This window comes from Sphingomonas sp. LC-1, assembly GCF_025371035.1.
Lineage (GTDB): Bacteria > Pseudomonadota > Alphaproteobacteria > Sphingomonadales > Sphingomonadaceae > Sphingomonas > Sphingomonas sanguinis_E.
The window spans coordinates 57,672-115,342 of the sequence record NZ_JANZXB010000006.1; the positions used below are offsets into that span (position 1 = coordinate 57,672).

A 57,671-nucleotide genomic window follows, 5' to 3' on the forward strand; every position below is an offset into this window, starting at 1 on the left:
CGGGCAACGCGGTCAGCAACACCTACACCCTGTCCGCCTCTTATGGTGCGCATGTCGTCGCACCGGGGACCGGCATCCTGCTCAACAATTCCCTCGGCAACCTCGCCTGGGGCCGCCGGGGCACCGCCAGCGAACGGCGCGCGACGCGGCCCGTCGCCAACAAGCGCGTCGGATCGACGATCACCCCGATCATCGTCTTCGACGCCGACCGGCCATGGCTGGTCACCGGAACCCCCGGCGGGGGCTATATCATCGCGACGATGGTGCAGCTCCTGTCGAACGTCATCGACCATGGCCTCAACGTCAGCGAGGCGGCGGAGCGCCCCCGCATCAACCAGGGCGGCGGCGATGCCGCGCTGGAGCTGGAGGAAGGCTTCTCGCCCGACATCGTCCCCCTGCTCGAAGCGAAGGGACACAAAGTCCGCCGCTCGAACACCATGGGTTCGATCCAGTCGATCATGGTCGATGGCGAACGCTTCCTCGGCGCCGCCGATACCCGCCGACCCGACGCCGCCGCCATAGCCGTTCGCTAGGAGCACGACATGCACCATATGACCTTGGCCTTCGCCATTCTCGCTGCCACTCCGGCCACCGCCCAGATCGCCGAGCCGCAGCGCCAGGCGATCCTGGCGGACGTGGATGCGCGCGCCCCCGATCTGGCGCGTACCGCACTCGCCATCTGGAACGCCGCCGAGGTCGGCTATCAGGAGACGAAGAGCAGCGCGCTGTTGCAAGCCGAGTTGAAACGCGCGGGCTTCACCGTCACGCCCGGCGTCGCCGACATGCCCACCGCCTTCATTGCGAGCTTTCGGCGCGGCACGGGACCGGTGATCGGTATCCTCGCCGAATATGACGCCCTTCCCGGTCTCGCCCAGCGCGCGGAGCCGAAGCGCGAGCCGATCGCCGGCCAGGCGGCGGGCCATGGTTGCGGCCACAATATCTTCGGTGCGGCGTCGATCACGGCAGCCGTGGCGGTCAAGGACTGGATGGTCGCCAACCGGATCGATGGCGAGGTCCGCGTCTATGGCTCCCCCGCCGAAGAGGGCGGATCGGGCAAGGTATACCTCGTCCGCGCCGGGCTCTTCGATGACGTGGATGCCGTCCTCCACTGGCATCCGGGCGACATCAACCAGGTCAGCACCGGGACGAGCCAGGCCAATATCTCGGGCAAGTTCCGCTTTCACGGCCTGTCGGCCCATGCCTCCGCCGCGCCTGACAAGGGGCGTTCCGCGCTGGACGGGGTCGAGGTGATGAACGTCGCGGTGAATTATCTGCGCGAGCATGTGCCGATGACGACACGGATCCACTACGTGGTCACCAAGGGTGGCGAGGCACCCAATGTCGTCCCCGATTTCGCCGAAAGCTATTACTATGTCCGTCACACCGACCCGCAGGTCGTTCGCGACGTGATGGAGCGCGTCCGCAAGGCCGCCGAGGGGGCCGCGATCGCGACCGGTACGACATCCGAGTTCGAGGCGACCGGCGGCGTCTATTCGATGCTGGCCAGCGAGACGTTGGCGAAGGTGATGGACGCGAACCTGCACGCGGTCGGTGGTGTGCGCTGGACGCCGGAGGAAAATGCCTGGGCTAGCGGGCTTCAATCGACCCTGCCGGTCCGAAAGCCGCTCGAAAGCGCGGCCAGCGTCGCCGCGATCACCGATGCGGACATGGGCGCATCGACCGACGTCGCCGATGTGTCATGGGTGGTGCCGACGATCGGGCTCAACGCGGCGACCTGGGTGCCGGGCACGCCCGCCCATAGCTGGCAGGCGGTGGCGGCATCGGGCTTCTCGATCGGTGCCAAGGGCGGCACCGTCGCGGCGAAGACCATCGCGCTGACCGCCGCCGATCTGATGGTCGCACCGCAATTGCTGGCCGATGCCAAGGCCGAACTGATCCGCCGCCGGGGCCCCGACTTCCGGTACAAGGCCATGCTCGGCGACCGAAAGCCGCCGCTTGATTACCGCCGCGCGAGCATCGACCAGCGCTAGAGCGATCAACCACCACCGCCGCTGCCCGTCCGAAAACACCGGACACCCGTTGCCGGTGCGAAATGAATGATACATGGTATCCCAAGAATCCCCTTACGAGATCGGTCCATGCCCATGAACGCCCTCCCCTCATCCGCCAATCGTCGCGCGCGGCGGGTCGTCGCCGGTCTGGCGGGTGGCCTGTTGATCGCCTTGTCGACGAGCGCCAGCGTCGCGAGGAATGACGGTTATGCGGGTTATCTCGCCCCCGGCGAATTCGACGTGACGCAGGTGATCGAGCCCGCCCCGCGCAAGGGCGATCCACGCTACGATACCGACCGCAGGATTTTCCGGGCGACGCGCACGCTGGCGGATACCCCGCGCTGGCAATTGGCGACCAACGATGTCGATACCTCGCGGCCCGCGCTGATGCGCGACTTCAGCTGCGCCATCGGCGTCGCGCTGACGCCGGAGAATGCGCCGCTGACGCTCCGGCTGGTGTCGCGCGCCGGAGCCGATACCGCCGGGCAGACCAATATCGCCAAGAATGTCTATCGCCGGGCTCGCCCCTTCCATCAGGACAAGGGAAGGGTGTGCCAGCCGGTTGCGCAGCTTGCCGACAGCTTCGACTATCCGTCCGGCCATACCACCTGGGGCTGGACCTGGGCGCTGATCCTCACCGAACTGGCACCCGACCGCGCCGGGCCGATCCTGCGCCGCGGCCGGGCCTATGGCGACAGCCGCTTCGTCTGCGGCGCGCATAACGAAAGCGCGGTGGAGGGCGGGATGCTCTCCGCCAGCGCGACCATGGCGCTGGTCCGTACCAAGCCCGCCTACCAGCAGGATCTGGCCGCCGCCCGCGAGGAGATCGCCCGGCTGCGTGCCGATCCCGCAAGCCCCAAGCCGCAAGGCTGCGCCGCCGAGGAGTCGCTGATCGCACAGCGCGTCATGCCGAGGCTCGACCGTTGAGGCGCGTCCTTCCCCTTCTCGCGCTGGTCGCCGCCACCGCGAGCGCGCAGGACTATCAGCCGCGCGAGACCTTCGCGCCGTTCGACATGGGTCAGGCCGTCAACCGCTATCGCAGCGCGAACGGCCTGCCCGGCCCCGATTTCTGGCAGAATCGCGCGGACTATCAATTGCGCGTGACCCTCGACCCCACGACCCGGACGATCGCGGGGACGGCGACGATCACCTACACCAACAACAGCCCCGACACGCTCGACGTGCTGTGGCTGCAGATCGACCAAAATCTCTACAAGCCGGGATCGCGCGGCGGCATGGCGCGTGGCGGTGCCCCGGCGGGCCATACCGATGGCATGGTGATGGAAGCGGTCGGCATCGCCGTCGCCGGCGGCCCGGCGGCAGCGGTGACGCCGCTGGTCAGCGATACCCGCGCGCAACTCCGCCTGCCGACCCCGCTCGCCCCGCATGCCAAGGCGGCGGTGACGATCCGCTATCACTATACCATCCCCGAGGCCTGGGGCGGCCGCACCTCCTGGGGCAAATCGCCGGGCGGCGACATTTACGACATCGCGCAATGGTATCCGCGCATGGCGGTGTATGACGATATTCGCGGTTGGGACACGGCACCCTATCTCGCGCAGGAATTCTACCTCGAATATGGCGATTTCGACTATTGGGTGACGTTGCCCGCGTCGATGCTGATGGCGGGATCGGGCGAGCTCATGAACCCGCGCGAGGTGCTGACCCCGACGCAGGTCGCGCGGTTGGACAAGGCACGGGGCAGCGATGCGACCGTCCCGATCCGCAGCGTCGCGGAAATCGCCGATCCCGCCTCCCGCCCGACGCGCGGCGGTACGCTGACCTGGCATTACCGGATGCAGAATACGCGCGACGTCGCCTTCGCCGCCTCGTCCGCCTTTGCCTGGGACGCCGCGCGCATCCGCCTGCCGAACGGCGGCGCGTCGCTCGCCATGTCCTATTACCCGGCCGAAAGCGCGGGGACCGCGCGCTGGGGCCGCTCGACCGAATATGTGAAGGACACGGTCGAGCGCTTTTCGGCGCGCTGGTATCCCTATCCCTGGCCCGCCGCGATCAACGTCGCGGGGCCGACCAGCGGCATGGAATATCCCGGCATCGTGTTCGACGCGCCCGAGGACGCGGGCAAGGAGCTGTTCTGGGTCACCGCGCATGAGATCGGACACAATTGGTTCCCGATGATCGTCGGCTTCGACGAACGACGCCATGCGTGGATGGACGAGGGCTTCAACACCTTCATCGACGTCTATCAGTCGGATGACTTCAACCACGGCGAATATGGCCCCAAGCGCGACAGCGAATATGCCGAGGGCGGCGGCAATCCGGTCGACGAGATCCTGCCCGTCCTGGCCGACAAGGATGCGCCGCCGATCCTGTCCCGCGCGGATACCGTGATCGAAAAGTGGCGGCATCCGGTCACCTATTTCAAATCGGCGCTGGGCCTGGTCCTGCTGCGCGAACAGATATTGGGGCCGGAGCGCTTCGACCCCGCCTTCCGCCGCTTCATCGCCACCTGGGCCTATCGCCATCCGCAACCCGCCGACTTCTTCCGCGCGATGGAAAGCGAGGCGGGCGAGGATCTCTCCTATTGGTGGCCTGGCTGGTACGCCAACAACTGGCAACTCGATCTGGCGGTGACGGGGATAGAGGCAGCCAAGGACGGCACGCCGCTGGTCCGGGTGGCGTCGCGCGACAAGCTGGTGATGCCTGCGACGCTGCGGGTCGGCTATGCCGATGGCAAGACGCGCGACATACGCCTGCCCGCCGAGACCTGGATACGCCAGACATCCACGGCGGTGCCGGTGCCGGCGGGCAAGGTGGTGAAGGTCGAGCTCGACCCCGATCACAAGCTGCCCGACCGCGATCGGTCGAACAACATCGCCACGCGCTGACGATAGCGAGGCGGTTGCAGCCTTGACGAGCAGGGCACTCCGATCCGAGCCCCAGATCTGCTCCGTTATCGGAGCGATGTGCGGCAGGTCTTGTGTCCTATCGCACTTGGGTTCACCATAGCCCCGCACAAGGCATGGCCGACAGGGCTGGCCGGCAATCGAAACGGGAGGATGTCGATGAGGTTAGTCTGCGCCGCTTTGCTATCGGCTATGGTAGCGGTCCCACCAGCCTTCGCCCAGAAGGCGCCAGCCCCCGCTGCGGCGGCCCCCGTCATCGAAGACTTCAAACCCTCCTCACTCAACCAGCCGGGCCAATCCTATCTGCAGGTCAATTCGCAAGGCTATGCCCGTTTCCGCATCGTCGCCCCCGATGCCAAGGCGGTGAAGGTCAGCCTGGGGCTTGGCGGACGAGGCGGCACGGTGCTTACCAAAGGGCCGGACGGTGCATGGGTCGGGACGTCGGAAGGGCCGCTGGACGAAGGTTTCCATTATTATCACCTGACGGTCGATGGCGGGACGTTCAACGATCCGGGTACTTTGAACTTCTATGGCTCGACCCGATGGGAAAGCGGGATCGAGATTCCGGCGCATGATGCGGATTTCTATGCGCTGAAGGATGTGCCCCATGGCCGGGTCGAGCAGATATTGTTCCCCTCCCCCAGTAGCGCGACGCAGCGGCGGGCTTTCGTCTACACGCCGCCGGGCTATGACAAGAATGCGCGGGAGCGCTATCCGGTGCTCTATCTCCAGCATGGCTGGGGCGAGGACGAGACCGCCTGGTCGAACCAGGGCCATGCCAATCTGATCATGGACAATCTGATCGCCGCCGGAAAGACGCGGCCGTTCCTCATCGTCATGACCTATGGCATGACCAACGACATGCGCCCGGGTGCTCCCGGCGGGCTGGCCGCGTTCGACATCCGCCCTTTCCAGACGGTGTTGCTGAACGAGCTGATCCCCTATGTCGACGGGCATTTCCGGACCTTGTCCGACCAGCGCTACCGCGCCATGGCGGGCCTGTCGATGGGCGGGTTCGAGACAAAGCTGATCGCGCCCAAGCATCTCGACACCTTCGCCTATATCGGGTTGCTCAGCGGTGGCACCGTCTCGCTGGACGACGTGAAGGCGACGCCGGGTTATCGCGACAAGGTCAAGCTGACCTTTGTCAGCTTCGGCAGCCGCGAGTTGGAGGGCGGACGCAGCGGCCCGCCCGGTGGGCCGCGCAGCGATCCGCGCGCCAATGCGGCGGCGCTCAAGCAGGCCGGACTCAACAGCGTGTTCTTCGTATCCCCCGATACGGGGCATGAATTCCAGACCTGGCGGCGCAGCCTTCAGGCGATGGCGCCGCTGCTGTTCCGCGACTGAGGGTCATGACACGGGCGCGGCACGCCAGCCGCGCTCGCTGCCTTCAGAATAGGCCCTGCGTCCGCAATGCGATCGCATGCACGCTATCGGTGGCGCAGAGGTAAAGCGTTCGCCCGTCGCGCCCGCCAAAGGCGATGTTCGCGCAGGGCTTCGGGGTCGGGATAGTGCCCAGCCGTTCGCCATGGGCGGACCAGATGCCCGCCCCCTCCGCCACCCCGGCATAGACGCGTCCGGTCCGATCCACCGCCAGTCCATCGGGAATACCTTGGTCCAGTCGCGCGAAGACGCGCCGCCGCGCCAGTCTGCGCCCATCGACCACGTCGAAGGCCAGGATTTCGCGTGGCCCATCGGGATTCATCGCGCCGCCGGTCTCGCTGATATACAAGGTGCGGCCATCGGGTGAGAAGACGATCCCATTGGGCTGGTCCATCTCGCCCTCGACCATGGTCAGCGCGCCCGAAGGGTCGATGCGATAGACGAAGCGCCCCGGCTGTTCCGGTTCGGCGCGAATTCCCTCATCCGGCACAGTGATGCCGTAGATCGGGTCGGTGAACCAGACCGCTCCGTCGGGCGCGACCGCGAGATCATTGGGCGAATTCAGTCGCCTGCCCTGGTATCGATCGGCAAGAACAGTCATCCGGCCATCCGCCTCCTGCCGTACCACGCGGCGAGTGCGATGCTCGCAGGTCAGGAGACGACCGCGCGAGTCGAAACAATTGCCGTTGGCGTTGTTGGAAGGCGTACGGAACACACCCGTGCCTTTGGCATCGATACGCAGCATGACGTTGCGCTTCACGTCGCTACAGATCAGCGCACCCCGGCGACGGTCCCAGGCGGGCCCCTCCATCCAGCGCCCACCGCTATGAAGCGTGCGCAAGCGGGCGGCGGGATCGACGATCGCCGCCATGCCGGGCTCGGCGGATACGGGGCTGGCCAGGCCTAGGATGGCCGCCCCCGTCCCGGCCATCATCGTACGGCGGTTGAGGGTCGGGCCGTCATGGCCTGGATCGAGGATAGTCGGCATCGCGAACCCTGTGGAACGGGGGAGGAAACGACCGGGCTCCGCCAGCCGCCAAAGCGGATGATCGACAAAATTCCCCGGGAAGACAAGCGGAAGCCCATGCCCGGTCGATGACGGGCGCGCCTGCGCAATGTCGGACTTTAACGACCCGTCCAAATCGCAGGAATTTCCATCCTTTGCCCGGTGCTAGCGCTTGCTGCGGCCCGCATCCGCTCTACACTTGTTCGACTATAAGCCATCGATACGGGAGTGGAGGAATGACGGACATCGGGGCGGCGATCAGCCGCAGGCAGGCGCTGGCGGGTGCCGCCTGGACAGGCACCGCCATGCTGGCGAGCGGCGCGGCGCAGGGCGCGCGACCTGCGGCAGGCCCACTGGCGCCGCACCCGCCCATGGGGTGGAACAGTTGGAACAGTTTCGCCACCACCATCACCGAGGCGCAGGCGCGCGAGACCGCGGCGATCATGCGCGAGAAGCTGCTCCCCTTCGGCTATGACGTCTTCACCGTCGACATTCAGTGGTATGAGCCCGAGGCGTCGAGCTATACCTATAACGCCGAACCGGTGCCCGCGATGGACGGCTATGGCCGGTTGATCCCCGCACCCAACCGCTTTCCGTCCAGCGTGGACGGATCGGGCTTCACCAGGCTTGCTGCCGATGTCCATGCCATGGGGATGAAGTTCGGCATCCACCTGATGCGTGGCATTCCGCGTCTGGCGGTAAAGAAGAACCTGCCGATCCTGGGTACCCGCTACCGCGCCGCCGATATTGCCGATACCGACAGCATCTGCACCTGGAACCCCGACATGTACGGGGTCGATATGACCAAGGCGGGCGCACAGGCCTATTATGACAGCGTCTTTGCGCTGTACGCCTCATGGGGCGTCGATTTCGTCAAGATGGACGATATGAGCCGCCCCTATGACGCGCATGCGCCCGAGATCGAGGCGGCACACAAGGCGATCGGGGCCACCGGCCGCCCGATGATCCTCAGCCTGTCGCCAGGCGAGACCCCCGTCCTTCGCGGCCCCCATGTCCGCCGCTTCGCGCAGATGTGGCGCAGCTCGGACGATTTCTGGGACGAATGGGCGATGCTGGAGGCGCAGTTCACCCGATTGGAAAACTGGACGCCCTATCGCGGGCCCGGCTCTTGGCCCGATGCCGACATGCTCCCGCTCGGGCGGCTGGCGCTCGGCAAGCGCGATACGAAATTCACGCCCGACGAGCAGAAGACGCTGATGACCCTATGGTCGATCGCGCGCTCTCCGCTGATCATGGGCGGCGACCTGCGCTATCTGGACGCGTCGACGCTGGCGTTATTGACCAACCGCGCGGTGCTGGCGGTCAACCAGGCCTCGACCGACAATCAGCCGCATTTCGTGGAGGATGGCGCGCGCATCTGGTCCGCCAAGCCCGAGGGAGCCGCCGCCGACCGTTACCTCGCGCTGTTCAACACGACCGACAAGCCCAAGCGGGTCGGCCTCGCATTGCATCATCTGGGCCTGTCGCGGGAGGTAGGCGTGACCGATCTATGGAGCGGCGCCTCCCTCGGCAGGGCCAAGGGCCGCTTCGCCCAGACCCTGCCCCCGCATGGCGCGGGACTGTACCGGCTTCGGGCGTGACGTCCGGGGGGCGGCGATCGGTTCGCCGCCCCCGCCCCTTAACGCACCGCCGGAACCACTCCCTTGGGTGCGGCGGACATGCGGCGGATCAGATCGGTTTCCGCCTGGCGATAGGGTTGGCCATCGGCGCGGAACACCTCGTGGAACCAGATGGTCGGCTCCTCCAGCACATAGGGTTTCTTCCAACTATCCCAGGGCAGCCGCGTCTGCGTCTTCCCATCGACGAAGCCCCAGTTCATCATCGCGATATTGTAGCGCTTGGCGATGGGCAGCGACCCGTCGAAGGTCGATCCGTTGCCGCGCGCCATATATTCGGTGCACAGGATCGGCCGCTTATAAAGCTGCAACTGCTTTACCCGCCGCTCGAAGGTTTCGGGCCAGCTATAGTCGTGGAAGGTGATGACGTCGGACTGCGACAATTGCAGCCTGTCCATCGCCGAGTTGCGTCCGCCCGGCGTCCAATCGTCGCCCTGCCACACGCCGGAGGTCAGCGGCTGCGAGGGTTCGGCCGCGCGCGCCCAGTCGAACACCTGCGCCAGCATCGCACGAACCAGCGGCTCCTTGCCCTCCTGCCCCTTATACTGGTCGGCGCCATTGTCGGGCTCGTTCCACAGGTCCCAGCCCAGGATGCGCGGATCGTCCTTGAACGCACCGATCACGCCCTGGACATAGCCGCGATATTTGGGCCAGTTCGCGCGGTCGCGCAGCCCCGCCATGCCCGGCCCCTGCACCCAGCCCGAATTGTGGACGCCGGGGATCGGCGGATGCTGCGGCCCCAGCTTGGGATCGGGGTCCCAGCAGCTATCGAACAGCACGAAGAGCGGGCGGATGCCGTGGCGCTGGGCGATGGTCAGGAATTCGTCGATGCGGCGCTTGAAGCCTTCCGGATCCTGCGCCCAAAGCTGGTCGTGCAGGAACACGCGCATCGTGTTCATGCCGATCCCCTGGGCGAGGCCCAGTTCATAATCGATCCGCTTGGGATCCCAGGTCTCGGCCTGCCACATCTCGAGCTGGTTGATCGCGCTGGCGGGCGTGTAATTGGCGCCGACCAGCCAGGGCTGCCGATCATACCAGCTCTTCGCCTGCGCCTCGCTCCAGCGGGCCCGCGCCTCGGCAGGCGCGCAGGGCATGATCGCGACCAGCGCGATTCCCGTCAGCAGCCGCATTCTCATCCCGTTCCTCCCTAATGGTCTGATTTGTTTTGCCGAGGTTACCCAAGAAATCGCTGACTTTCCAACATATTATATGCCTTTCAGGGGTTGATGAACCGATCGCCGCTCTGTAGCAGCCTTTCGCAAAGCCCGTGAAAAAGTCGGACTTATCAATATTTTGTCAGGAGAGGATCATGCGGCAGCTTATGGCTATGACCGTATCGGCACGGGGTTCGGCATCGGTTTCGCTTCTCGCGCTCGTCATGGCGGCCCCCGCCATCGCGCAGGAGGCCCCCAAGCCCGTCGGCGCGGCCGACCAGAGCGTCAGCCCCACCACCCCCGCCCCCGCCGAACAGGCCGCGCCCGTCGAAGGGGGTGAGATCGTTGTCACCGGCCTGCGCCGCAGCCTGGCCTCCGCCCAGGCGATCAAGCGCAATGCCGAGGGGATCGTCGATGCGATCGTCGCCGAGGATATCGGCAAGCTGCCCGACGTGACCGCCTCCGCCGCACTGGCCCGCGTCACCGGCGTTCAGGTCAACCGCGCGGCGGGCGAAGCAGCGCAGGTCCAGATCCGCGGCCTGCCCGACATCTCCACCACCTATAATGGCCGCGAAATCTTCACCGCCGAGAACCGCTTCGTCGCGATCCAGGATTTCCCAGCGGGCGCGGTGCAGGCGCTGGAGGTCTATAAGTCCGGCACCGCCAACCTGATCGAGGGCGGGATCGGCGGACAGGTCAATGTCCGCTCGCGCCGTCCATTCGACTTCGACGGATTCGAGCTGTCGGGTTCGCTCAACGGGGTGCATTGGCAGCAGAGCCAGAGCGTCGATTACAACGGCAATATCCTGATCAGCGACCGCTGGAACACCGGCATCGGCGAGATCGGCGTGCTCGTGAACGCCGCGATGACCAACATCGACTATCTGGATTCGACGCGCGAGGTCGATCGGTTCGTCACCCCCGCACCGGGCGACGCGGCCGATGCGTTCGGCTTTACCCGGCCCAACGGCAATGGCCTGTTCTATGGCAGCGGCAATCGCTGGCGCCCATCGGTCAATGCCGCGATCCAGTGGAAGCCTGCCGAGCGGCTGGAAATCTATGTCGACGGGCTGTTCCAGGGCTATCGTGCCGAGGACCGCAATCACTGGCTGTTCGTGCCGACCTTCGGGGCGAACGCACAATATACCAATGTCGTGCTGCGCGGCGACGGCAGCAATGCGGCGAACAGCATGACGGTCAGCGGCGCCAACGCGCCAGACGGCTATGACGGCTTCACCCGCGCGCGCACCGACACCTATCAGATTGCGGGCGGTGCGATCTGGTCGGGCGATCGGTTGAAGCTGACGACCGACCTCGCCTACACGAACAGCCGCTATACCGAGCATCAGGCCAATATCGACTATGCCTTTGCCAGTTCGCCCACGCGCAACGTCGCCTTCGACATCAGCGGCAACCATGGCGGCGGCACGTTCGAGTTCGTGAACTTCAACGCCGCCGATCCGGCCAATTATCTGCTGCGCGGCCTGTTCGACCGCCAGTTCCGTGCCGAAGGTCAGGATGTGCAGGCGCGGGTCGATGCCGAGTATGAAACCGGCATCCCGTTCCTGCCCCGCATCCAGGCCGGGTTCCGCTTCAACGACCGCGATGCCGCGCGGTACAACGGACAGCGTTATCAAAGCCTGCTCGACCGTGGCATCGGCTATGGCCAGTTGCCGGTCACGATCGCACCGATCACGCGCGGCTTCCGCTTCGACCAGGCACAGCGCGATACGGTGTTCCCCGGTGCGACCTTCGACAGCGTGTTCGCCAATCTCGACGCGCTTCGCGGGATCGCGGGCTTCCCGGAAGGCGACGTGCCGTTCAACGAGCAGGAGACGTTCACCGCGAACGAGCGCGCCTATGCCGGTTACGCGCAGCTCCGTTATGCGGTGAATCCCGGCATCCCGATCGACGGCAATCTGGGTGTGCGTGTCATCCGCACGCGCACGCGGGTGAACGGCAACACCTATGACGCCGCGACCAACACCTTTACGCCGGTGGCGCAGACCAACGAATATACCGATTACCTGCCCAACGCCTCGCTCCGGGCAGAGCTAACCCGCACGCTGCAACTGCGCCTCGCCTATACCCAGACGCGGACGCGGCCCAACTTCATCGATCTGAATCCGTCGAGCGTCGTCAACACCGCGCCGCTGGCCTGTACGCCGGTCGCGGGTGATCCGACGACGGGGCCGGACGCGCCCAACTGCATCATCGACATCAGCAGCGGCAATCCGAACCTGCGCCCGCTGACCTCGAACAATTACGACCTGTCGCTGGAATGGTATTTCTCGCGCACCGGGTCGCTGACCGCCGGGCTGTTCCGCCGCGACGTCGACAACTTCATCTTCCGCAACACGGTGCTGACCGAGATTGCGGGCCAGCCCGACCGCCGCGTCAACGCTCCCAGCAATGGCGGCAAGGGGCGTATCCAGGGGCTGGAGGCGTCGTTCACCGGCTTCCTCGACATCGACGCGCTGCCCGAATGGGCGCGTGGCTTCGGGATGCAGGCCAATTACACCTATCTCGATGCCGCGACCGAGTTGCAGCCCGCCTTCCAGGACCGCCTGCCGGGGCAGCAGTCCTTCCCTGGTGTCTCCAAGCACGCCTTCAACCTGGTCGGCCTCTACGAGCGGCCGGTCTTCTCGGCGCGCCTGGCCTATAATTGGCGGTCACGCTTTGTGATCGAATATCAGGATCTGCAGAACGGCTTCCTGTCGCCGCTCTATCAGAAGGCTCTGGGGGTGATGGACTTTTCCGCCACCGTTACGCCGACGAAGAATGTGACGGTCGCGTTCGATGTGCTCAATCTGCTGGGCACGCCAGTGCGGACCGAGCGGAGCTACAACGCCGCCGGGGACAGCTATCCGTTCCAGGTGCGCTATATCGAGCGGACCTATTCGCTGGGCGTGCGGTTCCGTTTCTGATCGGGGAGGATGACGATGAAGCTTTTGCGAACCCTTGCCGCCGCCGGTGCGCTCGCCCTGACGCTGGCGGGCACGGTCACCGCCCGCAATCCGCAATTCCAGGGGGCGGACCCCCATGCGGTCATGATCGGCCGGGAACTATGGGTATTCCCCACCGGCGGGCCGGGGGGAAGCTGGGCCGCCGACCGGTTCGGCGCCTTTTCCAGCCGCGACCTCAAGACATGGCGTCCGCGTGGCGAATTGATCCGGCGCGACCAGATCGGCTGGATCAAGGATGACGGCGCGCCCGAGCATTTCCTCTGGGCCCCCGGCATCGCGACCCGGAACGGGAAATATTATCTCTATTATTCGGTCGGTCCGCAAAATCCGACCCCCAGCCGGATCGGCGTTGCGGTGGCCGACCGTCCGGCGGGCCCGTACCGTGATAGCGGACGCCCGTTGATCACCGGCGACAAGGGGTTCGAGGCGATCGACCCGATGGTCTTCCCCGATCGCAGGTCGGGCAAAATCTATCTCTATGCGGGTGGCAGCGCGGGCTCGACCCTGCGCGTATGGGAATTGAAGCCCGACATGGTCACCGTCGCCCGCGAGGTGAAGGTTCCCAACCCGCCGCAATTCACCGAAGGCCCCTTCATGCATGAGCGGAACGGTGTCTATTATCTGTCCTATAGCCATGGGCGCTTCAACGGCCCGGACTATTCGGTCCATTATGCCACGGCCCCCTCGCCTATCGGGCCGTGGCGCTATCGCGGTGCGATCCTGACCAGCGACGATCGGCATCAGGGGCCGGGGCATCACAGCTTCGTCAAGACGCCCGATGGCCGGTGGCTGATCGTCTATCACCGCTGGGACCGCGCACCGGGACCGGGGCCGTTTCAGGGCGAGCGCGTCGTCGCGATCGACCGTATCACCTATGCCCCAGACGGCACGATCCGCCCGGTGCGGATGACCGACGCGGATGCGCCCGTGCTGGCCTCGGCACGCCGACGCTGATCGCCAGGAGCGCGACCTTTCGCCACCCACGCGAAAGGTCGCGATTTAAACTTCCATTAACCATCTCAATAAATTCCGAAATCGGAATTTCGGCATCGCATCCTGCTTCACCATGGTTTCGGCCTTCGCATAAGGGGAGGTCGCGAGCGCATGCGCGAAGACTCATGGCTGGCCCTCCCCGCCCATCCCCCGACCGGGGGTGGACACATGACGGGAGGAACAGGCCGTGCAGATCGAGATCATCGCCAAGTCGAACCGCGCCACCACGACGACCAGCGCTGACGTCGTCGAACTCAATACCCCCAGCATCGTCCGGTTGAACCTCGATCGCTCGCAAGTGGCGGCGATGGAGCGGGACGGCGATGACCTGATCCTCCGGCTGACCGATGGCAGCACGCTGCGCATCGATCATTTCTATCAGCAGCAACAGGGGGTGATCAGCGATCTGGTCCTGCGCGACGATCAGGGTGCGCAGTGGCTGGCCCATCCGGCGGCCACGGGCGCGGGCCGTTTCACCACGCTCGGCGATCTCGACGAGCTGCTCGGCGCCAGCGCGGGCGCGGAGGGGGCGAGTTCCTCGTTCATCCTTCCTGCGGTGCTGGGCGTGGCGGGGGTCGGCGCCCTAGTCGCGGCGGTATCGGGCGGCGGCAATGGCGGCAACCGGACTCCCGAGCCCACGGTCGATACGCAGGCCCCGGGCCGCCCCGCCGCAAGTTTCTCCACCACCGGCAGCAGCGTCAGCGGCACCGGCGAACCCGGCGCGATCGTCCGCGTCGTCGATGCGGCAGGCAATGTGATCGGCACCGGTACGGTCGGCGCGGATGGCAGCTTCAGCGTGCCGGTCAACCCGCCCCAGACCAATGGCCAGCCCGTCACCATCACCCAGTCCGATCCGGCGGGCAACGTCTCCCCAGGGCTGAGCGTCAGCGCCCCCGACATGACGCCCCCCACCGCGCCGATCGCGACGCTGGACGGACAGGGCACGACGATCACCGGATCCGGAGAGGTGGGCGCGACCGTCACGGTGCGCGACGCCGCCGGACAGATACTGGGTACCGCCGTGGTTGGCGCGCAGGGCAGCTACTCCCTGACGCTGACGACGCCGCAGACCAATGGCGGCACCCTGACCGTGACTCAGAGCGACGCGGCCGGCAATGTCTCACCCGAAACCACGCTGATCCCCGCAGACACCACCGCGCCCGCCGCGCCCGTCGTCACGCTCGACCAGGGTGGCACCGCCGTCACCGGCACCGGCGAACCCGGCGCAACGGTGCAGATCACCGGGCCCGACGGGCAGATACTGGGCACCACCACGGTCGGCGCGGACGGCAGCTTTACTGCGCCGCTCTCCACCGCCCAGGCCAATGGCGAGACGCTGACCGTCACCCAGGCGGATGCAGCGGGCAACGTCTCCCCCGCTGCAACCATCACCGCCCCGGACACGACCGCGCCGCTGGCCCCGACCGCCACGATCGATGCGCAGGGCACCAGCATCTCGGGCACCGGCGAAGCAGGCGGGACCGTCACCGTGCGTGACGCGGCGGGCCAGACGCTCGGCCAGGCGACCGTCGATGCGCAGGGCAACTACACTGTCGCCCTGACCAGTCCTCAGGCCAATGGCGGCACGCTGTCCGTGACGCAGGCTGATGCGGCAGGCAATGTCTCGCCGCAAACGACTCTGACACCGGCGGACAGCACCGCACCGGCCGCGCCCGCCGTCACGCTCGATCAGGGCGGCACCATCGTCACCGGCACGGGCGAACCCGGCGCGACGGTGCAGATCACCGGGCCCGACGGGCAAATACTGGGCACCACCACGGTCGGCGCGGACGGCAGCTTTACCGCGCCGCTCTCTGCAGCGCAGGCCAATGGCGAGACTCTGAGCGTCACCCAAACAGATGCTGCGGGTAACGTCTCCCCTGCCGCAACCGTCACCGCCCCCGACACCACTGCGCCGCTGGCCCCGACCGCCACCATCGATACGCAGGGGACCAGCATCTCGGGCAGCGGCGAGGCAGGCGCGACCGTCACCGTGCGTGACGCGGCGGGCCAGACGCTGGGCCAGGCCACCGTCGATGCGCAGGGCAACTACACCGTCGCCCTGACCAGTCCTCAGGCCGATGGCGGCACCCTGTCCGTGACGCAGGCTGATGCGGCGGGCAATGTCTCGCCGCCGACCACACTGACAACGGCGGACACCACCGCACCGGCCGCGCCCGCCGTCACGCTCGATCAGGGCGGCACCATCGTCACCGGCACGGGCGAGCCCGGCGCCACGGTGCAGATCACCGGGCCCGACGGGCAAATACTGGGCACCACCACGGTCGGCGCGGACGGCAGCTTTACCGCGCCGCTCTCTGCAGCGCAGGCCAATGGCGAGACGCTGAGCGTCACCCAAACAGATGCAGCGGGCAACATCTCCCCCGCCGCAACCGTCACCGCCCCCGACACCACCGCGCCGCTGGCCCCGACCGCCACGATCGATGCGCAGGGGACCAGCATCTCGGGCAGCGGCGAGGCAGGCGCGACCGTCACCGTGCGTGACGCGGCGGGCCAGACCCTCGGCCAGGCCACAGTCGATGCGCAGGGCAACTACACCGTCGCCCTGACCACGCCGCAGGCCAATGGCGGCACGCTGTCCGTCGTTCAGAGCGACGCAACCGGCAATGCCTCGCCCGTCATCACTCTCGCAGCGCCGGACATCACGCCCCCCGCCGCCCCCATCGCCAGTGTCAGCGCGGACGGCACGACCCTGACCGGCACGGGCGAGGCGGGTGCGACGATCGGCGTCACCGATTCCGCCGGCCAGCCGATTGGAACCGCCACGGTGGGCGCAGACGGCAGCTTCAGCCTGACCTTGCCCGCCGAGGTGTCCTCCGGCCAGGCGCTGTCGGTGGTGCAGACCGACGCCGCAGGGAATGTATCGCCCGCCGCCACGGTCGCCACGCCCGATCTCGTCGCCCCCGCAGCCCCGACCGCCATCCTGAGCAGCGACGGCACCAGCGTCAGCGGCACCGGCGAACCCGGTGCGACGGTGCAGGTCCGCGATGCCGCCGGATCGGTGATCGCCACCGTCCTGGTATCGCCTGCCGGCACTTATGACGTCGCGCTTGCCACGCCGCAGGTCAATGGCGAGACGCTGACCGTCATTCAGAGCGATGCCGCCGGAAACGCCTCTCCGCCTGCGATCGTCACCGCCCCCGACATCACCCCGCCCGCGCCGCCCACCGCTATCCTGTCGGCGGACGGCACGGCGGTTTATGGCAATGGCGAGGCCGGGGCGACCGTCCGCGTGGTCGATGCGAACGGCATCCCGCTGGGCACCGCCGTGGTCGGCGTGGACACCAGCTTTACCCTGGCCCTGACCCCTCCCCAGACCAATGGCCAGACGCTGACCGCGGTGCAGAGCGACGCGGCAGGCAATATCTCACCGCCCAGCATCGTGGGCGCGCCCGACGTGACCGCGCCGGACGCCCCCGTGGCGACCGTCTCGCCCGACGGCACCATCGTCACTGGCACCGGCGAACCCTTCGCCACCGTGACGGTCCGGCAAGCCAATGGTACGATCATCGGCCAGGTCGTGGCCGGCGCGGACGGCGGCTTCGCCATCGCGCTGTCCCCGGTTCAGGCCAATGGCGAGACACTGTCGGTCGACCAAAGCGATCGGGGCGGCAACCTGTCCCCCTCGGCAACGCTGACCGCGCCCGATATCACGGCACCGACTGGTCTGACCGCCGCCGTCAGCGGTGACGGCAGCTTCGTCACCGGAACCGGCGAAGCGGGGGCCAGCGTCACGATCCGCGATGCGGGCGGCACCGTGATCGGCACCGCGACCGTCGCCGCGAACGGCGTCTATAGCGCGACGTTGAATACGCCGCAGACCAATGGCGAAACACTTCAGGTGACCCAGGCCGATGCGGCGGGCAATGTCTCCGCCCCCACGACCGTCATCGCACCCGACACCACCCCGCCGCTGGCGCCGACTGGAACGATCATCGACAATGGCGCGACCCTGACCGGCACGGGCGAAGCCGGCGCGACCGTCACCGTCCGCGCCGCCGATGGCAGCGTGATCGGCACCGGGCCGGTAGGCGCGGACGGCAATTTCAGCGTCACGCTGATCCCCGCCCAGACCAATGGCGAAACCCTGCAACTTGTCCAGAGCGATGCGGCTGGCAATGCCTCGCCGATCGTCACCCTCACCGCGCCGGACACCACCGCCCCGACCGGGCTGACCGCCGCGATCAGCGCCGATGGCGCTATCGTGACCGGGCAAGGTGAAGTGGGTGCGACCGTCACGGTACGCGATCCGGCCGGCGTGACGATCGGTACCGCGCAGGTCGACGCGGATGGCAGCTATGCCGTCGCCCTTAGCCCGGCGCAGCGCAATGGCGAGACGTTGCAGGTCGTACAGGCCGATGCGACCGGCAACGTCTCCACCCCCGTCACGCCTATCGCCCCGGACCTCACCGCCCCGGCCGCGCCGCTTGGGGCGCTGGCGGTGGACGGCACCGTCGTCACCGGCGTCGGAGAGGCGGGCGCGACCGTCACCGTGCGCGCCGCCGACGGTACCGTGCTGGGCAGCGCCGTCGCGGCAGCGGACGGCAGCTTTGTGGTGCCGCTCGTCACGCCGCAGCTGAATGGGCAGTTTCTATCGGTGGTGCAGGCGGATGCGGCGGGCAATGTCTCGCCACCGCTGGCGCTGACCGCGCTCGACACGACGCCGCCGACCGGGCTGACCGCGACGCTGGACGCCGCCGGCACGATCGTCAGCGGCCAAGCGGAGGCGGGCGCCACCGTCACCGTACGCGATCCCGCCGGACAGGTGATCGGCACCGGCACCGCCTCCGTCACCGGGGCCTATGCGCTGGTCCTGACCACGCCGCAGCTGAACGGCCAAGTGCTTCAGGTGACCCAGGCCGATGGCACCGGCAATCCGTCGGCCCCCGTCGCGGTGACCGCCCCCGACCTCACCGCGCCCGACGCGCCGCTCTTTGCCCTGAATGCGACCGGCACGACCGCCAGCGGCATCGGTGAGGTCGGCGCGACCGTCACCATTCGCGACGTGGGCGGCTCGGTGATCGGCACCACCGTGGTGGCGGCGGACGGCAGCTTCGCCGTCGCCCTGACGCCCGCGCAAGGCAATGGCGGCACGGTGAGTGCGACACTCAGCGATGCGGCGGGCAATGTCTCCCCCATCGCAACCGTGACGGCTCCCGACGTCACGCCCCCCGCCGCGCCGCTCGCCGCGCTCGATCCGACCGGCACCATCGTCACCGGCATTGGCGAGGCGGGCGCCACCGTCACCGTGCGCGACGCTGGCGGGAATGTGTTGGGCAGCGTGATCGCCGACCCGCAGGGCAATTACGCCATCACCCTCGCGACCCCGCAGATCGACCGCCAGGTGCTGACCGTCATCCAGGCGGATGCGACCGGCAATCTATCGACCACGACGACGCTGGTCGCACTGGACCAGACGCCCCCGGCAGCCCCCGTCGCGATCGTCTCCGCCGATGGCGTGACGGTGTCGGGTACGGGTGAGATCGGCGCCACGGTGACGATCACCGATCCGGTCGGGCTGGTGCTCGCCACGGTACCGGTCGGTGCGGATGGCGGCTTCACCGTCACGCTCGCCCCGCCATTGACCAACGGACAGGTGCTGACGCTGACCCAGGCGGATGCGGCTGGCAATGTCTCCGTCCCCGGCACGGCGATCGCGCCCGACCTGATCCCCAACGACACGCCGCCGGCACCGACCGCGATCGTCGCGCTGGACGGGGCAAGCGTCACCGGCACGGGGCAGCCCGACGCCACCATCACCGTTCGCGATGCCACCGGCACCGTGATCGGCACCACCGTGGTCGCGGCCAATGGCCTCTATACCGCCACCTTGACCACCCCGCAATTGAACGGTGAGGTGGTCCGCTTGACGCAGACGGATGCAGAGGGCGATGTCTCGCCCCCCGCATCCGCCATCGCGCCCGACCTGACCCCGCCTGCCTTGCCGGTCGCGGTGATCGATCCCACGGGCACGATCGTCAGCGGCACGGGCGAAGTCGGCGCGACGGTGCAGGTCACCGACGCGGGCGGCGCGGTCCTGGGCTCTGCGACGGTAGGGGCGAACGGCAACTATGCCCTGTCGCTGACCACGCCGCAGATCAATGGCGAAGCGCTGACCGTGATCCAGAGCGACGGCGGCGGCAATCCCTCCGCCCCCGCCGCCGTGATCGCGCCGGACCTGACACCACCCGCTGCTCCGCTGGGCGTGGTGGCGGCGGACGGTGCCAGCGTCACCGGCACCGGCGAGGCGGGCGCCACCGTCACCATCAGGGGAGCCGGCGGCGCGGTGATTGGCACCGCGCTGGTTGCCGCGGACGGCAGCTATACCGCGACCCTGACCCCGCCCCAGGCCAATGGTCAGGTCGTGACGCTGACCCAGGCCGATCCGGCGGGCAATGTCTCGGTCCCGACGCTGGCGACTGCGCCGGACGTCACTGCCCCCACCGGCCTGACCGCCGCCATCGACAGCGCCGGGACGCTCGTCATCGGCGAGGGGGAAGCGGGCGCCACCGTCACCATCCGCGATGCGGGCGGGACGGTGCTGGGCACCGCGCTCGTCGCCGCCAATGGCAGCTATGCCGCGATCCTCACACCCCCGCAGATCGATGGTCAGTTGCTTCAGGCGACACAGGCCGATGCGGCGGGCAATGCTTCGGCGCCCGCCACGGTCACGGCACCCGATCTGACGCCACCGGCCGCACCGATCGGCCTCGTCTCGGCGGACGGCACGACCCTGATCGGCACCGGCGAGGCGGGTGCGACGGTGACCATCCGGAGCGTCGGCGGAGCGGTGATCGGCACCGCCGTGGTGGCGGCCGATGGCAGCTTCACCGCGCCGCTCGCCCCCGCCCAGGCCAATGGCCAATTGCTGTCGCTGACCCAGTCCGACCCGGCGGGCAATGTCTCGGCCACCGCGCAGGCGATCGCGCCCGACATCACCGCTCCCATCGGGCTGACCGCCGCGATCAACGGTGCGGGCACGGTCGTCACCGGTCAGGGCGAGGCTGGCGCGACCGTCACCATCCGCGATGCGGGTGGCGCGGTGCTGGCCACCACGACCGTCGCCGCCAATGGCAGCTACGCCGCGATCCTGACCACGCCGCAGATCAATGGCCAGGCACTGTCGGTGATCCAAGCGGATGCGGCGGGTAATGCCTCCACCCCCGCCGCCGTCACCGCGCCTGACCGTATCGCCCCGCTCGCCCCGATCGGCGCCGTCGCGGCCGATGGCGCCACCCTGACCGGCACGGGCGAGCCGGGCGCAACCGTCACCATCCGGGGCGCGGGCGGCGTCGCGCTGGGCAGCGCGCTCGTCGGTGCGGATGGCAGCTTCACCGCCACCCTGACCCCCGCGCAGGCCAATGGGCAGCTACTTACGCTGACCCAGGCCGATCTGGCCGGCAATGTCTCGGGCGTCGCGCAGGCGATCGCGCCGGACATCACCGCCCCCACCGGCCTGACCGCCGCGATCAATGCCACCGGCGTGCTCGTGACCGGCCAGGGTGAAGCCGGCGCGACCGTCACGGTCCGCGATGCGGGCGGCGCGGTGATCGGCACCGCCATCGTCGCACCCAATGGCCTCTACAGTGTGACGTTGACCACGGCCCAGGCCAATGGCCAGCCGCTGACCGTCGTGCAGGCGGATGGGGCCGGAAACGCCTCCGCCCCCACCCCGCTGGTCGCGCCCGACATCACGCCGCCCGCCGCGCCCACCGCTTTGGTCGACGGAACGGGTACGATCGTCACCGGCACCGGCGAGGTCGGCGCGACGGTGCGCATCCTCGATCCGCAGGGGCTGGTCGTCGGCACCGCACTGGTTGGGGCAAACGGGACTTACAGCGCGACGCTGACCATCCCGCAGGCCAATGGCCAGGCCCTGACCGTGGCGCAGGTCGATGCGGCCGGCAACGGATCCGTCGCGACCCCCGTGATCGCGCCGGACATCACCCCGCCCGCCCCACCCGCCGCCGCGATCAACGGCGCGGGCACCCTCGTCACCGGCACCGGCGAGCCGGGCACCATTGTCGAGATACGGACCGCGGGCGGCACCGTGCTCGCCAGCGGCGGGGTCAGCGCGGGCGGCACCTTCGCCCTCACCCTGCCCGTCCCGCAGGTGGCGGGCGAGACCCTGAATGTCGGTCTGCGCGACGCGGCGGGCAATGTCTCGGCCACGGTCTCGATCATCGCGCCGTTCGACATCATCGCCTTTGACGATACGGCGACTGCGCTGGTCGACCTGGTCCCGGTCCAGAGCAACCAGGCGCTGGGCAACGCCAATTATACGGCGCTCGCCTCGCTCGGCCTCGTCAATCTCGACGCACAGGTGCTGGCGGTTCCCAATGTCGCATTCACCGTTCAGCAGGGCCACACGCTGGATGCGACCTTTACCTATGACGCGACGCTGAACCTGGGCGTCGCAAGCGGCTATGCGGTGGTGATCCAGCGGTTCAACGGCACCAATTGGGTCGGGATCAATGGCGGAGGCGGCAATTCCACGCTGCTCGACGTCAGTCTGCTGGGTGGCAATCTGGTGGCCAGCGCCGATCTGGGGCCGGGCCAGTACCGTGCCTTCGTCACGTTCGACAACACGCTGGGCGTCGGCGTGCTGGGCGGATTGAGAGTCACGGGCGTCGATTCCGACTTCACCGACATCACTCAGGTCATTCCCTCGCCCACGCTGGGCAATGTCATCACCGACGTCGGCGTGGGCGGACAGGTCGATGTCGTCAGCCCCCAGACCCGTGTCGAGAGCGTGACGCTGAACGGCGTGACGACCGCCATCGTCGCCGACGATACGGTGATCGTCGGGCAATGGGGCAGGCTGACCATCGACCGCGATGGCAGCTATGCCTATACCCCCAATGCCGACACCGCCGCGCTGGGGAAGGTGGACAGCTTCACCTATACGCTGTTCGACGCCAGCGATGGCGAGCGGGCGAGCGCAACGCTGTCCATCGCGATCGCCAGCCCGGACATCGCCGGATCGCCGGTCGCGGTCAACGATACCGCCATCGCCGCCGCCAGCTTCGCCAATGTCGTGGAAACCCGCGCGCCGGTGATCGACAGCAGCTTCGCCACGCCCACGGCGGGGGTGCTGACCGGGACGCAGACCGGACGAATCAGCGACAGCTTCACGGTCGAGCCGAACAGCACGGCCAACGTCACCCTTTCGGCGGTGATCGCGCCGGGGCTGGCCGTGCTGCCCAGCTATTCGATCGTCGTCACCAACGCGGCGGGGCTGGTGGTCGGAACCGCCTCCGGCCTCGCGGTGGCCGGGGTCGGCGGGCTGCTGGGTTCGGGGATCAGCGTCTCGCTCCCCGCCCTTCCCTCCGGCACGTACAACTATACCGTCACCAGCACCAATACGCTGGGCACGGGCTATACGACCAGCGTCTATGTCGGCCAGACCGTCACCCATCTCGACCAGTTCGCGCTGACCGGAACCACGCCCGTCACCGGCGAACTGCTCGCCAACGACATATTGGGCAGCCCGTTCCTAGCAATCCGGGTGCTGTCTGGCGGCCAATTCGTGGATGTCGGCGATACGCCACGCACGCTGACCGGCGCCCACGGCACGCTGACCATCGATGAGGTCGGGCATTACAGCTATCAGCCCTTCTCGACGCTGGGCTATGCCACGACCGATCCGGTGGATCGCTTCACCTATCAGATCGTCCAGCCCGACGGACAGGTCGCGACCGCACGGCTGGACGTGGCGATCGACCTGAACAACGGCGTGGCGCCGGTCTTCCCGACCGCGACGATCACCAGCCTGTCGGTCCATGACGCCGTCACGCTGGAGGCCGATGTGGTGCCGATGACCCTGCGCGCGGAGCCGGTCGATCATGTGGCCACGAACGGCAACGCCGATGCCAGGCTCGCCCTGTCGCTGATGGAGGGGCAAGGCAGTCTGGAGGATGTGCTGTCCCGTTATCTCGACGCACAGCAGGGTACGACCGAACCCGCCCCGACCGACTCCGAATCGCATGCGATGCCGGTCGTCGCGGATATGATGACGATCGCGCCGGAGCCGACCGACCCGCTCGGCTATCTGACCGTTTCGGTCGATCCCGATCATGACAGATTGGCGCAAGTGCACGTCATCTGACCATCTTGCACAGCCGTCCAGAATCGGAGTTGATTTCCGGTGCCGAGGAGCCTTTTCCTCGGCACCAATTCTCCATCTATTAAATATGTTAGCAGCAACCACTGAGACAGAAGCTAAGCATCGGTGGGCCAAGCAACCCGAATGACGGGAACGTTACCGAATGCGATCAGGGAGGAGGATGACGGCTATGCTAGCCTCGATCATCGCAACGGCGGCAAGTGCAGAGCCGGCCATCACCCTGCAAAGTGCCATGCACGAGGTGCTGCAATGGCATCCCGCCGTCACGCAGGCCGCCGCCACCGTGGAAGCGCGCGGCGAGGATGTGGAGGTCGCACGGGCGGGCTATCTACCCAGGATCAGCGCCGGGGTAGGCAGCGGCTATGACAGCCGGCTGGGCAGCATCTGGCGTCCCCGCCCGCAGATTTCGGCCTCGCAGATGCTGTTCGACTTCGGCAAGGTCGCGGGCGCGGTCGATGCCGCGCGCGCCGGAACGCGGATCGGGCGGGCCGACATGCTGCTGGCGGTCGACGGGCTGATCCGCGACACGGGCTATGCGATGATCGAAGTTCAGCGCAACGCGGCGCTGCGCGGCATCGCGATCGAACAGCTATCGCGCATTCGCGAGATCAGCGATCTGGTCGACAAGCGGTTCGGCAAGGGCGCGACGACGCGCTCCGATGCGCTCCAGGCGCAATCGCGTGTCGCCGCCGCCGAGGCGACGCTGACCCGGATCGAGGCGGAGCAGCGGCGCTGGACCACCGGCCTGTCCTTCCTGCTCGGTCGCGATACGCCTCCCACGGTCGACCCCGACGTGCCCGACTGGCTGATGGGCAGTTGCACCCGTGCCGCGACGGTCGAATGGGCCGACGTCCCCGCCATCATGCGCGCCCGTGCACAATATGAACAGGCGACGGCCGAGAGCCGGCGCGTCCACGCCGCGCGCCTGCCCACCGTCGCGCTGGCGGGGGATGCGGCGGCTGATGTCAGTTCGCCCTTTTCGGACCGCAGCCTGTATAATTTCGGACTGAACGTCAGCAGCGACGTGTTCGGCGGCAATGCCGTTCGCGCCCGTGTGCGCAGCGCCGATCATGGCGTCCGCGCCGCCGAGGCCGCCGAACGCCAGGCCCGCAACGAAGTCGCATCGCAACTGGCCGAGGCGCAGCAGCAGATCGCCGGGCTGTCCCGGCTGCTCGACACGCTGGCCGCGCGGCAGGACAATATGGTGGAGACCGGCAAGCTCTATCGCCTGCAATATCTCGACATGGGCACACGCACCCTGGTCGACCTGCTCAATGCCGAGCAGGAGTTGCAACAGGCCCGGTTCGATGCCGTCAACACGGTCCACGATCTGCGGCGGCTGGCGATGGAATGCCTCTATGTCTCAGGCAAGGCGCGCGACGAGTTCGGGCTGACCGGCACCGCGATCCGGGGCGTCACGCTTTGACCGCCTCGGCCCTGCCCCCGACCGACTCGCTGGCCTGGATCGACATGCTGGGACAGGTGGCGCGGCATTTCCGCATGCCCTTTGCCGAACAGCGCGCGCGGCTGACCGCCCTGTGGCAGGGCGGCGGCGACGAAGAGACGCGGGTGCGGGCGATCGCGCGCGCCTCTGGCCTGTCGGTGCGCTTCGTCGCGCCGGCAGCGATGCGTTTGACCAGTTGGCGGCTGCCGGTCGTCGCGTGCCTGACCGATGGCGAACTCGCGCTCGTCACCGGGATCGATGCCGATGGGCAGGCGCTGTTCACCGTCGCGGGCGAAGACGGCCTCGCCGTGCAGCGCCCGCTGGCGATGCTGGTCGAGCAGACGCGGCTCTTCGTCGTCCCCCGTCCGGCGCGGTCGGCGGCGGATGTCCGCGTCGACAGCTATATCCGCCCCTTTGAGGAGCATTGGCTGCGCAGCCTGTTGTTGCAGGACGCGCGGAGCTATGGCCATGTCGCCGTCGCATCAGTGGTGACCAACTGCCTGGGGCTGGCGGGCGTGCTCTTCTCAATGCAGGTCTATGACCGGGTCGTGCCCGCCCAGTCGATGCCGACGCTCTATATCCTTTTCCTGGGCGTGCTGCTGGCGACCGGGTTCGACTTCGTGCTGCGGCGATTGCGGGTCGGGATCACCGACATTCTCGGCAAGCGCGCCGATCTACGGCTGTCGGACCGCGTCTTCGGCCATGCGCTGCGCGTCCGGAACCGAGCTCGGCCGACCTCGACCGGCACCTTCATCGCGCAGCTTCGCGATCTGGACCAGGTGCGCGACATGCTGACCTCCACCACCGTCGCGGCGGTGGCGGACCTGCCCTTCTTCCTGCTGTTCCTCGTCATCCTCGCGTTCATCGGCGGCGTGCTGGCGCTGGTGCCGGTGGTGGCGCTGGTCGCGCTGTTGCTCCCCAGCCTGCTCGCCCAGCGGCGGCTGCGCGCCTATGCCACGGAATCGATGCGCGAAACCTCGCTGCGCAACGCCCTGCTGGTCGAGGCGGTGCAGGGGATCGAGGACATCAAGGCGCTCCAGGCCGAGGAGCGGTTCCAGCGCCAGTGGAACCATTGCAACGCGGTGGCGGGCGAGGCGCAGTTGCGGCTGCGCGGCCTGACCGCCAGCCTGTCGACCTGGGCGCAGAGCGTTCAGAATGCGGTCTACGCCACCGTCATCTTCGTCGGCGCGCCGATGGTGATCGCCGGGGACATCACGACCGGCGCACTGGTCGCCACGTCGATGCTGGCCGGCCGGATGATGGCGCCGATGGGGCAGGTGTCGCACCTGCTCGGCCGCTATCAACATGCCAAGGTCGCGGCGAACAGCCTGGACCAGATCATGGCGCTGCCCGTCGACAATCCCGACGCCGAACACCGCATCCCCCTGCCCTCGGCACGCGGCGGCTTCACCTTGCGCACCGCCGTCTTTTCCTATGCCGATCCGCAATCGCCCCCGGCGCTGACCGTCCCCCGGCTGGAGATCGCAGGGGGCGAGAAGGTCGCGGTGCTGGGCCGCAACGGCGCGGGCAAGTCGACGCTGCTCCAGGGCCTGTCGGGCATGTTGCAGCCGGTGTCGGGCGAGGTGCTGCTCGACGATCTGGCGCTGCACCAGATCGATCCCGCCGATGTCCGGCGCGAGGTCGCCCTGCTGACTCAGAATAGCCGGTTGTTCCACGGGTCCTTGCGCGAAAACCTGACCATGGGCGCGCCGATGGCGACCGACCAGGCGATCCTCGCTGCGCTGGAGATGGTCGGCGCGGTCGATTTCGTCCGCCGCCTGCGCGACGGGTTGGAGCATGTCGTGCTGGAAGGCGGGCTGGGCCTGTCGGGTGGGCAGCAACAGGCGCTGCTGCTCGCGCGGCTGCTGATCCGTCAGCCCCAGGTCATGCTGCTCGACGAGCCGACCGCGGCCATGGACGAAGCCTCCGAACGCCAGTTCATCGCGCGCTTCAAGGAATGGAGCCGCGACCGGACGGTGGTGGTCGCCACCCACCGGATGCGCGTGCTCGACTGGGTGGACCGGGTGATCGTGATCGACAACGGCCTGATCCTGCTCGATCAGCCCAAGGCGCAGGCGCTCGCCACGCTTCAGGGTGCGGCACGGAGCCAGGCGGCATGAGCGCCGCGGCGGCCTTCGACGACCGGCCCTTCGCCGATGAAGGCGGGGCGCAATTGCTCGCCGCCCGGCGGATGCTGTGGGTGCTGACCGCGCTGTTCGTCGTCGCGCTGGTCTGGGCATGGTTCGCCGAACTGGACGAGGTCGCGACCGGCACCGGCCGGGTGGTGCCCACCAGCCGCGAACAGGTGCTGCAATCGCTGGAGGGTGGCATCCTGGCCAAGATGCTGGTGCGGCAGGACGACATCGTGAAACCGGGCCAGATCCTCGCGCAGCTCGACCCGACACAGGCGGGCTCGACGGTCGAGGAAAGCGCCGCCAAATACCGCGCCGCGCTCGCCGCCCAGGCGCGGTTGCAGGCCGAGGTCAACGGCACGCCCCTGTCCTTTCCGACCGAGCTGAACGGCTTCCCCGCGCTCAAGGCCGAACAGCAACGCCTGTACGACGCCCGCCGCCGCAGCCTGGCCGGCTCGCTGGGGCTGATCGACGAATCCCTGACGCTGATCGGGCGCGAGGTCGGGATCGGCGAGTCGCTGATCGAAGTCGGCGCGGCCAGCAATGTCGAGGTGTTGCGCCTGAAGCGACAGCGCGCCGACCTGGATCTGAAAAAGGCCGATCTGCGCTCGCAATATATCGTCGAGGCGCGGCAGGACCTGACCAAGGTCAGCGAAGAGGTGGAGGCGCTCGCCCCCGTGGTACGCGGGCGGTCGGACACGCTTAGCCGCCTGACCCTGCGCTCGCCGGTACGCGGGGTGGTCAAGAATATCGAGGTATCGACCATCGGTGGCGTCATTCCGCCAGGCGGCAAGATCATGGAGATCGTGCCGATGGACGAGCGCCTTCTGGTCGAGGCGCGCATCTCTCCGCGCGACATCGCCTTCATCCGCCCCGGCCAGCGCGCCAGCGTGAAGATCACCGCCTATGACTATGCGATTTTCGGCGGGCTGGAGGGCAAGGTCAGCAGCATCTCGCCCGACACGATCCGGGACGAGGTGAACCCGGACGTCTATTATTACCGTGTCTTCGTGCGGACAACGGCGGACTCGCTGGTCAACAAGGCCGGGCGGCGCTTTCCCATCGTGCCGGGCATGATCGCCACCGCCGACATCCACACGGGCAGCAAGACCGTGCTGCAATATCTGCTCAAGCCGCTGAACCGCGCGCGCGAGGCGATGCGCGAGCGATGAGCGCCCCCTCTCCCATCCGCCCTCCAACCCCTCCCATCCCATGCCACCCCACGGGCACCCCCCGCCCATGGCTTCAGCTCAGGATATGCCGATGACGAAACCTATGGCCGCCCGTGAGTTCGCGCCGCACGCCCGCGTACCGATCCCCACGATCCGGATCGGTGGACAGGGTCGGGTCACGCTTGTCGATCTGGCACGTCAGACCCAGGCGATGCGCGCCCATATCGCCGAATTCTTCCCGCGCGACATCTTCCGCGATTCCGCCTGGGACATGATGCTCGAGCTTTTCATTGCCGAGCAGGAGCGCCGTCCGATCTGCGTCAAGGAACTGATCCTCGTCTCCGGCGAAACCTCGACCAGTGCGCTGCGACGGATCGATCGGCTGGAGAGCACTGGGCTGCTGCAGCGACGGACCGATCCCGCCGATCACCGGCGGCTGGCCGTCACCCTGACGGAGCGCGGAACGGACGCGATGACCGCGATGCTCCGCCACCTCTATCTGACGATGGCCGACGCCGAGAATCGGTGAAGGCGGCGGGCGCGCGTTACCAGCGCGCGTCCCACCCCAAGGTGAAGGTACGGCCTCGCCCGGCGAAGAAGGCCAGATTGTCGTTCGGCAGCCGGGTGTCGCTGTTATAGTCGATATAGAAGCGGTTGAAGATGTTCTGCGCGCTCAGCGACAGGCCGCCGAAGCGGGTCTGATAGCGGACATAGGCGTCGGTCACCGTATAGCCGCCGAAATTGTTGCGGGGATCGGGGTTCGCCTTGCCGTGGAAGGTCCGCGACAGATACATCTGGGTCTGCACGCGCGCCGTCACCGGGCCCGAGGCGAAGTCGGCGGCGGCGTTCATCCGGTCGGGTGAGATGTTGGTGCCGTCCAGATCGGTATCGACGATCCCGTCCGGGTTCCGCGTGTCGCTGTCATAGCGCCCGATCAGATGGGCATAGCCGGTCGACAGGCGCAGGCCCGGAACCGGGGTGCGCAGGCCCAGATTGATCTCCAGCCCCTTGATCTCCACCCGCTGGCGCTGAACCTGGAAGATGCCGTTGCCCAGTGCGAGCAGCACCTGGCCATTTTTGCTGGTCGACCAGAAATAGGTGGTGCTGGCGTCGAGCGGCCCGCGCTTCACCTCCAACCCGATTTCGCGATTGTTGGAGATGACCGGGTCGATCGCGCGGAAACTGCTCAAATCGGTGCCGGGCGTGTCGACCGCGCGGGTGATGCGACCGATATCGGCCATGGTGAAGCCTTCGGCATAGCTGGCATAGGCGCGAATGCCCGCCAGCGGCTCGACGATGACGCCGCCATTGGCCATGATCCGGTTGAAACCGGGCTCGCCGCCCTTGACGCTGACCCCGCCATAGGTCGCCAGGTTGCGCCCATCATAGGTGTTGGAGGCGAGCGTGTGGTAATCGGCGATGCGGACCTTCACATTCTCCCACCGCGCGCCGCCGGCCAGCCGCACCACGCCGTCGAACAGCTTCAGATTGGCCTGGACGAAGGGCGCCAAGCTGCGGAAATCGGCGGGCGGCACCCAGACGCGGTTGGTCGCGATCAGCCGCTGTTCCGACTTGTCGGCAAGCGCGTCGAAGCCGATCGTCGCGACAAGCGCGTCGAATCCCGGCACCGCACGCTCATAGCTGGCCCGCAGCCCGAGCTTGCGCGAACGGTTCTCCGACTGGTCGAGCAGCGTGCCGACCGGGGCGATCGCAGGGTCCTGGAAAGTGGCGATTGGCGTCGGTTCGCCGCCGAACGTGTCATAAGTGCGATTGAAGAAGAGCTGCGCGACCAGATTGCCGCCCGCCACGTCATGGTCGGTATAGGATAGCGATACCGCTTCGGCCAGGTTGGCGGCGGGTTTGCCCGGCGGGGTGCCGCGCACCGCGCTGGTCGGCAGTCCCGTGCGCCGATTGCCCGCCAGCGGGACGAAGCGCCCTTCGCCATTCAGTTCATAGCGGTTGAGGATCAGGTCGAACCGCCCGCTCTCGCGCACCTGCGCGCCCAGACGCGCGAACACATCGGTGGCGCGCGAATCCTGCGTTTCGCCCTGGGTCAGGTTGATGCCGATCCGGCGACCTTGCGCATCGTAGAAGACGCCGCGCCGTTCATAGGACGCCCCCAGCGTCGCGTCGAAGATGCCGGCCTTGTACTGGACCAGCCCCGCCACCTTGCCACCCGGCGAGTCCGACTCGATCCCGTTGGCGACCGTGCCCTGCACCAGCGTCCGCCCCGACAGCCCTTCGGTTTTCGGCGGTCCGACCGTCACCTGGTTGACGATGCCGCCTGTCCCACCGATTCCCTGAAGCGCGTTGGAACCATAGATCAGTTCGACCCGATCGATGAAGAAGCCATCGATGGTGAATCCGTCCCGGCTGCCGTCGCGCAGCGGCGTCGTCTGCGGAATGCCGTTGATGGCATAGAGGGGCGATCGTCCGCGCAGCGTCTCGCCCGCGCCCGACAACTTGCCGCGCGTCGGCGAAAAGCTGGGCGTCAGCACCGCGACGGCATCGGTCACGCTGCCCGAAATCGCGATCTGGCGGTCCAGCGCTTCCTTGTCGATGATGTCGATGGTCAACGGCAGGGCATTGGGCGGCAGGACGGTGCGCGCCGCGGTGACGACGACTTCGCGGTCCTGCGGTGCCTCGTCCTGCGTCGTGGCAGTGGCGTCCGACGGGGGCAGGCTCTGCGCCATCGCCATCGACGATCCCGCGATCAGGGCGGCCAGCGACCCCCCGAACGCCATCGCCCCAAGCCCTGCCTTCGGACGAATTTTCCCCGACCGCTTCATTCTTCCCCCGTAACCATTGACGTGAACGGCGCGGCCAACTAACGCAAGTGATTATCAATAACAAGGGCTGATCAGCCGGTGGTTTCGACCCGTACGCTGCTGTTCCAGATTCACTGGTTCCTGGGGATCACCGCCGGGCTCGTACTGGCCGTCATGGGCGTCACCGGGGCGCTGATCAGTTTCGAGTCGGAGATACTGGCCGTTACGAATCCGGGCATCGTGACGGTGACACCGGGGCGCGGTGCACCGCTGCCTCCTCCGGCCCTGATCGCGCGGATCGACGCGCAGGTGCCCAATATCCACATCACGCGACTGACGATCGAACGCGACCCCAGCAAGGCCGTCTTCGTCAGCTATACCGTCGGCGATCGCAAGGAACGGCTATGGGGCTATGTCGACCCGACGTCGGGCCGGATGCTGGGCCCGCCGCGCGGGGCGGAATTGTTCGAGACGGTCGAGAATCTCCATCGCTGGCTGGCGCTGCCCGGCAAAGGGAATGGCATCGGCCGCCAGATTACCGGCTTTGCGGCGCTGTCGCTGATCTATTTCGCCTTGTCGGGCCTGTATCTGCGTTGGCCGCGCAAGCCATTGGACTGGCGCAACTGGTTCGTCCTCGACCTGCGAATGACGGGACGCAATCTGTACCGGGCGCTGCACGCGGTCATCGGTGGCTGGGTGTTGATCTTCTACCTGATCAGCGCGGGCACCGGCCTGTGGTGGTCCTATGACTGGTATCGCACCGGCGTCCGCCATCTCCTGTCGAGCGAACAGGCCGCGCATGGTCCGCGCGAAGGCGGCAAGCGCCGCCATGGCAAGGCGCAGGATGATGCACCGGTCGATCTGGCAAGCCTCTGGGGGCAATTCGAGCAGGCGACCGAGCATCAAACCTATGAGCGCGTCACCGCCTCGATCCGCGAAGGCAAGGCCCAGTTCCGCGCCAAGCTTCCCGGCGGTCGGCATGACCGCGTGTCCGACGAGGTGAGCATCGACGCCGCGACCGGGCGCATCGCTTCCAACCAACCCTATGCGCAGCGGCCACTGGGCGACGACATCCTGACCAGCGTCTATGAGATTCACCGCGGTGCCTATTTCGGGCTGGCCGGGCGGATTCTGATGGCGCTGGCCAGCCTGACCATGCCGCTGTTCACCATCACCGGCTTCCTCCTCTATTTCGCGCGGCGGCGGCGCAAGGCGGCGCTCCGGGCGGTGAATGCAGATAGCGCGTTGGTGCCGACCGACGCAGCGAGCACCCTGGTCGCCTATGCCAGCCAGACGGGCTCGGCCGAGCGCATCGCCCGACTGACGGCGCAGGCTTTGCCCGATGCCGCCGCGCTGCCGATCGCCTCGCTGACCGCCGATCAACTGACCCGGGTGAACAAGCTGTTTGTCGTCGCCAGCACCTATGGCGAGGGGGAGCCGCCGGACGCGGCGCGCGCCTTTGCGCGGACCATGGCAGAGCCGCCATCGGATCTGTCGCACCTGTCCTACGCCGTGCTGGCGCTGGGTGATCGGGAATATCCCGACTTCTGCGCCTTTGGTCACCGGATCGACCAATGGCTGCACAGCGGCGGGGCGCAGCGGCTGTTCGACGCGATCGAGCAGGATGGCGAGGATGCCGATGCGCAGCGCCTGTGGCAGCAGCAACTGGCCGGGCTCGGCGCGCGCACCGATCAACCGGACTGGGCCCCCGCCCCCATGGCCGACTGGCGGCTGGTCGAGCGGCGGTTGCTCAATCCAGGCAGCAGCGGCGGCGAAACCTGGCATGTCGCGCTGGAGCCGGTTGCGGCCCCCGCCTCCTGGGCGGCAGGCGACATATTGGAAATCCTGCCCCGGCAGGATCGCCGCCGTGTCGATGCTTTCCTGGCCGCCACGGGGCTGAACGACGCGCCCGACATGCGCGAGCGCCTGATGGACAGCATCCTGCCGACCGCAGCGGGCCCCGGCTTCGACGCTGCCACTCTCCGCCCGCTGGCGCATCGCGAATATTCGATCGCGTCGGTCGCGCCGGCGGGCCGGGCCGAGTTGATCGTCCGGCTGGCGCAGGCCGAGGACGGCCTGCCGGGGTTGGGGTCCGGCTGGCTGTGCCATGGCGCGCCATTGGGCGGCGTGGTGCGGGCGCGGATTCACGCCAATGCGGCGTTCCACTCCCCCGCCGATCCCGCCACGCCGATGATCCTGATCGGCAACGGCACGGGTCTGGCGGGCCTGCTCGCCCATCTGCGCGGGCGGGCGGCGAGCGGCGGCGGCCCCGTCTGGCTGTTCTGGGGAGAGCGGCATCCCGATCATGACGACTATCACCGCGACGAGCGCCGGGCGCTGTGCGATGCCGGGATAGCGTCGGGCATGACGACCGCCTGGTCCCGTCTGGGTCATGGCCCCCGCTATGTCCAACATGCGCTGCAGGACTCGGCGAAGCTGGTTCGCGAAGCGGTCGCCGGCGGCGCGGCCATCTATGTCTGCGGCAGTCTGAAGGGCATGGCGGGCGATGTGCACCGCGTGCTGACCGACATTCTGGGCGACGATCTGCTGGAGACGATGGCGGCGACGGGTCGCTATGCCCGCGACATCTACTGACCGGGTGCCCGATCATCGGGGCGATGGCACGATGGCAGCGAGAGGGGCGCGGAGGTCTTCGAACGTTCTGATCAGGCGCGACCCTGCATCGATTCCCCGAGCAATGTGAAGAAGCTGCGCGCCACATGGCATTGCGCGCCGTCCCATTCGGGATGCCATTGCACCGCCAGCACGTCCGCCCCACAGCCCGGTGCGCGGAATGCCTCGATCAGCCCATCCTCGCTGTCGCGCGCCTCGACCACCAAGCCATAGCCCAGCCGGTCGACGCCCTGCTGGTGGACCGAATTCACCTCCAGCCGCCGATGCCCGCTGCGCCCCGCCAGCACGCCGCCCGCCGCCAGATCGACAGGGTGATGATGACCGAACAACGCTTCGTAATCCTCGTCCCATGAGCCGCGATGGTGGCGCGGCAGCCCGCCCAGGCAGGTCAGCGTCCCGCCGAACAGCACGTTGATCTCCTGCATCCCCCGGCAGATGCCATAGACGGGCTTGCCGCGCTCGATCATCCGCCCCGCCAGCGCCAGGGCGACGCTGTCCCGCTCCGGATCGCACAGATGGCGGGCGAGATGGCCGCGATCCTCATATTGGGCGGGCTCGACATGCGACCGTCCACCCGTCAGCAGCAGCCCGTCGAGCATGTCGGCCATCGCGACCGGATCGACCGCCTCGCGCACCGCGGGAACCATGACCACATTCGCCCCGCACAGCCGCACCACCGGCTCGATGAATCGCGTCGCCACCGCCTGGATCGGGCGACCCGCGACCTCGTTCCCGCACATCAGTCCGACGATGGGCTTTGCCGTCCGCGTCATGCCGTGCCCTCCAATTCCTGCCGCAGTGCGCGCCCCTCCGCCCGCTGCAGGGCCCGCGCCTCGGGCTGGACCAGGACGCTGTCCGGCGCGACGTCGCTCAGCAGCCAGACATTGCCCCCGATCACCGAGCGCGCGCCGATCTTAACCCGACCCAATATCGTCGCGCCAGCATAGATGATGACATCGTCCTCGACGATCGGATGCCGGGCGAAGCGGTCGCGCGGCGAGCGCGGCGCCGTGCCCAGCGCCGATCGCGCGCCCAGCGTCACATGCTGATAGACGCGCACCCGCTCGCCGATGATCGCCGTCTCGCCGACGACGACGCCGGTGCCGTGATCGACGAAGAAATAGCGTCCGATGGTCGCGCCGGGATGGATGTCGATCCCGGTCCGCTCATTGGCGAGTTCGGAGATCATCCGCGCGACGATCGGCGCGCCCAGCGCATTCAGCTCATGCGCGATACGGTGATGCAGGCTGGCGACCGCACCGGGATAGCAGAGCAATATCTCGTCGACGCTACGCGCCGCCGGGTCGGCCAAGAAGGCCGCCTCGACATCGGTGTCGATCAATTCGCGCACATGCGGCAGGGTCGCGCCGAACAGCCGCGCGATCAACGCCGCCTGTTCGGGCGGGAAAGCGGCATCGGCGTCCTTCTGCCAATAAGCGAGCTCGGCCCCGATCTCCCGCTCCAAAGCGGTCAGCGCGGCGAGCAGCTTGGCGGCGACGAAGCGATCCTCCTCCACGCCCGCACCCCGGAAATGACCCAGGCGGCGCGGATAGAGCGCGGCAGCGACCAGCGCGACGACGTCCTCGACCCCGGCGCGCGACGGAAACCGTTCGACATCGCGCCCCGCATCCTGACGCTGGCGCCAGCCATGGCGAGCGGTGCGCAGCGAAGAGACGATGCCGTCGATCCCGGTCGCGGCGTCTTCCCCGGCGCGGGGGGTGGCGGTCAGCTTGCTGGTCGTCATCACGATCCTCCGACCCCTATCATATCCCAGTTCTTGAATGGGATATAACAGAAATGCTACGTCCCTATAAAGCACGCGCTTGTCTTAACGTGCGGTTGCGGATGCGGCGGGGCTTGGGCATGGAGGCGCGTGCCAGCATGGTTCGGCCCGGCGGGAAGGGAGCCCGCAAGGTCGATCGTCCCTATCCTATCCCCGGAGCCGTGCGACGATGACCACTCCACGCCAGACGACGCTGACCCGTTTCCTGATCGAGCAGCAACGCCGGTCGCCCGAAACCTGCCCCCCTGAGCTTCGCCTGTTGATCGAAACGGTCGCGCGCGCCTGCAAGGCGGTGAACCAGGCGATCTCCAAGGGGGCGCTGGGCGATGTGTTGGGTTCGCTGGGCAGCGAGAATGTGCAGGGTGAGGTCCAGAAGAAGCTGGACGTGATCGCCAACGACCTGCTGCTCGACGCCAATGAATGGGGCGGGCACCTCGCGGCGATGGCGTCGGAGGAAATGGAGACGATCCACCGAATCCCCAATCGCTACCCCAAGGGCGAATATCTGCTGCTGTTCGATCCGATCGACGGGTCGAGCAATGTCGATGTCGACCTGTCGGTCGGCACCATCTTCTCGGTGCTGCGCGCGCCCGAAGATTGCGCGGGCCGCGAAGTGACCGAGGCCGACTTCCTGCAACCGGGCCGGGCGCAGGTGGCGGCGGGCTACGCCATTTACGGGCCGCAGACCCTGCTGGTCCTGACCGTGGGCGAAGGCGTGTATGAGTTCACCCTCGACCGCGAACTGGGATCGTGGCGGCTGACCGACGGACCGATGCGCATTCCGGCGGGGACGCGCGAGTTCGCGATCAACATGGCCCGCCGCCGCCAATGGTCGCCGGGCATCGCCCGCTATATCGAGGAGCGTATCCAGGGCAGCGAGGGACCGTGCGGCGTCGATTACAATATGCGCTGGACCGCATCGATGGTTGCCGACATCCACCGCATCCTGAAGCGCGGCGGCGTGTTCCTCTATCCCGGCGACCATCGTGAGGCCGGCAAGGCCAAGTTGCGCCTGCTCTATGAGGCCAATCCGATGAGCTTCCTGATCGAACAGGCGGGCGGCGCGTCGATCGACGGGGCGATCCGCATCATGGATGTCGAGGCGATCGGCCTGCACCAGCGGGTCGGCGTCGTGCTGGGCGATGCGGAGGAAGTGGCGCTGGTCGCGGAATATGGCCGGACGGGGTGAGGGTTTTCCGTAGCCTTCGACTTAGCTCAGGCTGATCGGAGGGCGGGCCGGGTTATCGAAATCCAGACATCCCTTTGACCCCGGCGAAGGCCGGGGCCCAGTTACCATGTGGCTGGAAAAACGGGATGAACCTGCCTCCCCCCGCTTCGCCCGGCGCGCCATCGGCCGGGTGGCGCCTGGGCCCCGGCCTTCGCCGGGGTCGAAGGGATACCCCCCTCCGTTCAGCTTGAGCGAAGTCGAAGGCCAAGGGAATCCCTATCCGTCCGGTCCGCCCCCTAAACCCGCCCCACGGACTCCCGCAGCACCAGTTCGAAGTCCACCACCCGATCCTCGACCGTGCGCGAGCGTAGCGCCGTCAGCACCTGTTCGACCGCGCGGAACGCCATGTCGCCCACCGGCTGGCGGATCACGCTGAGCGGAGGCCAGACGCGGGCGGCGATCGCGGTGTCGTCGAACCCCGTCACCGTCAGATCGTCGGGCAGCCGCAGTCCCATGCGATGTGCCTCGCCGATCAGACCGGCGGCCATGTCGTCGCTGCTGCACAGGATCGCGCTGGGCCGGTCGGCCAGCGACAACAGGGTCCGCCCCGCCTCCGCGCCCGCGGCAGGCTCGAACCCGCCCCGCACGACCAGCATAGGGTCCACCGCCAGCCCGCTCGCCGCCATGCCGTCGTGAAATCCGGCCAGCCGCTCGTCCGCGACCGAAAAGCTTTGCGGTCCCGCCATGAAGCCGATGCGCCGATGCCCCGCCTGAGCGACATGGGCCGTCATCGCCGCCATCGCCGCGCGGTTGTCGACGCGTACGGTCGAGATGTCGGGCAGCCCCTGCCCGGTCGCGATCGCCGCCGCCGCGACGCCCAGTTCCTCGAACAACCCCGACCCGCTGAGCAATTCGGCAAAGGGCGGGACCAGCAGCACGCCCGCCGCCCCGCTCTGCACCAGCGCACGCACCGCCGCCGCCGCCGCCTCGCGGGTCAGCCCCTCCTCCGCCTGCGCGATGAACTGCAACCCGCGCGCATTGCTCGCCCGCAGCGCACCAAGCAGGACCGAGTCGATGAAGGGCGTCCGCTTGTCGCTATAGAGCAGCCCCAGGGTGGTGGCCCGCGCCTTGGCCAGACGACGCGCGGCGATATTGGGGACATAGCCCAGCGCCTCGATCGCGGCGAGCACCGCCGCGCGCGTCGCAGGACTGGCCCGGCCGACGCCGTTGATGACGTTGGATACGGTCATCGCCGATACGCCCGCACGCTCGCCGACCGCGCGGATGGTGACGCCTTCGGGCCTTTTGCTGCTCATAGGGGATGATCCGCTAGCGCAGCCATCCCCCCTTGGCTATCGGCGATCATCCGCCGTGCGATCAGACCGCCCCCGCCTTCATCCCCTTGACCGCATGATCGGCCGCGCGCGCAGTCAGCGCCATGAAGGTCAGCGAGGGATTCACGCACGATACGGACGTCATCTGCGCGCCATCGGTGACATAGAGGTTGGACGCGTCATGCGCCTGGCTCCATTTGTTGAGCACCGAATTGCGGGGGTCCGCCCCCATGCGCGCGCCACCCATTTCATGGATGGCGTCGCCGGGAACATGCTCCTGCTCGCCACTGGTGACGTTCCTTAGCCCCGCCGCACGCAGCATCGCTTCGCCTTCGCGCCGGGCGTCCGCCATCATCTTCAACTCATTGTCGCGGAAGGTCACGTCGAACTTCAGCAGCGGCACGCCGAAGCGATCAACCTTGCTCGGATGAAGCGAGATGCGATTGTCCTCATAAGGCAGGCATTCGCCGAACGCGCCCATGCTGAACTGCCACGGGCCATAGCGTCGCATGCCATGCTTCATCTCCGCGCCGAAGCCGACCGGCTTGGCCGCGTTGCGATAGGCCGAGCCCTGATAGCCATAGCCGCGCTTGAAGCCGAGCCCCTCGTCCCCCTTGAGGTTGCGGAAGCGCGGCACATAGACCCCGCCCGGACGGCGACCATATTCGATCAGATCGTCCATGCCAGGAATTTCGCCCGACACGCCGACGCGGAAGATATGGTCCATGACATAGCGGCCCAGCGTCCCGCTGCTGTCGAAATGGCTGCGCTCCGAGCCGGGCGCGCGCGAGTTCATCAGGATCTGCACCGACGCCATGGCCGAGGCGCAGACGAAGACGAGATTGGCGGCGACCGTCTGCGCCTGCCCCGTCTTCGCATCGACATAGCGGACGCCGGTGACCTTCTTGGCGGCAGGATCATAGTCGATCCCGGTCACCACCGCGTCCGATTGCAGCGTCAACCGCCCGGTCGCGCGCGCGGCGGGCAACGTCACGGCTTGCGTCGAGAAATAGGCGCCGAACGAGCATCCATTGCCGCACTGGTTGCGGAACTGGCATTTGGTGCGGTTCTGGTCGGGCTTGTCCTCGGTCATGTTGGACAGGCGGGTGTTGATCAGCTTGCGGCCCGGAAACTGACCCTCCAGCCGCTCCTTCAACCACTTCTCCGCGACGTTCATCGGGATCGGCGGCTGGAACTCGCTGTCGGGGAGATAGGGCAGGTTCTCGCGCGACCCCGATACGCCGATATATTTCTCGACATAGGAATACCACGGCGCGACGTCGTCATAGCGGATCGGCCAGTCAGCGGCGACGCCCTCGCGTTTGTTCGCCTCGAAATCGTCGGGGCTCCAGCGGAACGACCAGCGGCCCCAGATCAGCGACTTGCCGCCGACCGCGCCGGGGCGGATCCAGTAGAATTTGCTCCCCTCGTCATAGGCATAGGGGTTCAGCCGGTCGTCATTGTAGAATTTCTGGTTGCTGGGCGCGACATAGCCCTGTTTGGCGATGAAATAATCGCTCTCCACCAAGGGCTTGGGCATGATGTTGCGCGCGGGCACCTCGAAAGGCGGCTTGCCGTCATAGGGATAGCCCTCGCCATGCTCCACCATGACGCCCCGGTCGAGCATCAGGACGCGCAGGCCCTTTTCGGTCAGTTCCTTGGCGGCATAACCGCCACTGATGCCCGACCCGATCACGATCGCGTCAAAACGGTTCGTCGCCGCCATGGCCATCCTCCTAAATGTTTCTTATCGTTTTAGAATCGAAGCGCTTGCAGCGTCCGGAAACTGGTCGTGATGTCGGGCAGGTAAGGCGCGGGTGCCTGGTCGTTCTCGACATAGAAATGCTTCACGCCCGACAGGCCGTTGAGCTTGAAGATCGCAGCGAAGTCGATCTTGCCCGCCCCCACCGCGGTCATGCTGCCATCGGCGCGCGCATCCTTGACGTGATAGGCATAGATGCGCCCCGCCAGCCGCCGGATCAGCGCCGCCGCATCCTCGCCCGCATGGATCGCCCAGTACAGGTCGATCTCCAGCTTCACGAGCTTCGGATCGGTGCCCTTGAGCAGCCGGTCATACAGGCTGACGCCACCGGGCTTGTTGGTGAACTCGAAATCGTGATTGTGATAGGCGAAGCCCAGCCCCGCCTTCTTCAACTGCTCGGCGAAGCGGTTGATGTTGGGCAGCGCCGCATTCCAGCCCGCCTCGGTCCGATGCTCGTCGGTCATATAGGGCAGGATGACGGTGTCCGCGCCCAGCGTCTTCGCCATGGTCACGCATTTCCCGAAATTGCCGAGCAGCGCGTCATAGGGGACATGCACCGAGGGTGCCTTCAGCCCCAGCCGGTCCTGCGTGCGGCGGAGCATGGCATGGTCCATCGCGTCGTAACCGCCGCCGCCATATTCGATCTCGCGGTACCCGATCTTCGCCACCGCCTCGAGCGTCTTGACCGGATCGGCCGCGAACAGCTCGCGGATCGTGTAGAGCTGTAGCCCGATGGCGCCCAGCCGCGCGGCCTGCGCCATCCCCGGCAGCAGCGCGCCCGCGCCCAGCCCCAGCCCAGCGCCCATCAGCGAACGACGATCGATCATGCCGAATATACCTTGTTGACCTGAGAATAGGGGAAGGCACCGTTATACTCGCCGGGCACGGGCAGATATTCGCGTTCCTGCGTGATGCCGATCTCCGACGTGTAATAGCCGGTGATGACCAGTTGCCGGAACGGCTCGAAGAAGGCGCGGCCCTCGGGCAGCACGCCCTCCATCGCTTCGGTCAGCAGCGTGTCCTGCTGCGCCGCCGTCGCCTTGGCGGCGGGCACGCGGTGGACACTCTGGCTGCGCGCCTCGATCGCGTTCAGCCCGGCGATGATCGGCACCCGGTCGGCAGGCAGCGACCAGTCGGCCAGCATCTTCTCGATGAATTCGGGCACCCCGGCCGCGATCGCGCCGGGCGTATCGGTGGTCGGCAGCACGCGTTCGGCCAACGCGGTCATCGTCGCGCGCTGGACGGGGGTGAAGACCGCCACGCTGGGCGGGCCGTTCGAGATGACGGGAATAGCGCCGCGCGTCTGCTCGACCGCGCCCGCCGCACGGGCGATGGGCGCGAACAGCGCGGAGCCGAACATGGCGGTGATCCCCGCCAGGGCATGTCTGCGGTCGATATGGGGGTGGGCGATCATCGGGCATCCTCCGGCAGGTCCTGCGCGATCGCCTCGGGCGGCAGCGGGCGGACCCAGATGTTGCGGAACGAGACGGGCGAGTCGTGATCCTGAAGCTGGATCGGCGCGGCATCGCCATGCGCCTGGTATTTTTCGACCTGCCGCCAGACGGTGGTGCCCAGCATCGCCTGATGGTTCTGGACGACGACGCCGTTCAGCAGCGCGGTGACATAGGCGGGGCGGGTCAGCTTGCCATCGGCGGCAAAGCGTGGCCGCTCGAAGATGATGTCATAGCTTTGCCACTCGCCGGGCTTGCGCGCGGCGTTCACCAGCGGCGGCTTCCAGGCATAGACCGCCCCCACCTGCCCATCGGCATAGGTCGGATTATTATAGCCGTCGAGGATCTGGACCTCATAGCGTTGCATGAACCAGATGCCGCTATTGCCGCGATCCTGCGAACTCTTCTGTGGCGGGTTGGGCGAGCGGAATTCGAGGTGCAGCTGGACATCGCCGAAGCTCTGCTTGCTGACCAGCACGCTCTCCGCCTTGCCGTCGCGCGGCGGCACGGTCAGCACCCCGCCCTGAAGCAACCAGGGCTTGCCGCTGGCCGTCCAGGCGTCCAGCGAGCGCCCGTCGAACAGCACCACCGCATCCGACGGCGCACCGCCGGGCTGCGCGGCGGGCGTCACGACGCGCGGCGCGGGCCGGTCCGGATCATGGACATGCCATTGGCCGCCGGGCAGCATCGGCGTGTCGCGAAACCCCAGGCCCGGCTTGTCCTGGGCCGCCGCGCCGCTCGCCACGGCCAGCGCGATCAACGATAGCATCCGCATCGCTCCCCTCCTCATGCTGTAGGATCGATCGCGCGGTAGGCGGCGATCAGTCTCTCTTCGCCCGCGCGGCCCTTGACCGAATTGCCATGTTCCATGCCGATCACCCCGGCATAGCCCTGTGCCTTCAAGAAGCGGCAGATATTGGCATAGTTGATCTCGCCGCTGCCCGGCTCGTTGCGGCCGGGATTGTCGCCGAACTGGATATAGCCGATCTCGTCCCAGCAGAGTTTCATGGTCGGGATCAGATTCCCCGACTGGATCTGCTCGTGATACAGGTCGGCCAGCACCTTCACGCCCGGACTGTTCGCCCCGCGCGCCACCGCATAGCCCTCTGCGATCGACTGCATGAAGACGCCGGGATGGTTGGTCCGGGTGTTGAGCGGCTCCATCACCAGCGCCATTCCGTGCGGCGCGACGATCTCGCCCGCGCGGCGCATCACGTCGATGATCCGGCCCATCTGGATCGCAGGGTGAAGACGCTTGTCCATGAAGCCGGTGACCACGGTCATCCGCGTCGCGCCGACCCGCTTGGCGACATCGACCGCGCTGGTCACATCGGCCAGGAAAGCCTGTCGCTCGGCATCGTCGTCACCGCCCAGCAGCGGCCGGGACTCGGACCATTTGGGCATGGACGCGACGAACACGCCCATCGTCATTTTCCGGTCGCGCAGCGCCTTGGCGATCGCTTCCTGTTCGGCCACCGGGCGAAGGCGATATTCATTGTCCTCCCACGCCCAGAAACCCTGATCGGCGGCATAGGCGATCTGCTCGACCGAGCTGTCACCCCGGCTGGCGAAGCTGCCCAGATGCGGCGCGAAGCCCAGGGTGAAACGCGCGGCGTTGGAGGATTTGCCCGCCTTCTGCGCCGCCAGCGCGGCAACCGGCGCAGCGGCGGCAATCCCACCGAGGATGGTGCGTCGCGACCAGCTCATGCGACGGTCTCCATGACCCGGCCGCGAGGACGACGACGCTCGGCCAGCCAGATGCCACCGAAGACGAACAACAAGATCACCGGCACCAGCGCCAGCCGTGCAAAGGACTGCGACGCCGCCGCATCCTCGACCTGGCGCAGCGCTTCGCCGGTCAACCGCTTGAAGGCTTCCGGTCCACCGGCGAGTTCAACCTTGGCAGCATCGAACATCGCGCCGAGACGCGGCAGGACGAAGAAGCTCGCCAGCGCGCCCGCCGATCCGACCAATCCCAATGCCCAGGCCCCGCCGCGGGGATACCGCTCCGCAACCGACGCCAGCATGGTCGGCCACATCGCGCAGACGCCCAGCCCCCAGACGGTCGAGGCCAGGATCGCCGCCACCGGCGACTGCGCCCGCGACAACAGGAACAGGCCGATCCCCGCCATCAGGCTGGACACCCAGAGCAGCCCCGGATTGGACAGCCGCCCGGCGATCCGCCCGGCGAAATGGCGGAACACGAACATCAGCGCGCTGACATAGACGAGCAGCAGGATGCCGCGCATCCCGACGCGACTGCTCAGCGCCACGTCGAGCCACTGGCCCGGCGCCAGTTCGGACGCGGCGGTCAGGAACATCGCGCCGAACCAGACGAAGAAGCTGGGCCGCTTGAAGACTTCCGCGATCATCCCGCCGAAGCCGACATCGCGCACTTCGCGTGGGACCGGCGGGAAATGCGTGGTCGCTGCCATCATCAGCACGCCCAGCGCGGGAATCAGCACCAGCGCCATGATCGTCTGCCAGGACAGGACTTCGGCGAGGAGCACGCCCGCTAGTCCACCGACGATCAGCCCGCCGGGATACCAGGCGTGCAGCACGTTCAGCCGATGCGTCGTCTCGTCTGGATAGAGCCGCGCGGTCAGCGGGTTGATCGAGGCCTCCGCCAGTCCCCAGCCGATCCCGCTGAGCAGCATCCCGCCCCAGACGATGTGATAGACCGCCATGCCGCTGGCGACCTGTCCCGCCCCAATGATCGCCGTGGTGCCGACCAGAAAGCATAGTCCGCACCCGATCAGCATCCGCCGCGCGCCGATCCGGTCGAGCAGCGCGCTCGCCACGAACAGCGTCGCGGCGAAGCCCAGAAAGGCCGATCCCAGGGCCGATCCGATCAACTCCCCCGCCTCGACCGGTGCGATAGGATCGATCCACTGCGCCTTCAGGCTGCTCGCCACCGCCGCGCGCAAGGCCGCACTCGCGGCGGCCGTAAATAGGGCCAGCACGCTCAGCCAGAATAGTCGCGACCGATTGTCCGGTACCGCTTCCATGCCCCTCTCCCGCTTATGCTTTTTGTCAGACTTGACCTTCCGGGGCGGACGGTCAAGTCATTGAATCGCTTAAATTCCCAGCCATCGCTTATTGGCGTCGGGATCGCCTCCACCGGCGAAATCGTCAAAGGCGCGCTCGGCGCGTCGAATCATATGCGCGGCGATAAAGGGCGCCCCTTCGCGCGCGCCATCCTCCGGGTGCTTCAGGCAGCATTCCCACTCCAGCACCGCCCAACCGGCATAGCCATATTGGGTCAGCTTCGAGAAGATCCCGCCGAAATCGACCTGCCCGTCGCCCAGCGAGCGGAACCGCCCCGGCCGGTCGATCCAATCGCTGTAACTGCCATAGACGCCCGCCCGTCCGGTCGGGTTGAACTCGGCATCCTTGACGTGGAACATGCGGATGCGGTCGTGATAAAAGTCGATGAATTGCAGATAATCCATCGCCTGCAGCACGAAATGGCTAGGGTCGTAGAGGATGTTGGCGCGGGCATGGCCACCGACCGAATCCAGGAAACGTTCGAAGGTCGTGCCGTCGTGCAGATCCTCGCCGGGATGGAGTTCGTAGCAGAGGTCGACGCCCTCCTCCTCGAACGCATCCAGGATCGGCCGCCAGCGCTTGCCGAGTTCGGCAAAGCCCTCCGCCACCAGTCCGGCGGGACGCTGCGGCCAGGGATAGACGAACGGCCAGAGCAGCGCGCCCGAAAAGGTCGCGTGCGCCTTCAACCCCAGCCGGCGACTGGCCTTGGCGGCATAACGGAGCTGCTCGACCGCCCAAGCCTGTCGCTCGGCGGGTTTGCCCCGCACCGCCTCGGGCGCGAAGCCGTCGAAGGCGGCGTCATAGGCCGGGTGGACCGCGACCAACTGCCCCTGCAAATGGGTCGACAATTCGGTGATCGCGACCCCGGCATCGGCACAGCGACCGGCCAGATCGTCGCAATAATCCTGGCTTTCGGCGGCCGTCTTCAGGTCGATGCAGCGGGCGTCCCAGGTCGGAATCTGCACGCCTTCATAACCCGCCTCCGCCATCCAGCGCGCCGCCGAGTCGAGCGTGTCGAACGGTGCGGCATCGCCCATGAACTGCGCCAGGAAAATGCCCGGACCGCGCATCATCGGGGCGGTCCCGGCGCTCACTTGGCGGTCTCGGTCTTGAGATAGGCGATCAGCGCGGCGCGCTTGGCGGGATCCGCGACGCCGATCGGCATCCGCGTGCCGGGCACCTTCTTCATCGGCGCGGCGATGAAGTCGTTCAATGTCTTGTCGTCCCACTTCAGCCCCGAGGCTTTCATCGCGGGGGAGTAGTTGAAGCCCGCCACCGTGCCCGCCTGCCGTCCGAACACGCCGTTGAGATTCGGCCCGACGCCGTTGCGCCCGCCCTTGTTGAGCGTATGGCAGGCGCGGCAGGCGGCAAAGGCCTGCGCCCCGGCGGGGGCGGACTGGGCCGTCGATGGCGCGTTGGCGGCGATGACCAAAGCCACGGCACAGGGCAACGCGGCCAGCCAGATCAGCTGCCTCATTCACTCTCTCCTGTCATTTTCTTTCCCAGACTCACTGGTTCATGCTGGAGTTTAACGGTAAACCGATGCGGTGCAAGCACCGAATGTCGCCCGATGAGCGACAGGATAGAGGAGAGGATGATGGCAGGACGCAAGCTGAAACTGGCGATGGCGGGCGGTGGCGAGGGCGCGTTCATCGGCGGCGTACACCGGATGGCGGCCGCGCTGGACGGCGACTGGCAACTGGTCGCGGGCACGTTCAGCAGCGATGCCGAGCGGAACCGGCGGAGCGGCGAGCAGCTTGGCCTAGCCCCCGACCGCGTCCATGCCTCGATCGAGGCGCTCCTCGCCGACGAGCGGATGCGTCCCGAGGCGGAACGGATCGACGCGGTCGCGATCGTCACCCCCAATCATCTCCATGCCCCCATGGCGATCGCCGCGCTGAACGCCGGGTTCCCGGTGTTCAGCGAGAAACCGATGGCGATGAATCTCGCCGAAGCGCGCGCCATCGCCGACGCCGCACGCGCCTCGGGCCAGCTCTATGCCCTGGCCTTCACCTATAGCGGCTATCCGATGGTCGAGGAGGCGCGGGCCCGCGTCGCGCGCGGCGATTTCGGCCGCATCCGCCTGGTCCATGTTGAATATGTCCAGGGCTGGCTCAGCAGCCCGCTCGACCGCGAGGGCAACAAGCAGGCCGAATGGCGCACCGACCCTGCGCGTGCCGGACTGGGCGGCGCGCTGGGCGATATCGGCACCCATGCCTTCCAACTGGCCGAGCATGTCGCAGGTCTGAAGGTCGAGGCGCTGTCCGCCGACGTGACGACCCATGTCGCGGGGCGGATGCTCGACGACGATGTGAACGTCCTCCTGCGCTTTGCCGAAGGCGCGCGGGGCACGCTACGGGCGACTCAGGTGGCGGCGGGCGAGGAGAACGGCCTGCGCCTGCGCATCCATGGCGAGAAGGGCGGGCTGGAATGGTCACAGATGGAGCCCAATACGCTCATCCTGCGCTGGCTGGACCGACCCGCCGAAACCGTACGGGCGGGCGGCCCCGGCCTCGCCCCCACCACCCTGCCGCGGCTGCGCACCCCCTCGGGCCATCCGGAGGGCTATATCGAAGCGTTCGGCAATCTTTATCGCGCGGTGGCGGATACGCTCCGCGATGGCGGACCGGCCGAGGGCGGCGCGCTAGGCGAGGCGACCTGGTTCCCCGGATTGGAGCCGGGATTGCGGACCATGGCCTTTGTCGAGGCGGTGCTGGCGAGCGCCGGATCGGCGGAGAAATGGACGGTCTTTCCCAAGGTCGATAAGCCTGCGCCTCAGGATTGACGGGCGGGGAAGCCGTTTCGATGACGATGACCGACAAATGCCATATTCCCGACTATCCGGGCCTGTCCACGGCACGCCTGTCACTGCGACGGCCCGCGATACGGGATGCGGCGGCCATTGCCCGGATTGCCGGGCAATGGGATGTCGCCAGACGACTGACACCCGTCCCCCACCCCTATACCGTCGAGGACGCGCATCTGTTCCTGACCGAGGTCGTACCCAAGCAGTGGATTTGGGCCATTACCCGGTACGGCACCGACGATCTGTTCGGTATCATCGGCCTGACGCCGGGCAGGCAAGGCGATCGGGCCGAGCTCGGTTATTGGCTCGATCCCGATCACTGGGGCAAAGGCATCATGTCGGAGGCGGGTCGGGCGGTTCTGTCCTATGGCTTCGATATGCTGAATTTGTCCCTCGTCACGTCGGGCTATTTCCAGGACAATCCCGCCTCGGGCCGGGTGCTGGCCAAGCTGGGTTTTGTGGAGACCGCCCACGCCATGCGCGCCTGCCTTGCCATGGGCCGCGACGTTCCATCGGTGGAGGTGGAGCGACGCCGGGAAACGGCGGCTACTTAACCCGCCGCCTTGCGCCCCCGCACGATCGCCGCCGCGCCCGCCAGCACGGCGGCGTCTTCGGCAAAGCCCGTCTTCGTCTGGCCATAGCGCCCGAGCGCTGCCATGCGGCCGCGCCAGCCGGGATAGGAGGCGACCACCGCCGTCACGCCGCCGATTGCCGCGCCCAGCCAGCGGTTCTTGGGGCTGGCCAGCGCCGCGCCCGCGATGGCGGAGGTGGTGAAGCGCGCCGCCAAGCCGATGGGGACGATCCGGTCGGGCGCGGTCTTCTGCTTGTCGCCGGCCATCTCGCCGATCGCGAGGGCCAGCGTTCCCGCCGCGACGAAGGGATTGCCCAGCCAACGCAACACCCCCTTGCCCAGCGGCAATTCGCCCCGCGCCGCCGCGATCGACACGGCGGCAAGCGGAGTCATCGCCCGCTGCCCGCCGACCAGACCCATTTTGAACGATGCGAGCATGACGTTACCTCTTGGATGGGGGGAGAAACTGGTCGCCACAACGCCTGCGCTGGCGCAAAGGGTTCCTTACCCGCTGGCCAGGCCCCCTTCCCCACCCACCCCCGGCTGCGCCATGGTGGCGGCATGATCCGCTTTCTTCTGACCGCCGCGCTGCTGTCGCTCGCCGCCTGTTCCTCCAGCGACCAGCCCACGGGGCTCAGCGCCGAGGAGAACCGCCAGTTGAACGAGGCCGCCGCGATGCTCGACGCCAATGCGGTCGATCTGAACGCGATGGCCCCTTCGGGCGTTGATGAGGAAATAACCACCGACAATGAAAGCTGATCGTCCATGACCGATATGCCGCTCCGCCGCCTGGGCTCGACCGACCTGATGATCGCGCCGCTGGTACTGGGCGGCAATGTCTTCGGCTGGACGGCGGACCGGGCGGCGAGCTTCGCTGTGCTGGATGCCTTTGTCGATCAAGGCGGTACGATGATCGATACGGCGGATGTCTATTCCGCCTGGGTCGAGGGCCATCGCGGCGGCGAGTCCGAGACGAAGATCGGCGAATGGCTGAAGGCCAGCGGCAAGCGCGACCGGATATTGATCGCGACCAAGGTCGGCATGCTGCCCGGCGAAGGTGGCGAGAAGCTGGCCCCCGCCCGGATCGTGGCGGCGGCGGAGGCCTCGCTCCAGCGGCTCGGCACCGATCGCATCGACCTGTATTTCGCGCATCAAGATGACGAGGATCAGCCGCAGGAGGCGGTGATGGAGGCCTTTGCCAAGCTGGTCGAGGCGGGCAAGGTGCGGGTCATCGGCGCGTCCAACTTCCATGCGGCGCGGTTGAAGTCGGCCAACGACGCGGCGCGCGCAGCCGGCCTGCCCCGCTATCACGTCCTCCAACCCGAATATAATTTGGTCAGCCGCCACAAGTTCGAGGGCGAGCTGCAAGATTATTGCGTGACCGAAAATATCGGGGTTGTCCCCTATTACGGTCTCGCCGCCGGGTTCCTGACCGGCAAATATCGCAGCGACGCCGACCTGTCGCAAAGCGTGCGCGGTGCCCGAATGGGCGAGTTGCTGCACGGCAAGGGCGGCGCGGTACTCGCCGCACTCGACCAGGTGGCGGACGAAACAGGCGCGACCCAGGCGCAGGTGGCGCTGGCCTGGCTGATGGCGCAAGAAGGCGTGACCGCTCCCATCGCCAGCGCGACCGGCGTGGAGCAACTCTCCGAACTCATGCCGGCGATGAGGCTGAATCTAAGCAAGGAGCAGGTCGGGCGACTGGATGATAGCGGCACCTGAACGGCTCGAAACAGTCTATTGATATACATCAGTTTTGGAACGCGTCGTGCAACCGGGATTTATATCCCATCTATGACGCGTCCTCCCCCGACCATCTTGATCGTCGAAGATCAGCCGCTCCTGCTGATCCATGTCCAGTTTGCGCTGGAGGATGCGGGTTATGTCGTGATCCAGGCGGCCAGCGCCGATGACGCCCTGGTCGCCCTGAAGCGGCATCCGGAGATTCAGGCGGTGTTTACCGATGTCGCCATGCCGGGCACGCTCGACGGAGCCGCCCTGGCGGTATGCGTCCACGAGTCGCATCCGCATGTCGCGGTTCTGGTCACGTCGGGCGACCAGACCTACCTTCCCGATGGCTTGCCCGAAGGCGTGCACTTCATTCCCAAACCCTATAGCGCACGCGACATTATCGCTCTGTTGACGCAGAAACTGGCGGAGAGCGGCGACGATCGTCAGGCGGCCTCCTGATGATCGGTCATCGGACGGCCGATCAGATAGCCTTGAATCTGATCGCATCCCATTTCGCATAGCATCCGATGTTGCGCCTCCGTCTCCACCCCCTCGGCAACGATCGGGATATTCAGGCTGCGCCCCAGCCCGATCGAGGCGCGGACGATCGATAGAGCGGGGCCATGCTGCCCCATCGCGCTGGTGAAGCTGCGGTCGATCTTGATCTTGTCGAACGAAAATTGCTGCAGGCTGCTGAGCGAGGAATAGCCGGTGCCGAAATCGTCCATGACGATGCGCAGGCCGGCCGCGCGCAACTGGCTGAGGTTGGCGGTCGCGGTTTCCCGGTGGTCGATCAGTACCCCTTCGGTCACCTCCACTTCGATCCGGCGCGGGTCGATACCCTGCCCCGTGATCGTCGACAGCATTCGCGTGGCAAGATGTGGGTCGCGCAACTGGACCGGCGACAGGTTGACCGCCATCATCCAGTGCGATGGCCATTGGCGAAGGGCGTGCAAGGCGTTGAGGAACAGCCGCTGGCCGATCTCGACGATCAGGCCGCTTTCTTCGGCGATGGGGATGAAGATGTCGGGTCTGATCGGCCCGAGCACCGGGTGGGTCCAGCGGGCGAGCGCTTCCTGCCCGATGATCGCACGCGTCGCGCAATCGGCGATGGGCTGGAACGCCAGCGTGATGTCACCGCGTGCGCCCGCGTCGCGCAGCTCATGTGCCAGCCAGTTCCGCTGGCGGCGTTCCTCGTCCATCGCGGCGTCGTAATGGCTGGCACGGTGGCGGCCATCGGCCTTCGCCCGGTAGAGCGCGATGTCGGCACAGGCATGGAGTTCGTCGCTCTCGACGCCGTGCCGCTGCGACAGGGCGATGCCGATGCTTAGGCGAATGGCGGGGCTGTCGCGGTCGGCGGCGATGATCGCGAAGATGCGGTCGACCAGCGCGGAGGCATCCTCTTCGTCGGGCCGCAGATGATGGACGATGGCGAACTCGTCGCCACCGATCCGGGCGACAACATCGTCTTCGCGCACCGCCGCCATCAGCACCGCACTGGCCCGTTGGAGCATGGCATCGCCACGCGCATGGCCCAGCGTGTCGTTCACCCCCTTGAACCCGTCCAGATCGATGGCGAGCAGCGCGATTCGTTTCCCGGCCTGCAACGCACTGGCCAGCCGTTCGCCGAAGACGACGCGGTTGGCCAGCCCGGTCAGGCTGTCGTGATGCGCCAGATATTCGACCTGACGCTGAATGCGTTCGCGCTCTTCCGCGGCGCGCGACAGGGCCTGAAGACCGCGCGCCAACTCGCCCAGTTCGTCGGCCCGCCGGGTCGAGCACAGTCGGGGAAGCGCATGGCCCACACTCATCGCACGGACGGCCGCGACCATCGCCATCAACGGCTGCATGATCCGCCAGCGCAGCCACAGGAACAGCCCGCCGACCAGGATCAGCATATATCCGGCGGCCAGCGCCATCTGGACGAGCGCACGCCTGGTCAGCGCCTCGACCTGTATGGCACGCGCGTCCAGTTCCGCCCGCAGGGCCTGGCGGAGAATGTCCCGGCGGGCCTGCAACGTCTGCGAAGCCCGCTCGAAGACACGTATGGCGGCGGCGACGTTCGTCGGCTGTTTCTGCGCCTGCCGGATCAGGTCCATGGCCGCGCGAACGAAGCGGCGTTCGGCCAGGCGCACCTGCTTCTCGGGCGCCCGGACGCGCTCGGGCAGCGTTTCATCGACGACCATCGACTTGCCGATTTGGCCCAGTATCGCGCGTCGTACCCGGTCTCGCTGCATGGTCGATACCGATCCCGGCCACTCCTCACGCGCCGCGATGGTCAGGATGGACCCGCGCAACTGGAGTAGACTGGCCTCCTTGGCGGCATAGCCCTCCAGCGTGACCGTGATCCGGCGGCTGGTATCGATCATCGACAGCAATTGCCGGTTGAACATCCAACTCACCGCGCTCAGCGCCATGAAAATGGAGAAGACAGCCGTCAACATCGCGGCAAAGCAGAATTCGATCGACCGCAACCGGCGTGTGAACCACCTCATGCGCAATTGATATATGTTACTTCCTAGCTTTTCGTGAAAGCACGAGGCTTTAGTCGTCTGCAAAAACCAGGGCGTTGAGCGGTCGTTCGCGCTCATGCACCTGCATCGCGCGCCCGATCGGAGGGTGGGAACGTTGCGGGCAATCCGCACGCGGGCAGCGGCGGCATCCCGGCCCGATCGGCACCGCCTCCCCCTCGGGATCGCATCCGCGCGCCGACGCGAGATGGCGTGCCAGCCCCGCCTCCAAGCCGAGAATGACCGCGAAGCTCGCTTCTACGCCCCTCACCGACGCGCCAGCGCGCCGCTCGGCGCGGACCAGGGTGACGAAGCACGTATCGTCTGGCATCGCCACCGCCTGAAACAGGCTGTCCCCCCGCCGCGCGAACGATCCGAAGACGTTCCAGAGCGGGCATAGACTCTCAGCCTCGACCAGCGCGGCCTGGGCCATGCCAGCGAAGCGTTTCGACACCTGGCCCGCCCGGTCGATCCGCATCAGGAAAAAGGGCAGACCCCGCGCGCCGACGCGGTTCATCGTGGTCAGACGGTGCGCCAATTGCTCGAACGACACGCCAAAGCGTCGCTGGAGGATGGCCGTGTCATAGCTGGTCGCCTCGCACGCCCGCAGAAAACGGGCATAGGGCATGGCCAAGGCCGCGGCGAAATACTGCGCCAGGTAACGCCGGAACAGCCGCTCCGCGATCCGATCGCCAAAGGCCGCGCCGCGGACCAGCGCCTCGATCTCGGCGCGCGCTTCCCATTGCCCCAATTGCACCGCCAGCGCGAAGACCCGCGCCGGCGCCTCCAGCAGTTCGGACAATTGCAACTGACGCGCGTGAAGGTCCATCCGGACGAGGCGATCGGGCAGGATGTCGACCGGCAGCACGCGGATGGTCAGCGCGTGGCGAGTGCGCAACCGCTCTGCCAGCGCGCCGTACAGATCGCCCGCCGCGATCCGCAACTCATCGGCCAAGCCTTCCGCCATCGCATCGAGATCGGGGAAGTGGTTGCGCCATCGCTCGATCTCGCGCCGGACGAGCGTGGTCGGGTCCGGGCTCGCGCTTCGCTCGCCAGTCTCGCCACTTCCACCGCCCCACCGGTCGAAGGCGCGCGCAAAGGCCTCCGCGCCTCCCGGCGCGGCCGCCAGCCATTCCTCCAATTCGCTACGGTCGATTTCCAGATCGGCGAACATCGGATCGGCCAGCCGCCGCCGCATCGCCGCCGCCCCGCCACCCGGTGCGTCCGTGGTCAAGCTGCGCGGATCGAAATCGAACGCCTCGACCAGTCGGACGAGCAGCATGGAGGAGACAGGCCGCTGGTTCCGCTCGATCAGGTTCAGATAGCTGGGCGAGATATCCAGCATCTCGGCCATTGCGGCCTGCGATAGCCCGTGCTGCCGCCGCACCCGTCGGACCGCATGGCCCGCAATCAGCTTGGCTCCACCCATTGCCGCTCTCCATCGCCTTTTTCCGGGAGGGTGAAGCGACCCAGGCAGCCTGTCAATTCTTTACAAAGATACAATCGCGGGCACCCGTGATGCCGACCGCAAGACGCCGATATGGAAGCCCAATCCATTCTCCATGACGGCAAAGTGCGTCACGAAAGGACGTCAATAACCGAGCTTTTGTAAAGGACGCTGTATGACCGGCTTTCCAGACCTCGTGCCCGCGCCCGCCGGTCGTTTCGACGGCATCGCCCGGCCCTACACCCCGGCGGACGTCGCGCGGTTGCGCGGTTCGATCACCGTCGAACATACGCTGGCGCGGCGCGGGGCGCTGAAATTATGGGACCTCCTCAAAACTGAGGATTATGTCCATGCGCTGGGCGCGCTGTCGGGCAATCAGGCGATGCAGATGGTCCGTGCCGGGCTGAAGGCCATTTACCTGTCGGGCTGGCAAGTGGCGGCGGACGCCAATACCGCTGGGCAGATGTATCCCGACCAGTCGCTCTACCCCGCCAATGCCGGTCCCGAGCTGGCGCGGCGGATCAACGCGACACTGGCGCGCGCCGACCAGATCGAACATGCGGAAGGCGGCGCGACGCGCGACTGGTTCGCCCCCATCGTCGCCGACGCTGAGGCCGGGTTCGGCGGCCCGCTCAACTGCTACGAAATCATGAAGTCCTATATCGCGGCGGGCGCGGCGGGCGTGCATTTCGAAGATCAGCTGGCGTCGGAGAAGAAGTGCGGCCATCTGGGTGGCAAGGTGCTGATCCCGACATCGGCGCATATCCGCAATCTGAACGCGGCACGGCTGGCGGCGGATGTGGCGGGAGTTCCGACCGTCATCTGCGCGCGCACCGATGCCGAAAGCGCCCGGCTGATCACCTCGGACGTGGACGAACGCGACCGGGCCTTCCTGACCGGCGAGCGGACGGCCGAGGGCTTTTTCCGCCTGAAACCGGGCACTGGCGTCGACCATTGCATCCAGCGCGGTCTGGCCTTCGCCCCGCATGCCGACCTGTTGTGGTGGGAAACCTCGCATCCGGACCTGACCGATGCCCGCCGCTTCGCCGAGGCGATCCGGCGCGAATATCCGGACAAGATGCTGGCCTATAACTGCTCGCCCAGCTTCAACTGGGAGAAGAATCTCGATCGCGACGACATCGCCCGGTTCCAGCGGGAGATCGGCGCCATGGGTTACAAGTTCCAGTTCGTCACGCTCGCGGGGTTCCACCAGTTGAACTATGGCATGTTCGAGCTGGCACGCGGTTATCGCGATCGCGGCATGACGGCCTATTCCGAACTGCAACAGGCCGAGTTCGCCGCCGAGCCTTATGGCTACACCGCGACGCGCCATCAGCGCGAGGTAGGGACCGGCTATTTCGACCTGGTCGCACAGCTGGTCGCGGGCGGCGACAGTTCGACCACTGCGCTGGCCCATTCGACCGAAGCCGCCCAATTCGTCCAGGCCGCCTGACCCACAAAGGAGAAATGCCATGCCGACCGAACCGCAACGCAGCCGCGCCGTCTTCTCCACGGAGGATTTCGCGCTGTTGAAGGAAGCCCTTGCCGAACACGTCAAGCGCGTCGCCGACGATCCCCGCTCGATCAAATTCGCGCATCTCTACCATCGGCTGGGCCGCATCGCGTCCTGAGAGTCGCGCTTCGGCCTTCGGCTGGACGGCGCTGGGCCACGAAGCCCTTCTCCGGTCGTGCCGATCAGGTCGAAGCCCCCTCTTCCTTGGGGAAGGAAGCGACCCCGCCGGCGATCGTCGGCGGGGTTTGTTCGTGGCGCGGAACAAGCGCCACGGTCGCACGCTTAACCGCGCATGCCCGAAACCGGCCTGACCGCGCGGATACGCGAGAATCTCGTCCTTTACGGCGCGCTCGCGGCCAATCTGGGCATTGCCGTCGCCAAGTTCATCGCGGCCGGGATCACCGGCTCCTCCTCGATGTTGACCGAGGGCGTCCACTCGGTGGTGGATAGCGGCAACCAGATCCTGCTGCTCTATGGCCAGAAGCGGGCGCGGCGCGCGCCCGATGCGGTCCATCCTTTCGGCTATGGACGCGAACTCTATTTCTGGGCGTTCGTCGTCGCGATCCTGATCTTCGCGCTGGGCGCGGGCATCTCGATCTATGAAGGCTGGCTGCATATCCGCACGCCCGAGCCGCTCCGCGATCCGACGGTCAACTACGTCGTCCTCGCCATCGCCTTCGCGCTGGAGGGTGCGTCATGGACGATCGCGGTCCGCGAATTTTCGCGCGCGAAGGGCGATGGCGGCTGGTGGCAGGCGATCCATGAATCGAAGGACCCGGCAGGCTTCATCGTGCTGTTCGAGGACTCGGCGGCGCTGGCGGGACTGGTGATTGCGGGGCTGGGCGTGTGGCTGTCCCATGCGCTGGACGATCCGCGGATCGACGGGGTCGCCTCGATCCTAATCGGGCTGGTGCTGGGGCTGGTTGCGATCCTGTTGGCGCGCGAGGCCAAGGGGTTGCTGATCGGCGAGCGCGCCGAACCCAAGGTGGTGGAGACGATCCGCAGCATCGTCGCGTCGCGTCCGTGGATCACACGGGTCAACCATGTCCGCACCATCCATACCGCGCCCGACAGCATCTTCGCGGCGATCAGCGCCGATTTCGTCGACAGCCTGCCCATGGGAGAAGCTGAAACGCTGATCGAGATATTGGAGGATGACCTGCGACGCGCCGTCCCCAGCCTGTCCTCCATCTATATCCGGCCCGAGAAACACGAAAATGCCGCTGCGCCCGTACCGTCCGCAACGCTATAAGGACCGCCATGACGAAGCTGACGCGACTCGCCATTGCCCTGTTTCTCTGGCTCGGCTGCGCCTTGCCCGCACAGGCGGCGGTGACGATCACCTTCTGGAGCCATGAACTGGGGAATAGTTTCCCCCATAGCTTCTTCAGCCTGCGCGGGACGGTCGATGCCACCGGCGCGCCGGTGGACGCCAATTACGGCTTTACCGCCAAGTCAATTTCGCCCGCCTTGCTGATGGGTACCGTCAAGGGTCGGCTGGACATCTCCAAACCCTTCTACGTTTCGACCAGCGACGCGCAATTCTCCTATGTGATGAGCGACGCGCAATATGCGGACATACTCGCGCTGATCGCCGCCTGGGACGAGAAGACGGGGGATGCGCGTTACAATCTCAACAACCGCAACTGCGTGCATTTCGTGCAGGAGGCGGCGCGGCGGCTGGGGCTGGTCGGGCTGGACCATCCCGAATTGATGAAGAAGCCCCGTTCCTACCTCAAGGCCGTGGCGCAGGCCAATGCCGACCGGGTGACCGTCATCGGCCAGAACGGCAAGACCTATCTGGCGTCGCTGCCCCCGTTGCCGAGCGGAGCGGCGACGGCCACCGCCGCTTCGCCCGCCGCCCCGGCTCCCGTGGTTCAGGCCCCGGCGGCAGGCACGAGTTCGAGTATGTCGACCACCGACTCATAAGCCGGATAGGGAAAGGCGATCCGCCACCTGTCGGTGTCGATCCTCTCCAGCACCCCGGCCATGTCGCGCGCCCGGTCCCGCCCATAGGCATAGGACCGCTCCTCGTCCCCCAGCATCAGCGTGCCCAGGAAGATGCTGCGCGCGTCGGTGTCGGGATAGAGGCGCCCGGTCAGCCGCTGCGACCCATCCAGCTTGGTCAGACGGACGCCGTTCTCCGACACGCGGCACCGGAAGAAGGGATAGGCGACATAGGTCAGCACCGCCCGCCCCTGCGACCCCATCTTGATCGTCCGGCACCGATAA

General features: G+C 67.2%; 41 protein-coding genes and 2 pseudogenes (2 of these 43 cut by a window edge). 25 read left to right on the forward strand and 18 right to left on the reverse strand.

The annotated features are described in order from the left end of the window. From ggt to NZL82_RS10230, 5 genes are all read left to right on the forward strand, one after another. A protein-coding gene (ggt, locus tag NZL82_RS10210; RefSeq protein WP_261269658.1) for a gamma-glutamyltransferase crosses the window boundary here: on the forward strand, positions 1 to 533 show its 3' end. 1,204 nt of this gene lie to the left of the window's left edge; the window shows 533 of its 1,737 coding nt (coding positions 1,205-1,737); its start codon lies beyond the left edge, outside the window; it ends in the stop codon at positions 531 to 533. Between the two features lie 9 nt (positions 534 to 542). Further along, the gene (locus NZL82_RS10215; protein ID WP_261269659.1) at positions 543 to 1,991 is read left to right on the forward strand and encodes an amidohydrolase; all 1,449 of its coding nucleotides are present in this window, start codon (positions 543 to 545) and stop codon (positions 1,989 to 1,991) included. Between the two features lie 108 nt (positions 1,992 to 2,099). Then, a complete protein-coding gene (locus NZL82_RS10220; RefSeq protein ID WP_261269660.1) occupies positions 2,100 to 2,939 on the forward strand; it encodes a phosphatase PAP2 family protein in 840 nt (279 codons plus the stop codon). Continuing rightward, positions 2,936 to 4,861, forward strand: coding sequence for a M1 family metallopeptidase (locus NZL82_RS10225; RefSeq protein WP_261269661.1), 1,926 nt, complete (start codon positions 2,936 to 2,938; stop codon positions 4,859 to 4,861). The genes NZL82_RS10220 and NZL82_RS10225 overlap by 4 nt, the downstream gene beginning before the upstream one ends. Positions 4,862 to 5,071: 210 nt before the next feature. Beyond that, entirely contained in the window at positions 5,072 to 6,226 is a 1,155-nt protein-coding gene (locus tag NZL82_RS10230; RefSeq protein WP_261269662.1) for an alpha/beta hydrolase-fold protein, read from the forward strand. 43 nt (positions 6,227 to 6,269) lie between these two features. Here the strand turns inward: NZL82_RS10230 and NZL82_RS10235 are convergent, their stop codons facing one another. Continuing rightward, on the reverse strand, positions 6,270 to 7,250 hold the full coding sequence (locus NZL82_RS10235) for an SMP-30/gluconolactonase/LRE family protein (RefSeq protein ID WP_261269663.1): 981 nt from the start codon (positions 7,248 to 7,250) through the stop codon (positions 6,270 to 6,272). Positions 7,251 to 7,504: 254 nt separating this feature from the next. Between NZL82_RS10235 and NZL82_RS10240 the strand changes: the two genes are divergently transcribed. Continuing rightward, entirely contained in the window at positions 7,505 to 8,869 is a 1,365-nt protein-coding gene (locus NZL82_RS10240) for a glycoside hydrolase family 27 protein (protein ID WP_405051363.1), read from the forward strand. A 38-nt stretch (positions 8,870 to 8,907) separates the two neighbouring features. On the opposite strand, the gene NZL82_RS10245 is transcribed toward NZL82_RS10240, so the two are convergent. Further along, positions 8,908 to 10,041, reverse strand: a complete 1,134-nt coding sequence (locus NZL82_RS10245; RefSeq protein ID WP_261269664.1) for a cellulase family glycosylhydrolase — start codon at positions 10,039 to 10,041, stop codon at positions 8,908 to 8,910. 173 nt (positions 10,042 to 10,214) lie between these two features. Between NZL82_RS10245 and NZL82_RS10250 the strand changes: the two genes are divergently transcribed. From NZL82_RS10250 to NZL82_RS10280, 8 genes and pseudogenes are all read left to right on the forward strand, one after another. Further along, positions 10,215 to 12,986 carry a TonB-dependent receptor gene (locus tag NZL82_RS10250; RefSeq protein ID WP_261269665.1) on the forward strand — a complete coding sequence of 924 codons (2,772 nt, stop codon included), beginning with the start codon at positions 10,215 to 10,217 and terminating at the stop codon, positions 12,984 to 12,986. Positions 12,987 to 13,001: 15 nt separating this feature from the next. After that, on the forward strand, positions 13,002 to 13,979 hold the full coding sequence (locus NZL82_RS10255) for a family 43 glycosylhydrolase (protein ID WP_261269666.1): 978 nt from the start codon (positions 13,002 to 13,004) through the stop codon (positions 13,977 to 13,979). Between the two features lie 226 nt (positions 13,980 to 14,205). Then, positions 14,206 to 22,218, forward strand: a pseudogene (locus NZL82_RS10260) (Ig-like domain-containing protein); the annotation flags it as partial. Positions 22,219 to 22,398: 180 nt separating this feature from the next. Then, positions 22,399 to 24,147: pseudogene (locus tag NZL82_RS19810) on the forward strand (BapA/Bap/LapF family large adhesin); the annotation flags it as partial. A gap of 178 nt (positions 24,148 to 24,325) precedes the next feature. Then, the gene (locus NZL82_RS10265) at positions 24,326 to 25,591 is read left to right on the forward strand and encodes a TolC family protein (protein WP_261269668.1); all 1,266 of its coding nucleotides are present in this window, start codon (positions 24,326 to 24,328) and stop codon (positions 25,589 to 25,591) included. Next, positions 25,588 to 27,729, forward strand: coding sequence for a type I secretion system permease/ATPase (locus NZL82_RS10270; protein WP_261269669.1), 2,142 nt, complete (start codon positions 25,588 to 25,590; stop codon positions 27,727 to 27,729). The genes NZL82_RS10265 and NZL82_RS10270 overlap by 4 nt, the downstream gene beginning before the upstream one ends. After that, entirely contained in the window at positions 27,726 to 28,913 is a 1,188-nt protein-coding gene (locus tag NZL82_RS10275; RefSeq protein ID WP_261269670.1) for an HlyD family type I secretion periplasmic adaptor subunit, read from the forward strand. Before NZL82_RS10270 ends, NZL82_RS10275 begins: the two co-directional genes overlap by 4 nt. A gap of 91 nt (positions 28,914 to 29,004) precedes the next feature. Next, on the forward strand, positions 29,005 to 29,442 hold the full coding sequence (locus tag NZL82_RS10280; protein ID WP_261269671.1) for a winged helix DNA-binding protein: 438 nt from the start codon (positions 29,005 to 29,007) through the stop codon (positions 29,440 to 29,442). A 16-nt stretch (positions 29,443 to 29,458) separates the two neighbouring features. On the opposite strand, the gene NZL82_RS10285 is transcribed toward NZL82_RS10280, so the two are convergent. Next, positions 29,459 to 31,657 carry a TonB-dependent receptor gene (locus NZL82_RS10285; protein WP_261269672.1) on the reverse strand — a complete coding sequence of 733 codons (2,199 nt, stop codon included), beginning with the start codon at positions 31,655 to 31,657 and terminating at the stop codon, positions 29,459 to 29,461. A 123-nt stretch (positions 31,658 to 31,780) separates the two neighbouring features. On the opposite strand from NZL82_RS10285, the gene NZL82_RS10290 reads away from it, so the two are divergent. After that, positions 31,781 to 34,276, forward strand: coding sequence for a sulfite reductase flavoprotein subunit alpha (locus NZL82_RS10290; protein ID WP_261269673.1), 2,496 nt, complete (start codon positions 31,781 to 31,783; stop codon positions 34,274 to 34,276). 71 nt (positions 34,277 to 34,347) lie between these two features. Here NZL82_RS10290 and NZL82_RS10295 read toward each other — a convergent pair whose 3' ends face one another. Beyond that, the gene (locus tag NZL82_RS10295) at positions 34,348 to 35,088 is read right to left on the reverse strand and encodes a gamma-glutamyl-gamma-aminobutyrate hydrolase family protein (protein WP_261269674.1); all 741 of its coding nucleotides are present in this window, start codon (positions 35,086 to 35,088) and stop codon (positions 34,348 to 34,350) included. After that, on the reverse strand, positions 35,085 to 36,059 hold the full coding sequence (epsC, locus tag NZL82_RS10300) for a serine O-acetyltransferase EpsC (RefSeq protein WP_261269675.1): 975 nt from the start codon (positions 36,057 to 36,059) through the stop codon (positions 35,085 to 35,087). Before epsC ends, NZL82_RS10295 begins: the two co-directional genes overlap by 4 nt. Before the next feature lie 208 nt (positions 36,060 to 36,267). Here epsC and NZL82_RS10305 point away from each other — a divergent pair, with 208 nt between their 5' ends. Beyond that, the gene (locus tag NZL82_RS10305; protein WP_261269676.1) at positions 36,268 to 37,287 is read left to right on the forward strand and encodes a class 1 fructose-bisphosphatase; all 1,020 of its coding nucleotides are present in this window, start codon (positions 36,268 to 36,270) and stop codon (positions 37,285 to 37,287) included. Between the two features lie 275 nt (positions 37,288 to 37,562). On the opposite strand, the gene NZL82_RS10310 is transcribed toward NZL82_RS10305, so the two are convergent. The 9 genes from NZL82_RS10310 to NZL82_RS10350 form a co-directional block, all read right to left on the reverse strand. Next, positions 37,563 to 38,582, reverse strand: coding sequence for a LacI family DNA-binding transcriptional regulator (locus tag NZL82_RS10310; protein WP_261269677.1), 1,020 nt, complete (start codon positions 38,580 to 38,582; stop codon positions 37,563 to 37,565). Positions 38,583 to 38,643: 61 nt separating this feature from the next. Next, positions 38,644 to 40,326 (reverse strand): GMC family oxidoreductase, encoded by a 1,683-nt coding sequence (locus tag NZL82_RS10315; RefSeq protein WP_261269678.1) that lies wholly within the window; start codon positions 40,324 to 40,326, stop codon positions 38,644 to 38,646. Positions 40,327 to 40,355: 29 nt separating this feature from the next. After that, complete coding sequence (locus tag NZL82_RS10320; RefSeq protein WP_261269679.1) at positions 40,356 to 41,189, reverse strand: sugar phosphate isomerase/epimerase; 834 nt, start codon at positions 41,187 to 41,189, stop codon at positions 40,356 to 40,358. Then, on the reverse strand, positions 41,186 to 41,776 hold the full coding sequence (locus NZL82_RS10325; RefSeq protein WP_261269680.1) for a gluconate 2-dehydrogenase subunit 3 family protein: 591 nt from the start codon (positions 41,774 to 41,776) through the stop codon (positions 41,186 to 41,188). Before NZL82_RS10325 ends, NZL82_RS10320 begins: the two co-directional genes overlap by 4 nt. Continuing rightward, positions 41,773 to 42,582, reverse strand: coding sequence for a DUF1080 domain-containing protein (locus tag NZL82_RS10330; RefSeq protein WP_314732885.1), 810 nt, complete (start codon positions 42,580 to 42,582; stop codon positions 41,773 to 41,775). Before NZL82_RS10330 ends, NZL82_RS10325 begins: the two co-directional genes overlap by 4 nt. 17 nt (positions 42,583 to 42,599) lie before the next feature. After that, positions 42,600 to 43,520 (reverse strand): hydroxypyruvate isomerase family protein, encoded by a 921-nt coding sequence (locus NZL82_RS10335; protein ID WP_261269682.1) that lies wholly within the window; start codon positions 43,518 to 43,520, stop codon positions 42,600 to 42,602. After that, positions 43,517 to 44,821, reverse strand: coding sequence for a sugar MFS transporter (locus NZL82_RS10340; RefSeq protein WP_261269683.1), 1,305 nt, complete (start codon positions 44,819 to 44,821; stop codon positions 43,517 to 43,519). The genes NZL82_RS10335 and NZL82_RS10340 overlap by 4 nt, the downstream gene beginning before the upstream one ends. A gap of 69 nt (positions 44,822 to 44,890) precedes the next feature. After that, positions 44,891 to 45,931 carry a sugar phosphate isomerase/epimerase gene (locus tag NZL82_RS10345; RefSeq protein ID WP_261269813.1) on the reverse strand — a complete coding sequence of 347 codons (1,041 nt, stop codon included), beginning with the start codon at positions 45,929 to 45,931 and terminating at the stop codon, positions 44,891 to 44,893. A 20-nt stretch (positions 45,932 to 45,951) separates the two neighbouring features. Next, positions 45,952 to 46,338 carry a cytochrome c family protein gene (locus NZL82_RS10350; protein WP_261269684.1) on the reverse strand — a complete coding sequence of 129 codons (387 nt, stop codon included), beginning with the start codon at positions 46,336 to 46,338 and terminating at the stop codon, positions 45,952 to 45,954. A 120-nt stretch (positions 46,339 to 46,458) separates the two neighbouring features. On the opposite strand from NZL82_RS10350, the gene NZL82_RS10355 reads away from it, so the two are divergent. Both NZL82_RS10355 and NZL82_RS10360 read left to right on the forward strand, forming a co-directional pair. Continuing rightward, positions 46,459 to 47,646 carry a Gfo/Idh/MocA family protein gene (locus NZL82_RS10355; RefSeq protein WP_405051364.1) on the forward strand — a complete coding sequence of 396 codons (1,188 nt, stop codon included), beginning with the start codon at positions 46,459 to 46,461 and terminating at the stop codon, positions 47,644 to 47,646. A gap of 20 nt (positions 47,647 to 47,666) precedes the next feature. Then, a complete protein-coding gene (locus NZL82_RS10360; RefSeq protein WP_261269686.1) occupies positions 47,667 to 48,221 on the forward strand; it encodes a GNAT family N-acetyltransferase in 555 nt (184 codons plus the stop codon). On the opposite strand, the gene NZL82_RS10365 is transcribed toward NZL82_RS10360, so the two are convergent. Further along, positions 48,218 to 48,676, reverse strand: a complete 459-nt coding sequence (locus NZL82_RS10365; protein WP_261269687.1) for a DUF4126 family protein — start codon at positions 48,674 to 48,676, stop codon at positions 48,218 to 48,220. The genes NZL82_RS10360 and NZL82_RS10365 overlap by 4 nt on opposite strands. A 123-nt stretch (positions 48,677 to 48,799) precedes the next feature. Between NZL82_RS10365 and NZL82_RS10370 the strand changes: the two genes are divergently transcribed. From NZL82_RS10370 to NZL82_RS10380, 3 genes are all read left to right on the forward strand, one after another. Then, positions 48,800 to 48,997, forward strand: coding sequence for a hypothetical protein (locus NZL82_RS10370; protein WP_261269688.1), 198 nt, complete (start codon positions 48,800 to 48,802; stop codon positions 48,995 to 48,997). 6 nt (positions 48,998 to 49,003) lie between these two features. Beyond that, entirely contained in the window at positions 49,004 to 49,960 is a 957-nt protein-coding gene (locus NZL82_RS10375) for an aldo/keto reductase (RefSeq protein ID WP_261269689.1), read from the forward strand. A 72-nt stretch (positions 49,961 to 50,032) separates the two neighbouring features. Further along, positions 50,033 to 50,428 (forward strand): response regulator, encoded by a 396-nt coding sequence (locus tag NZL82_RS10380; RefSeq protein WP_261269690.1) that lies wholly within the window; start codon positions 50,033 to 50,035, stop codon positions 50,426 to 50,428. On the opposite strand, the gene NZL82_RS10385 is transcribed toward NZL82_RS10380, so the two are convergent. Beyond that, positions 50,413 to 52,464: a bifunctional diguanylate cyclase/phosphodiesterase gene (locus NZL82_RS10385; protein ID WP_261269691.1), complete on the reverse strand. Its 2,052-nt coding sequence runs from the start codon at positions 52,462 to 52,464 to the stop codon at positions 50,413 to 50,415. The genes NZL82_RS10380 and NZL82_RS10385 overlap by 16 nt on opposite strands. Before the next feature lie 49 nt (positions 52,465 to 52,513). Next, positions 52,514 to 53,908 (reverse strand): short-chain fatty acyl-CoA regulator family protein, encoded by a 1,395-nt coding sequence (locus NZL82_RS10390; RefSeq protein ID WP_261269692.1) that lies wholly within the window; start codon positions 53,906 to 53,908, stop codon positions 52,514 to 52,516. 193 nt (positions 53,909 to 54,101) lie between these two features. Here NZL82_RS10390 and aceA point away from each other — a divergent pair, with 193 nt between their 5' ends. The 4 genes from aceA (at position 54,102) to NZL82_RS10410 (ending at position 57,368) form a co-directional block, all read left to right on the forward strand. After that, positions 54,102 to 55,379 (forward strand): isocitrate lyase, encoded by a 1,278-nt coding sequence (aceA, locus tag NZL82_RS10395; RefSeq protein WP_261269693.1) that lies wholly within the window; start codon positions 54,102 to 54,104, stop codon positions 55,377 to 55,379. Positions 55,380 to 55,398: 19 nt separating this feature from the next. Next, on the forward strand, positions 55,399 to 55,557 hold the full coding sequence (locus NZL82_RS10400; RefSeq protein WP_261269694.1) for a hypothetical protein: 159 nt from the start codon (positions 55,399 to 55,401) through the stop codon (positions 55,555 to 55,557). A 174-nt stretch (positions 55,558 to 55,731) separates the two neighbouring features. Then, positions 55,732 to 56,691, forward strand: a complete 960-nt coding sequence (locus NZL82_RS10405) for a cation diffusion facilitator family transporter (protein ID WP_261269695.1) — start codon at positions 55,732 to 55,734, stop codon at positions 56,689 to 56,691. 8 nt (positions 56,692 to 56,699) lie between these two features. Next, a complete protein-coding gene (locus tag NZL82_RS10410; protein WP_261269696.1) occupies positions 56,700 to 57,368 on the forward strand; it encodes a hypothetical protein in 669 nt (222 codons plus the stop codon). On the opposite strand, the gene NZL82_RS10415 is transcribed toward NZL82_RS10410, so the two are convergent. After that, a protein-coding gene (locus tag NZL82_RS10415; protein WP_261269697.1) for a DUF4893 domain-containing protein crosses the window boundary here: on the reverse strand, positions 57,317 to 57,671 show its 3' portion. The gene runs 263 nt beyond the window's last position; only the last 355 of its 618 coding nucleotides appear in the window; its start codon lies off the right edge, out of view — the gene reads right to left on this strand; it ends in the stop codon at positions 57,317 to 57,319. The two genes, NZL82_RS10410 and NZL82_RS10415, sit on opposite strands and share 52 nt — an antisense overlap.

Coding starts and splice junctions, on each gene's coding strand:
- NZL82_RS10215 (WP_261269659.1), top strand. CDS start 543: ATGCACCATATGACCTTGGCCTTCGCCATTCTCGCTGCCACTCCGGCC.
- NZL82_RS10220 (WP_261269660.1), top strand. CDS start 2,100: ATGCCCATGAACGCCCTCCCCTCATCCGCCAATCGTCGCGCGCGGCGG.
- NZL82_RS10230 (WP_261269662.1), top strand. CDS start 5,072: ATGGTAGCGGTCCCACCAGCCTTCGCCCAGAAGGCGCCAGCCCCCGCT.
- NZL82_RS10235 (WP_261269663.1), bottom strand. CDS start 7,250: ATGCCGACTATCCTCGATCCAGGCCATGACGGCCCGACCCTCAACCGC.
- NZL82_RS10240 (WP_405051363.1), top strand. CDS start 7,505: ATGACGGACATCGGGGCGGCGATCAGCCGCAGGCAGGCGCTGGCGGGT.
- NZL82_RS10245 (WP_261269664.1), bottom strand. CDS start 10,041: ATGAGAATGCGGCTGCTGACGGGAATCGCGCTGGTCGCGATCATGCCC.
- NZL82_RS10250 (WP_261269665.1), top strand. CDS start 10,215: ATGCGGCAGCTTATGGCTATGACCGTATCGGCACGGGGTTCGGCATCG.
- NZL82_RS10255 (WP_261269666.1), top strand. CDS start 13,002: ATGAAGCTTTTGCGAACCCTTGCCGCCGCCGGTGCGCTCGCCCTGACG.
- NZL82_RS10265 (WP_261269668.1), top strand. CDS start 24,326: ATGACGGCTATGCTAGCCTCGATCATCGCAACGGCGGCAAGTGCAGAG.
- NZL82_RS10275 (WP_261269670.1), top strand. CDS start 27,726: ATGAGCGCCGCGGCGGCCTTCGACGACCGGCCCTTCGCCGATGAAGGC.
- NZL82_RS10280 (WP_261269671.1), top strand. CDS start 29,005: ATGACGAAACCTATGGCCGCCCGTGAGTTCGCGCCGCACGCCCGCGTA.
- NZL82_RS10285 (WP_261269672.1), bottom strand. CDS start 31,657: ATGGCGTTCGGGGGGTCGCTGGCCGCCCTGATCGCGGGATCGTCGATG.
- NZL82_RS10295 (WP_261269674.1), bottom strand. CDS start 35,088: ATGACGCGGACGGCAAAGCCCATCGTCGGACTGATGTGCGGGAACGAG.
- epsC (WP_261269675.1), bottom strand. CDS start 36,059: ATGACGACCAGCAAGCTGACCGCCACCCCCCGCGCCGGGGAAGACGCC.
- NZL82_RS10305 (WP_261269676.1), top strand. CDS start 36,268: ATGACCACTCCACGCCAGACGACGCTGACCCGTTTCCTGATCGAGCAG.
- NZL82_RS10310 (WP_261269677.1), bottom strand. CDS start 38,582: ATGAGCAGCAAAAGGCCCGAAGGCGTCACCATCCGCGCGGTCGGCGAG.
- NZL82_RS10315 (WP_261269678.1), bottom strand. CDS start 40,326: ATGGCGGCGACGAACCGTTTTGACGCGATCGTGATCGGGTCGGGCATC.
- NZL82_RS10320 (WP_261269679.1), bottom strand. CDS start 41,189: ATGATCGATCGTCGTTCGCTGATGGGCGCTGGGCTGGGGCTGGGCGCG.
- NZL82_RS10325 (WP_261269680.1), bottom strand. CDS start 41,776: ATGATCGCCCACCCCCATATCGACCGCAGACATGCCCTGGCGGGGATC.
- NZL82_RS10330 (WP_314732885.1), bottom strand. CDS start 42,582: ATGCTATCGTTGATCGCGCTGGCCGTGGCGAGCGGCGCGGCGGCCCAG.
- NZL82_RS10335 (WP_261269682.1), bottom strand. CDS start 43,520: ATGAGCTGGTCGCGACGCACCATCCTCGGTGGGATTGCCGCCGCTGCG.
- NZL82_RS10340 (WP_261269683.1), bottom strand. CDS start 44,821: ATGGAAGCGGTACCGGACAATCGGTCGCGACTATTCTGGCTGAGCGTG.
- NZL82_RS10345 (WP_261269813.1), bottom strand. CDS start 45,931: ATGCGCGGTCCGGGCATTTTCCTGGCGCAGTTCATGGGCGATGCCGCA.
- NZL82_RS10350 (WP_261269684.1), bottom strand. CDS start 46,338: ATGAGGCAGCTGATCTGGCTGGCCGCGTTGCCCTGTGCCGTGGCTTTG.
- NZL82_RS10355 (WP_405051364.1), top strand. CDS start 46,459: ATGGCAGGACGCAAGCTGAAACTGGCGATGGCGGGCGGTGGCGAGGGC.
- NZL82_RS10360 (WP_261269686.1), top strand. CDS start 47,667: ATGACGATGACCGACAAATGCCATATTCCCGACTATCCGGGCCTGTCC.
- NZL82_RS10365 (WP_261269687.1), bottom strand. CDS start 48,676: ATGCTCGCATCGTTCAAAATGGGTCTGGTCGGCGGGCAGCGGGCGATG.
- NZL82_RS10370 (WP_261269688.1), top strand. CDS start 48,800: ATGATCCGCTTTCTTCTGACCGCCGCGCTGCTGTCGCTCGCCGCCTGT.
- NZL82_RS10375 (WP_261269689.1), top strand. CDS start 49,004: ATGACCGATATGCCGCTCCGCCGCCTGGGCTCGACCGACCTGATGATC.
- NZL82_RS10380 (WP_261269690.1), top strand. CDS start 50,033: ATGACGCGTCCTCCCCCGACCATCTTGATCGTCGAAGATCAGCCGCTC.
- NZL82_RS10385 (WP_261269691.1), bottom strand. CDS start 52,464: ATGAGGTGGTTCACACGCCGGTTGCGGTCGATCGAATTCTGCTTTGCC.
- NZL82_RS10390 (WP_261269692.1), bottom strand. CDS start 53,908: ATGGGTGGAGCCAAGCTGATTGCGGGCCATGCGGTCCGACGGGTGCGG.
- aceA (WP_261269693.1), top strand. CDS start 54,102: ATGACCGGCTTTCCAGACCTCGTGCCCGCGCCCGCCGGTCGTTTCGAC.
- NZL82_RS10400 (WP_261269694.1), top strand. CDS start 55,399: ATGCCGACCGAACCGCAACGCAGCCGCGCCGTCTTCTCCACGGAGGAT.
- NZL82_RS10405 (WP_261269695.1), top strand. CDS start 55,732: ATGCCCGAAACCGGCCTGACCGCGCGGATACGCGAGAATCTCGTCCTT.
- NZL82_RS10410 (WP_261269696.1), top strand. CDS start 56,700: ATGACGAAGCTGACGCGACTCGCCATTGCCCTGTTTCTCTGGCTCGGC.